59 protein-coding genes (2 of these 59 cut by a window edge) are annotated in these 55,409 nt (G+C 69.1%); 24 read left to right on the top strand and 35 right to left on the bottom strand.

All coding sequences use genetic code 11. The annotated features are described in order from the left end of the window. A protein-coding gene (locus tag B0293_RS29840; RefSeq protein WP_039917041.1) for an HNH endonuclease signature motif containing protein crosses the window boundary here: on the top strand, positions 1-213 show its final stretch. Its footprint begins 825 nt before the window's first position; only the last 213 of its 1,038 coding nucleotides appear in the window; the start codon falls outside the window, past its left edge; the stop codon is at positions 211-213. A gap of 50 nt (positions 214-263) precedes the next feature. On the opposite strand, the gene cpt is transcribed toward B0293_RS29840, so the two are convergent. Further along, the gene (gene cpt / locus B0293_RS44365) at positions 264-1,115 is read right to left on the bottom strand and encodes a chloramphenicol phosphotransferase CPT (RefSeq protein ID WP_245191918.1); all 852 of its coding nucleotides are present in this window, start codon (positions 1,113-1,115) and stop codon (positions 264-266) included. A gap of 154 nt (positions 1,116-1,269) precedes the next feature. Here cpt and B0293_RS29850 point away from each other — a divergent pair, with 154 nt between their 5' ends. Beyond that, on the top strand, positions 1,270-1,968 hold the full coding sequence (locus B0293_RS29850; RefSeq protein ID WP_039916989.1) for a S1 family peptidase: 699 nt from the start codon (positions 1,270-1,272) through the stop codon (positions 1,966-1,968). Positions 1,969-2,065: 97 nt separating this feature from the next. On the opposite strand, the gene B0293_RS29855 is transcribed toward B0293_RS29850, so the two are convergent. Then, entirely contained in the window at positions 2,066-2,857 is a 792-nt protein-coding gene (locus tag B0293_RS29855; protein ID WP_245191919.1) for a hypothetical protein, read from the bottom strand. A 79-nt stretch (positions 2,858-2,936) separates the two neighbouring features. After that, on the bottom strand, positions 2,937-3,890 hold the full coding sequence (locus tag B0293_RS29860; RefSeq protein WP_039917051.1) for a hypothetical protein: 954 nt from the start codon (positions 3,888-3,890) through the stop codon (positions 2,937-2,939). A 230-nt stretch (positions 3,891-4,120) separates the two neighbouring features. On the opposite strand from B0293_RS29860, the gene B0293_RS29865 reads away from it, so the two are divergent. The 6 genes from B0293_RS29865 to B0293_RS29890 all read left to right on the top strand — a co-directional run bounded on the left by B0293_RS29865 (position 4,121) and on the right by B0293_RS29890 (position 8,381). Continuing rightward, on the top strand, positions 4,121-4,462 hold the full coding sequence (locus B0293_RS29865) for a WXG100 family type VII secretion target (protein ID WP_073848466.1): 342 nt from the start codon (positions 4,121-4,123) through the stop codon (positions 4,460-4,462). Positions 4,463-4,483: 21 nt separating this feature from the next. Then, positions 4,484-4,786 carry a hypothetical protein gene (locus B0293_RS29870; RefSeq protein WP_005155348.1) on the top strand — a complete coding sequence of 101 codons (303 nt, stop codon included), beginning with the start codon at positions 4,484-4,486 and terminating at the stop codon, positions 4,784-4,786. A gap of 109 nt (positions 4,787-4,895) precedes the next feature. Beyond that, on the top strand, positions 4,896-5,300 hold the full coding sequence (locus tag B0293_RS29875) for a hypothetical protein (RefSeq protein WP_005155350.1): 405 nt from the start codon (positions 4,896-4,898) through the stop codon (positions 5,298-5,300). After that, positions 5,297-6,616, top strand: a complete 1,320-nt coding sequence (locus B0293_RS29880) for a WXG100 family type VII secretion target (protein WP_077241420.1) — start codon at positions 5,297-5,299, stop codon at positions 6,614-6,616. The genes B0293_RS29875 and B0293_RS29880 overlap by 4 nt, the downstream gene beginning before the upstream one ends. 30 nt (positions 6,617-6,646) lie before the next feature. Then, positions 6,647-7,993, top strand: a complete 1,347-nt coding sequence (locus B0293_RS29885; protein ID WP_039916562.1) for an alpha/beta hydrolase — start codon at positions 6,647-6,649, stop codon at positions 7,991-7,993. A 10-nt stretch (positions 7,994-8,003) separates the two neighbouring features. After that, complete coding sequence (locus tag B0293_RS29890) at positions 8,004-8,381, top strand: hypothetical protein (protein ID WP_005154277.1); 378 nt, start codon at positions 8,004-8,006, stop codon at positions 8,379-8,381. A 67-nt stretch (positions 8,382-8,448) separates the two neighbouring features. On the opposite strand, the gene B0293_RS29895 is transcribed toward B0293_RS29890, so the two are convergent. The 4 genes from B0293_RS29895 to nadA all read right to left on the bottom strand — a co-directional run bounded on the left by B0293_RS29895 (position 8,449) and on the right by nadA (position 13,381). Beyond that, positions 8,449-9,618, bottom strand: coding sequence for a S8 family serine peptidase (locus B0293_RS29895; RefSeq protein WP_005154276.1), 1,170 nt, complete (start codon positions 9,616-9,618; stop codon positions 8,449-8,451). A gap of 213 nt (positions 9,619-9,831) precedes the next feature. Further along, the gene (gene nadC, locus B0293_RS29900; protein WP_005154274.1) at positions 9,832-10,722 is read right to left on the bottom strand and encodes a carboxylating nicotinate-nucleotide diphosphorylase; all 891 of its coding nucleotides are present in this window, start codon (positions 10,720-10,722) and stop codon (positions 9,832-9,834) included. Then, on the bottom strand, positions 10,719-12,374 hold the full coding sequence (locus tag B0293_RS29905) for an L-aspartate oxidase (protein ID WP_005154273.1): 1,656 nt from the start codon (positions 12,372-12,374) through the stop codon (positions 10,719-10,721). Before B0293_RS29905 ends, nadC begins: the two co-directional genes overlap by 4 nt. Then, positions 12,371-13,381 (bottom strand): quinolinate synthase NadA, encoded by a 1,011-nt coding sequence (gene nadA, locus B0293_RS29910; protein ID WP_005154272.1) that lies wholly within the window; start codon positions 13,379-13,381, stop codon positions 12,371-12,373. The genes B0293_RS29905 and nadA overlap by 4 nt, the downstream gene beginning before the upstream one ends. 122 nt (positions 13,382-13,503) lie before the next feature. On the opposite strand from nadA, the gene B0293_RS29915 reads away from it, so the two are divergent. Both B0293_RS29915 and B0293_RS29920 read left to right on the top strand, forming a co-directional pair. Beyond that, complete coding sequence (locus B0293_RS29915; protein WP_005154271.1) at positions 13,504-14,139, top strand: NUDIX hydrolase; 636 nt, start codon at positions 13,504-13,506, stop codon at positions 14,137-14,139. Positions 14,140-14,179: 40 nt separating this feature from the next. Then, a complete protein-coding gene (locus tag B0293_RS29920) occupies positions 14,180-14,896 on the top strand; it encodes an LON peptidase substrate-binding domain-containing protein (protein WP_005154269.1) in 717 nt (238 codons plus the stop codon). A gap of 3 nt (positions 14,897-14,899) precedes the next feature. Here B0293_RS29920 and B0293_RS29925 read toward each other — a convergent pair whose 3' ends face one another. From B0293_RS29925 to B0293_RS29970, 10 genes are all read right to left on the bottom strand, one after another. Then, positions 14,900-15,958 carry a M48 family metallopeptidase gene (locus tag B0293_RS29925; protein ID WP_005154266.1) on the bottom strand — a complete coding sequence of 353 codons (1,059 nt, stop codon included), beginning with the start codon at positions 15,956-15,958 and terminating at the stop codon, positions 14,900-14,902. 46 nt (positions 15,959-16,004) lie between these two features. Continuing rightward, positions 16,005-16,610: a DUF2567 domain-containing protein gene (locus tag B0293_RS29930; RefSeq protein ID WP_005154264.1), complete on the bottom strand. Its 606-nt coding sequence runs from the start codon at positions 16,608-16,610 to the stop codon at positions 16,005-16,007. Between the two features lie 148 nt (positions 16,611-16,758). Next, positions 16,759-16,962 carry a biotin synthase auxiliary protein BsaP gene (gene bsaP / locus B0293_RS29935; RefSeq protein WP_005154262.1) on the bottom strand — a complete coding sequence of 68 codons (204 nt, stop codon included), beginning with the start codon at positions 16,960-16,962 and terminating at the stop codon, positions 16,759-16,761. Beyond that, positions 16,949-17,965 (bottom strand): biotin synthase BioB, encoded by a 1,017-nt coding sequence (gene bioB / locus B0293_RS29940; protein WP_005154261.1) that lies wholly within the window; start codon positions 17,963-17,965, stop codon positions 16,949-16,951. The genes bsaP and bioB overlap by 14 nt, the downstream gene beginning before the upstream one ends. 84 nt (positions 17,966-18,049) lie before the next feature. Continuing rightward, positions 18,050-18,772, bottom strand: coding sequence for a dethiobiotin synthase (gene bioD / locus B0293_RS29945; protein WP_039916570.1), 723 nt, complete (start codon positions 18,770-18,772; stop codon positions 18,050-18,052). A 49-nt stretch (positions 18,773-18,821) separates the two neighbouring features. After that, positions 18,822-21,011 carry a SulP family inorganic anion transporter gene (locus B0293_RS29950; RefSeq protein ID WP_209437262.1) on the bottom strand — a complete coding sequence of 730 codons (2,190 nt, stop codon included), beginning with the start codon at positions 21,009-21,011 and terminating at the stop codon, positions 18,822-18,824. 356 nt (positions 21,012-21,367) lie between these two features. Continuing rightward, positions 21,368-23,626, bottom strand: coding sequence for a bifunctional SulP family inorganic anion transporter/carbonic anhydrase (locus B0293_RS29955; RefSeq protein WP_005154248.1), 2,259 nt, complete (start codon positions 23,624-23,626; stop codon positions 21,368-21,370). A 239-nt stretch (positions 23,627-23,865) separates the two neighbouring features. Next, positions 23,866-25,146: an adenosylmethionine--8-amino-7-oxononanoate transaminase gene (locus B0293_RS29960; protein WP_005154245.1), complete on the bottom strand. Its 1,281-nt coding sequence runs from the start codon at positions 25,144-25,146 to the stop codon at positions 23,866-23,868. Between the two features lie 25 nt (positions 25,147-25,171). Further along, positions 25,172-26,374: a cytochrome P450 family protein gene (locus B0293_RS29965; protein ID WP_005154237.1), complete on the bottom strand. Its 1,203-nt coding sequence runs from the start codon at positions 26,372-26,374 to the stop codon at positions 25,172-25,174. Between the two features lie 24 nt (positions 26,375-26,398). Then, entirely contained in the window at positions 26,399-26,752 is a 354-nt protein-coding gene (locus B0293_RS29970) for an SRPBCC domain-containing protein (RefSeq protein ID WP_005154231.1), read from the bottom strand. 125 nt (positions 26,753-26,877) lie between these two features. Here B0293_RS29970 and B0293_RS29975 point away from each other — a divergent pair, with 125 nt between their 5' ends. Continuing rightward, positions 26,878-27,501: a nucleoside/nucleotide kinase family protein gene (locus B0293_RS29975; protein ID WP_005154229.1), complete on the top strand. Its 624-nt coding sequence runs from the start codon at positions 26,878-26,880 to the stop codon at positions 27,499-27,501. A 4-nt stretch (positions 27,502-27,505) separates the two neighbouring features. On the opposite strand, the gene B0293_RS29980 is transcribed toward B0293_RS29975, so the two are convergent. The 4 genes from B0293_RS29980 to B0293_RS29995 form a co-directional block, all read right to left on the bottom strand. After that, positions 27,506-28,663 carry a glycosyltransferase family 4 protein gene (locus B0293_RS29980; RefSeq protein WP_209437261.1) on the bottom strand — a complete coding sequence of 386 codons (1,158 nt, stop codon included), beginning with the start codon at positions 28,661-28,663 and terminating at the stop codon, positions 27,506-27,508. 78 nt (positions 28,664-28,741) lie between these two features. Next, the gene (locus tag B0293_RS29985) at positions 28,742-29,794 is read right to left on the bottom strand and encodes a C40 family peptidase (protein ID WP_209437260.1); all 1,053 of its coding nucleotides are present in this window, start codon (positions 29,792-29,794) and stop codon (positions 28,742-28,744) included. A gap of 445 nt (positions 29,795-30,239) precedes the next feature. After that, complete coding sequence (locus tag B0293_RS29990) at positions 30,240-30,482, bottom strand: hypothetical protein (RefSeq protein ID WP_005154223.1); 243 nt, start codon at positions 30,480-30,482, stop codon at positions 30,240-30,242. Positions 30,483-30,836: 354 nt separating this feature from the next. Continuing rightward, the gene (locus tag B0293_RS29995; protein WP_039916559.1) at positions 30,837-32,225 is read right to left on the bottom strand and encodes an NYN domain-containing protein; all 1,389 of its coding nucleotides are present in this window, start codon (positions 32,223-32,225) and stop codon (positions 30,837-30,839) included. A gap of 96 nt (positions 32,226-32,321) precedes the next feature. Here B0293_RS29995 and B0293_RS30000 point away from each other — a divergent pair, with 96 nt between their 5' ends. Continuing rightward, on the top strand, positions 32,322-34,040 hold the full coding sequence (locus tag B0293_RS30000; protein WP_005154221.1) for a DEDD exonuclease domain-containing protein: 1,719 nt from the start codon (positions 32,322-32,324) through the stop codon (positions 34,038-34,040). 205 nt (positions 34,041-34,245) lie between these two features. Continuing rightward, a complete protein-coding gene (locus tag B0293_RS30005) occupies positions 34,246-34,530 on the top strand; it encodes an Lrp/AsnC family transcriptional regulator (RefSeq protein WP_005154220.1) in 285 nt (94 codons plus the stop codon). 331 nt (positions 34,531-34,861) lie between these two features. On the opposite strand, the gene qcrB is transcribed toward B0293_RS30005, so the two are convergent. The 4 genes from qcrB to ctaE are packed head-to-tail and all read right to left on the bottom strand — an operon-like array spanning position 34,862 to position 39,168. Then, positions 34,862-36,544, bottom strand: coding sequence for a cytochrome bc1 complex cytochrome b subunit (qcrB, locus tag B0293_RS30010; protein WP_077241421.1), 1,683 nt, complete (start codon positions 36,542-36,544; stop codon positions 34,862-34,864). Next, a complete protein-coding gene (gene qcrA / locus B0293_RS30015; RefSeq protein ID WP_005164161.1) occupies positions 36,541-37,674 on the bottom strand; it encodes a cytochrome bc1 complex Rieske iron-sulfur subunit in 1,134 nt (377 codons plus the stop codon). Before qcrA ends, qcrB begins: the two co-directional genes overlap by 4 nt. Beyond that, positions 37,671-38,489 (bottom strand): cytochrome bc1 complex diheme cytochrome c subunit, encoded by an 819-nt coding sequence (qcrC, locus tag B0293_RS30020; RefSeq protein WP_005164163.1) that lies wholly within the window; start codon positions 38,487-38,489, stop codon positions 37,671-37,673. Before qcrC ends, qcrA begins: the two co-directional genes overlap by 4 nt. A gap of 55 nt (positions 38,490-38,544) precedes the next feature. Next, positions 38,545-39,168 carry an aa3-type cytochrome oxidase subunit III gene (gene ctaE / locus B0293_RS30025; protein ID WP_005164165.1) on the bottom strand — a complete coding sequence of 208 codons (624 nt, stop codon included), beginning with the start codon at positions 39,166-39,168 and terminating at the stop codon, positions 38,545-38,547. 95 nt (positions 39,169-39,263) lie between these two features. On the opposite strand from ctaE, the gene B0293_RS30030 reads away from it, so the two are divergent. The 3 genes from B0293_RS30030 (at position 39,264) to trpD (ending at position 41,188) form a co-directional block, all read left to right on the top strand. Further along, positions 39,264-39,680 (top strand): hypothetical protein, encoded by a 417-nt coding sequence (locus B0293_RS30030; RefSeq protein ID WP_005164167.1) that lies wholly within the window; start codon positions 39,264-39,266, stop codon positions 39,678-39,680. Positions 39,681-39,741: 61 nt separating this feature from the next. Next, positions 39,742-40,152 (top strand): response regulator, encoded by a 411-nt coding sequence (locus B0293_RS30035; protein WP_005164172.1) that lies wholly within the window; start codon positions 39,742-39,744, stop codon positions 40,150-40,152. Between the two features lie 4 nt (positions 40,153-40,156). Further along, positions 40,157-41,188 carry an anthranilate phosphoribosyltransferase gene (trpD, locus tag B0293_RS30040; RefSeq protein ID WP_005164175.1) on the top strand — a complete coding sequence of 344 codons (1,032 nt, stop codon included), beginning with the start codon at positions 40,157-40,159 and terminating at the stop codon, positions 41,186-41,188. A 77-nt stretch (positions 41,189-41,265) separates the two neighbouring features. Here trpD and B0293_RS30045 read toward each other — a convergent pair whose 3' ends face one another. Continuing rightward, complete coding sequence (locus B0293_RS30045) at positions 41,266-42,231, bottom strand: helix-turn-helix domain-containing protein (RefSeq protein WP_005164177.1); 966 nt, start codon at positions 42,229-42,231, stop codon at positions 41,266-41,268. A gap of 52 nt (positions 42,232-42,283) precedes the next feature. On the opposite strand from B0293_RS30045, the gene B0293_RS30050 reads away from it, so the two are divergent. Then, positions 42,284-42,682, top strand: coding sequence for a cupin domain-containing protein (locus B0293_RS30050; RefSeq protein ID WP_005164180.1), 399 nt, complete (start codon positions 42,284-42,286; stop codon positions 42,680-42,682). Between the two features lie 60 nt (positions 42,683-42,742). Here B0293_RS30050 and B0293_RS30055 read toward each other — a convergent pair whose 3' ends face one another. Further along, complete coding sequence (locus B0293_RS30055; protein ID WP_005164182.1) at positions 42,743-43,705, bottom strand: GlxA family transcriptional regulator; 963 nt, start codon at positions 43,703-43,705, stop codon at positions 42,743-42,745. Between the two features lie 96 nt (positions 43,706-43,801). Here B0293_RS30055 and B0293_RS30060 point away from each other — a divergent pair, with 96 nt between their 5' ends. Continuing rightward, on the top strand, positions 43,802-44,689 hold the full coding sequence (locus B0293_RS30060) for a DMT family transporter (RefSeq protein WP_005164184.1): 888 nt from the start codon (positions 43,802-43,804) through the stop codon (positions 44,687-44,689). Between the two features lie 65 nt (positions 44,690-44,754). On the opposite strand, the gene B0293_RS30065 is transcribed toward B0293_RS30060, so the two are convergent. Together B0293_RS30065 and ctaC are read right to left on the bottom strand one after the other, a co-directional pair. Further along, entirely contained in the window at positions 44,755-45,174 is a 420-nt protein-coding gene (locus tag B0293_RS30065) for a cytochrome c oxidase subunit 4 (RefSeq protein WP_005164186.1), read from the bottom strand. A gap of 40 nt (positions 45,175-45,214) precedes the next feature. After that, complete coding sequence (gene ctaC, locus B0293_RS30070) at positions 45,215-46,153, bottom strand: aa3-type cytochrome oxidase subunit II (RefSeq protein WP_039919243.1); 939 nt, start codon at positions 46,151-46,153, stop codon at positions 45,215-45,217. 194 nt (positions 46,154-46,347) lie between these two features. On the opposite strand from ctaC, the gene asnB reads away from it, so the two are divergent. Then, entirely contained in the window at positions 46,348-48,282 is a 1,935-nt protein-coding gene (gene asnB / locus B0293_RS30075; protein ID WP_005164190.1) for an asparagine synthase (glutamine-hydrolyzing), read from the top strand. A 56-nt stretch (positions 48,283-48,338) separates the two neighbouring features. Next, positions 48,339-48,995 (top strand): alpha/beta fold hydrolase, encoded by a 657-nt coding sequence (locus B0293_RS30080; RefSeq protein ID WP_005164192.1) that lies wholly within the window; start codon positions 48,339-48,341, stop codon positions 48,993-48,995. Here the strand turns inward: B0293_RS30080 and B0293_RS30085 are convergent. Together B0293_RS30085 and B0293_RS30090 are read right to left on the bottom strand one after the other, a co-directional pair. Then, positions 48,984-49,580 (bottom strand): SMI1/KNR4 family protein, encoded by a 597-nt coding sequence (locus tag B0293_RS30085; protein ID WP_005164194.1) that lies wholly within the window; start codon positions 49,578-49,580, stop codon positions 48,984-48,986. The two genes, B0293_RS30080 and B0293_RS30085, sit on opposite strands and share 12 nt — an antisense overlap. Positions 49,581-49,671: 91 nt before the next feature. Then, the gene (locus B0293_RS30090) at positions 49,672-50,661 is read right to left on the bottom strand and encodes a carbohydrate kinase family protein (RefSeq protein ID WP_085939721.1); all 990 of its coding nucleotides are present in this window, start codon (positions 50,659-50,661) and stop codon (positions 49,672-49,674) included. A gap of 141 nt (positions 50,662-50,802) precedes the next feature. On the opposite strand from B0293_RS30090, the gene B0293_RS30095 reads away from it, so the two are divergent. Then, positions 50,803-50,991: a hypothetical protein gene (locus tag B0293_RS30095; protein WP_005164196.1), complete on the top strand. Its 189-nt coding sequence runs from the start codon at positions 50,803-50,805 to the stop codon at positions 50,989-50,991. Between the two features lie 90 nt (positions 50,992-51,081). On the opposite strand, the gene B0293_RS30100 is transcribed toward B0293_RS30095, so the two are convergent. Further along, entirely contained in the window at positions 51,082-51,459 is a 378-nt protein-coding gene (locus B0293_RS30100; protein WP_005164197.1) for a HesB/IscA family protein, read from the bottom strand. 143 nt (positions 51,460-51,602) lie between these two features. Here B0293_RS30100 and B0293_RS30105 point away from each other — a divergent pair, with 143 nt between their 5' ends. After that, positions 51,603-52,259 carry a DUF3043 domain-containing protein gene (locus tag B0293_RS30105; protein WP_005164198.1) on the top strand — a complete coding sequence of 219 codons (657 nt, stop codon included), beginning with the start codon at positions 51,603-51,605 and terminating at the stop codon, positions 52,257-52,259. A gap of 55 nt (positions 52,260-52,314) precedes the next feature. Further along, on the top strand, positions 52,315-53,304 hold the full coding sequence (locus B0293_RS30110; RefSeq protein WP_005164199.1) for an aldo/keto reductase family protein: 990 nt from the start codon (positions 52,315-52,317) through the stop codon (positions 53,302-53,304). Positions 53,305-53,364: 60 nt separating this feature from the next. Here the strand turns inward: B0293_RS30110 and B0293_RS30115 are convergent, their stop codons facing one another. The 3 genes from B0293_RS30115 to B0293_RS30125 are packed head-to-tail and all read right to left on the bottom strand — an operon-like array spanning position 53,365 to position 55,182. Continuing rightward, a complete protein-coding gene (locus B0293_RS30115; protein WP_005164200.1) occupies positions 53,365-53,592 on the bottom strand; it encodes a hypothetical protein in 228 nt (75 codons plus the stop codon). After that, positions 53,585-54,436 carry a phosphoribosylaminoimidazolesuccinocarboxamide synthase gene (locus B0293_RS30120; protein ID WP_005164206.1) on the bottom strand — a complete coding sequence of 284 codons (852 nt, stop codon included), beginning with the start codon at positions 54,434-54,436 and terminating at the stop codon, positions 53,585-53,587. The genes B0293_RS30115 and B0293_RS30120 overlap by 8 nt, the downstream gene beginning before the upstream one ends. Continuing rightward, complete coding sequence (locus tag B0293_RS30125; RefSeq protein WP_005164207.1) at positions 54,433-55,182, bottom strand: GntR family transcriptional regulator; 750 nt, start codon at positions 55,180-55,182, stop codon at positions 54,433-54,435. The genes B0293_RS30120 and B0293_RS30125 overlap by 4 nt, the downstream gene beginning before the upstream one ends. Before the next feature lie 170 nt (positions 55,183-55,352). Between B0293_RS30125 and B0293_RS30130 the strand changes: the two genes are divergently transcribed. Next, a protein-coding gene (locus B0293_RS30130; protein WP_005164208.1) for a hypothetical protein crosses the window boundary here: on the top strand, positions 55,353-55,409 show its start. 351 nt of this gene lie beyond the right edge of the window; the window shows 57 of its 408 coding nt (coding positions 1-57); its start codon is at positions 55,353-55,355; its stop codon lies off the right edge, out of view.

A 55,409-nucleotide genomic window follows, 5' to 3' on the forward strand; every position in this document is an offset into this window, starting at 1 on the left:
GCCCGGGCCCGCAACGGCAAGACCGATCACCACAACGGCCACGGATACTGCAGGATCCACAACCTGCTCAAGGAAGAACCCGGATGGTCGGCCGAACCCACCGGCAACGGCGGCATGATCATCACCACGCCCAGCGGGCACACCTACACCACGACACCCGAACCACTCCACGAACCCCGCATCGAACCGGAAGAAGACGAACCGGCGGCCTGAACCCGCGAGCCGGCCACAGTGGAGCGCCGCCGCACAGGCCGCCCGGAAAGTCACTTGATCCGTGCGGCGATCTCCCGGGCGCAGACCAGGGCATCATTCGCTCCCGAGTCGACTTCGAGGTCGTAAACCACACCCCGATGCACTGACTCGGCCTGCGTCTCCGCCATTCCCGTGACCCGATCCCCACGCACGGTCTCCCGCGCCGCGGCCACAGCACCGCCGCACCGGACTCCGACCCACAGCACCTCGAGCCCAGCACTGTCCAACGCATCGCGCCACCGCTGTTGTGACGCTGCCCCACCAAGGAACACGTCGTCGACGATGACCCGGGCCCCCGCCCTCACCATCGCCGCGACACCGGTCATCCACGCGTGTTCGAGCCGTTGGAAACCGAACCCGACGCTCACCCCGCCGTCCACCGCGAAGTCGATACCCTCGTCCACCGAGGCAGGCATGGCGTCGATCAAGGTGTCGACACCCAAGGTGAGCCAAGGTTCCGGTAGCACCGTTTGCAGACACCGGGCGATCGTCGACTTACCCGAACTCGACCCACCGTTCAGGACGATCACCCGGGTCGCCGCGTGAATACGCGTGGGCGCCGGCGGCCCAGGCAGAGGGTCACCTCGCTCCGCACGGAACTCCGCGACCAGATCGAACAGCGCGGCCACCTGTGCCGCGTCATCAAGGCCCGAGAACGACGGATCACGCTTTTCCAGCAAACCGGATACAACGGACGCCCACGCCAAAGGACCCGGATCCACCCATTGCTGAAAACCGCGCAGAACACGGTTCCCCGAAGCCGCGTCGAACCCGTACAAGAAGACGCAAGCGTCCCGAAGCGTCGCGATCCCATACACGGAGGGCCGGAACCTGACGTCAGCCAGTCGGTCATCGATGTCCACACCCGACTATCCCACCCGGACGGCCCAATACTTTCCTCGCACCGCTTACCGACTTCGGTAGGTTACAAAAGCCCTTACCGCAGCATAACTTGGTGAAACCGTTTCGAGTCGAAACGGAACTCCCCGACGCAGGCCGAAGGGCGTATTCATGCGTATGTCCAAGATTGTCGCAGCGGTGGCCGGTGCCGCCGCGGCGCTGACCGTTGCCGCCACCCCTGCCGCGAACGCGGGCCAGGACATCATCGGCGGCGGCACCGTGAGTTCAGCTCCGTGGGGCGCCCAGATCTACTGGAACGACGCCACCGCGTACGGCGGCTTCAACTGCTCCGGCACCATCATCGCGCCGCAGTGGGTCCTCACCGCGAAGCACTGCCTCAACGCTCCCGGCATGCATGTGAAGGTCGGGAACGTCAACCTCCAGCAGGGCACGAACGCCGAGGTGGACCAGCAGAAGGCGGCCCCCAGCGGGGACATCGCGCTGCTGCACCTCAAGACCGCGGTCAGCACCACCTACATGAAGCTCGGCACCGCGAACCCGGCCAACGGCTCCACCAACCAGATCTACGGCTGGGGTCGCACGCAGGGCAACAACCCGCCGTCGAGCGTGCTGAAGACGGCCAACGTCCGTATCACCGGAACCAGCAGCGACGCTTACGGCGGCCAGGCCATCGCCAGCGTCGGCGTCAACGGTTCGGCGTGGCACGGCGACTCGGGCGGCCCGCAGCTCTCGGGCGGCGTCCAGGTCGGCGTCTGCTCGACCGGCAGCAACTCCGGCACGGACCCGCAGGGTACCCAGAACTACGCCAGCGTCGCGGCGAGCCGCAGCTGGATCCGCACCACCGCGGGAGTCTGACCGCGAAGTCCGACGACAAAGGGAAGGGGGCTGTTCGCAACCGAACGGCCCCCTTCCCCCCGCTCCCCAAAACGCTTGATTCAGCAACGCTTCTGGATCAAGCGCACTTCGACTTCGGGTTGATCATCGACACCGAGCCGACCTTGTCGCCGTTGACGGTGAACTCGAAGACCCAGTCCGGTTTCCCGTCGAGAGGCACCTGGAATCGGCCGTTGCCGCCGGCCTTCATCCCCTTGGCGTCGTAGGCCGTCTTCAGTTCCGCCAGCGACGAACCTGCGCCGATCCCCTCGGCCGTCTTCGCTTCCGCAGGAGCGGCGAGTTCACGCAGGCCGTCCTTGCCGAACGAGGCACCACCGGCGGCCACGAAGGCCTTGTCTCGCTCTTCCCGCTTGCCCGCCAGATCGGCGGACGCGAGCGCGGCGTCGGCGAACAACTGCGCGTCCTTGGCGGACTTCTCCGCCGACTTGGCGCTTTCCTCCGCGGACGCGCCCGGTTTCGGCTCCGGATCCGCCTCGAGCTCGTCCGCCTTCTTGTTCAGGTCCTTGGCCTTGGCCTCGACGTCGGCCTCCGCCTTCATCCGCGCCGGGTCGGGTGCCGGGCCGCCGGTGTAGGAGAAATCAGTACAACCATCCAAAGTGGACGTCGGCGCCGAAGCGAGCTTGCCGCCCGAGAGCGCGGCGTCCTTGGCCATCCCCAGCGTCAGACCGCGATATCCCGCCGGGCCGAACGTCTCGGGTGCCGCCGGTTTGCCCGCATCGGACGCCCCCGGTGACCCGTCCGAACCGGGCGACGACGAACAAGCCACCCCACCGATCAGCACCGCCGCGGCGGTGAGCACCACGCCCGCGCGTCTGCCCGAAAACCGCCCGTAAGTCCGTGTTCCAGTCACGCTTACCCCCTTCATCGGATCGAAAGTTATCCGATTCCGGAGGAAGTCCCGAGTGGATTTCGTGGAGATCCGGCGAAGATCACGTCAACTGGTGCATCGGCCGCGGCGCCCGGAGCGAAAGGGCCGAGCCGGCGGCCACGACGGCGATGATCCCGGCGCCCGCGGCCAGCGTCCAGAAGTCGGGGTGCACGATGGACTGCCCCCGCTGGGCCTGCCAAGTGAGCAGTACCAGCAACCCCGCGAAGCCCACCGAAGCGGTCCGGACGAGATTCCGCCGCACGAAGTCCGATTCGAGCACCGGATACCGCCGCGAGAGCTTCAGCAGCCCGAAGGCGACCAGCGGCAGCACCTGGATCGCGTGGATCCCGAAGAAGTGCGGGATGCGCATGTCCCCGCCCACGGTGCTCCACCCCAGCACCGGCAGCCCCGGGCCGCCGTCGGGCACCCCGACGGCGTGGGCTCCGACGATCGACGGCCGTTCGCCGGAGCGGAACTGGGCCTTCTGCTGTTCGTTCGGCCCGAACATCAGCAGCGCGATCCCGATGCCGGCGACCGACAACGCGGCGCCCGCGCGTAACGCGGAGTTCATCGCCCGGTCGGGAAGACGTTGGAACAGCAGGAGAACCGCGATGGCCGCTGACGCTCCCCAGCCGGTGAAGGCGCCGTTCGCGACCATGTTGTTGATCCACTGGTCGACCGGGGTCTCCTGGTTGAAGTGGAGTGTCCGGCCACGGACGGCGATCTGCCAGAACAGCAGCGCCATGTCCATGCCGAGGCCGACCGCGAACACCGTCCCGAGCCACCATCCGACCCGCTTGCCCCGGGCCAGCTGGCCGATCAGCCAGGCCAGCGTCACCGCGTAGAGCCCCACGGAAATCGTGAACTTGAGCGGTTTGAGCCAAATGGGCGCGTTGACGAGGCTGCGATCGTCGAAAACGAGACCGCCGAGCGCGATCACGCCGAGCACCGCCATCGCGGCCGCCAAGATCATCAGCGGGCGATGCAGTACTGTCCTGGATCCCTTGTCCACCATGGAATCGAGAGTGCCGGGGAGCTCCACATCGAACACTGGAGTACTCCCCCTGATCGAAGGTGGGGAAGGCCCTACCGCCGACCTGTGGGTAATAGTGCCGTCACCGTAACCGGCAGTTGTGCCGTTTGACCGCACTCCCCTCTTTTCTAGCGTGTCCTTCACAAGAGCAGACAGGGCGTCCCCTGGTGCTCACCGGGATTTCCAGCGAGATGAGAGGAGGTGGCCCATCAATGACCGGTACGGGATATCAGGCAGACGCAGCTGCGATGGCGCGCGCCGTCCAGGGGTTCGAGGAAACCGCGTCGAACGCCAAGACCACGATGGCCAGCTTGGAGAGCGAGCTGACCCAGACCCTGCACAACTACAAGGGTGACCAGGCGGTCGCGTTCTGGGACCTGCAGCGCCGTCTGCAGGAGAAGATGACCATCGCCGTGAACGAGCTCAACACCATGTCGCGTCTCGTGCACGAAAGCAACCGGAACTACAACTCGGGTGACGAGCAGGTCCGGGAAAGCCTGACCGGGGTCAGCGGCACCGTCGACCAGACCGTGATCCACCGGCTGAACCCCTGATCCGCGAGAGGACCACCAATCATGGCTGACGTCGTCGAAATCAACTTCGCCGCGCTGCAGCACAGCTCGGCCTCGCTGGCCGCCAAGGCCAAGGCGCTCACCTCCCAGCTCGAACAGCTGCACACCAACCTGCAGCCCATCACCCAGACCTGGTACGCCTCCGGCAGCTCCGCCGGTGAGGCCGCCCGTGCGTCTGAAACCCGCCTGCGCCAGGCCACCGCGGACATCGTGGCGATCATCGCGCAGTTCGGTGGCAAGGTCGGCGACGCCCACGATCTCCAGCACAGCCTGGAGAACCGCAACCAGGGCCTGTTCGCCGGCTGATCCCCATCCGTCGGCCGGCCGGTGCTTTCACCCCCCTCGGCACCGGCCGGCCGGCTTTGCGCGTAGTCGTCCTTTGTTGGCATGGCCGATCACGAGAGAGCCGGGATCAATGCAAGACCAGTCGTACTACGTCCATCTGGAATCGCTGAAGGACTTCGTGCGGGAACTGGAGACCCAGATCCATGCGATGTCCAAGCCGAACGACTTCCTGCTGACCCTGAGCGAACAGCCGCTGTTGTTCGGCGAGTTCGGGGAGGCGGGTTCCCTCAACAAGGCACATCAGGCGGCCGTCGCCGAGATGCAGGGGCTGCTGGACCAGGTCAAGGGCGCGATCACCTTCGCGCAGGACGTCACCACGACCGTCGCGGACGGCTACGCCGCGGCCGATGACTCGGTCGCGGGCGACATGAACCACTCCAGCCAGCAGACCGGGCTGCTCGATCCGCTGCTCAACGCCCTCGGCGGCGTGCTGGGTGGCAACAGCGGCTCGAACGGCGGGGGGAACAAGGGATGACCGACACCGCGCACACGAACTTCGCCGCCTACTCGCACCAGCAGCTCTACGCGATGCTGCAGGCGGGCGACCCCAACACGGCACGCCACGCGGCCCACAAATGGCAGTCCACCGGCTCGGGGCTGTTCGAACAGGCCGAGAACCTGACCGGCGAGCTGAAGGACTTCTCCGGCAGCTGGACCGGCGGTGCCGCCGACAAGTACCACACGATGATCACCGACCTGGTCGGCGGAATCCGCAAGGTCGCCCAGACCGCGCACGCGATGAACCACCTCCTCGAGGACGCGGCGGACGCGCTGGTGAAGGCCAAGAAGGAGATGCCGCCGCCGGTCGCGGTGCCGGACGTCTCCCCGGCCGACGTCGCGCTGGCGGTCAACCCGCCGCTGCTGCCCGCGGACTCGTCGCCCGCGATGATCATGAACGCCGCCCAGCAGCGGCAGCAGGCCATCTCGAACGTCGAGGCGCAGCAGCAGGCAGCGGGCGCGGCCAACGCCGCGCACAGCAAGGCGATCGTGGTGATGACCCAGCTCGCGGGCGACTACACGACGGCGGAGGAGTCCATTCCGGCCTCGCCGAACGCCGTCGCCCCGCCGCCGGTCACCGGTGGCGGCGCGGCCCCTGGCGGCGGTTCTGTCGGCAACAACATCGTCGGCACGCCCGGCGTCGGCGTGGTGCCCGGTGACAACACCCACCCGCTGCCCTCGGACGGCTCGACCCCGCCCACCAACGGGCAGCCGGGCCAGCCGCCCAAATCGAACCCGTTGTTCGGCGACATGTTCACCGCCGGTCTCGCGGCGGCTTCGGCCGCCGCGTTCGGCCGGTTCGGTTCGATCATGCCGCGCGTGCCCGGGTGGGCCAACGGCAAGAACCCGAACGAGGGCAAGGACAAGGACAAGAACGGTGAGCCCGTCGGCGGCGGGGCCGGTTCGGCGGGCGCGACCGCGGGTGGCGCGGGCGGCGGCATCCCGATCGGCGGGGGCGGCGCGCCTTCGCTGGACGGCGGCGCCATCGGCGCGGGCGGTGGCGGGATCTCCGGGCCCGGCGAAGCACCGGCCGCGTTCTCCGGTCTGGCAGGCGACGGCGGCTCGGGCAGCGCGATGAGCGGGCTCGCGGGTGGGGCCGCCGGTGCCGCGGGCGCGGCGGCGGCCAAGGGCGCGATGCCGATGATGCCCATGATGCCGATGGGCATGGGCGCGGGCGGCGACATGGGCTCCGGACGACGGATCCCGCCGTGGCTCGTGGAGACCGAGAACGTCTGGGGTCAGTCGTCCCCGGTCGCTCCGGCCGTCCTCGGCGAAGAACCCGAACAGTACTGATTCCCCTGAAATCGGAGAGGCGGCTCGGTGATGGCATCCAGTGCGGGCGGTTACCGAGTCGACCCCGCCAGGCTCGAAGCGGCGGCGGCGGAACTCGAACAGCGTGCCGGCGTGCTCAAGACGGCGCAGACCGCGCTGGCGGGTGAGAACGTCCCCGCCACCGCGTTCGGTCAGGTTTCGGCGTCCAGCGCGGCTTCGGCGACCTACACCAAGACGATCAAGGACGTCGCGGGCAAACTCGACGGCCAGATCACCAGGGCGACGGTGATCCACCAGGGTCTGACGTCGGCCGCGGGCGGCTACCGGCGCGCCGACGTCCAGGTCGCCGCGTCATACCGGGCGTTGATGCCGGAGAACCCGTTGCCCAAGGCCGGGAATCCGGCGGGCGTCGGCGGCGCGGCCGACACCGGGCAGTGGGCCACCGCGATCGCCGAGAACCGCACGAAGGTCGCCGACGCGCTGACGTCCGAACGCGAGCGGCTCGCGAACCTCCTCGCGAACGGCGGGAAAGCCGGCGACATCGCGAACGCGCGCACCAGGATCGCGCTGTACGAGGACATCATCGCCAACGACCGGCAGATCCTGCGGTTCGACCCGTCCGGCAACGGGCGCATCGCCGAACTTGTCGGCCGGATCGAACCGGGCACCCGCAACGTCGGTCTCTTCGTCCCCGGCGTCAACACCTCGTTCCAGAACTTCCAGAGCTACGCGGATCTCGGCAAGAGCCTGGTCGCCGCGGACGCCACCGGGCGGACCGCGATGGTGGTCTGGGCCGACGGGGTCTTCCCCCAGAACGTCGTCACAGAAGGACCCGCGGCGCATTACGCGCAGACGATGGCGCCCGATCTCAAGGCGTTCGGCGACGAACTGCGCGGGCAGATCGACAGCCACGCCGGGCCGGACACCGTGCTCACCGCCGTCGGGCACAGCTACGGCGGCGCGACCGTGGGGCTCGCGGAGCAGCTCGGTCTGCGGGCCGACCGGGTGCTGCACGTCGAGTCCGCGGGCATGGGGCACGGGATCTGGAGCCCGAGCGATCTCCCGGCGAGCCAGGCGGGTGTGCAGCGGTACTCCATGACCGCCCCCTTCGACCCGATCGTGGTCGCGCAGGGCAACGCGGGCCTCATCGAATGGCTCGGCGCCGGGCACGGAGCGGACCCCGACCGCTTCCCCGGCGTCGTCGAACTGGAAACCGGCCGTGACGCGAACGGCGACCTGCAGTGGGGCTTCGATTCCCACAGCGGGGTGCTCAAACCGGGTTCCGATTCCTGGAACAACATCTACGGTGTGATCACGGGCGGACCGCTCACGCACGAGGGCTTCACGGGCGGCTCGCTGGGCGAGATGGTCGTCGAGGGCGTTGGCCGGGGTTTGTGAGGAGCACCAGATGATCACCAGGAACACCGAACTCGACCCGCTGGCCGAGGATCTGACGGCGGTCATCGACGGCGTGGCCGGCACCTTCGGCACCACCGCGGAACGCACCGTCGAAGGCGAACTGGACTGCGACCCGACCCAGCCGGGCCGGTTGCTCTGCTGGCAGTACGGTCTCCGCGTGGACGACGCGTCCGACGCGGTCCGCAAACTCGTCGACGTCGTCTTGCCGATGCTGGAGGGTCAGGGCTGGCGGGCGCGTGACCGCAGCAACCCGCGTGAGCTGATCGCGCAGTTCAGCCGCGACGGCGCCGACTTCAACGTGCACGTCTCCCGCGCCGGCGACGGCGTGGCCATCGTGGGCTCGACGGCCTGCGTATCCGTCCCCTAGAGAAAACCCCGGGGGTCGCAAAAGACCTCGTGAGCGGCAGTGGAGTCCCCCAGTACTCCGCTGCCGCTCACGAGGCGCGAAATCGCGAAGGCCGCCAGCCCCGGCGCTTGCCCCGCCGGACCGCCGCCACCACCACGCCCGCCGCGATCGCGGTGGCCACCCCGACGATCGCGAGCACACCGGAGACCTTGTCGGTTCCCGCACGAGCGGGCGCCGCGGCAGGGACGACGTAGGTGTCCGGGCCGACGCTCGGCGGTCCTCCCGGACCGGGTGTGTCGGCCGGGATCGCGGCGGAAACGGCGGCGTAGGCGTCGAGCGCGCCCCAGCCCCGCCGGGGATCGTGCCCACCGCTCGGCCCGCGGTGCGCGGTCAGCGTCAGCCGGGCGACGACCTGCTCCGGCGACAGATCGGGGTGATAAGCGCGGACGAGCGCCGCGACGCCCGCCACGTGCGCCGCGGCCAGGCTCGGGTCGCTCACCGGCCACCGGTGCGCGACGGTGCCGCCCGCGCCCGCGGACGTGCTGACCAGTTCGGCGCCGGGCGCGGAAATCCCCACGTAGGAACCGGATTCCGTCTGCACCGCTTCGCCTGTTTGGTTGGTCGAACCGACGGCGAGCACGCCTGGTGTCGCCGTCGGATACGACGTCTGGCCCTGCTGCGTGCCCGCCGCAGGGGAGACGATCAGCGCGCCTTTCTCCTTGGCGTGGGAGACGGCGCCGCCGAGAGCGGGGCTGTCGGAAGCGGCCGGGACGGCGATCAGGATGATCCCCGCGCCGCGGTTCAGCGCCGTTTCGATGGCGGACGCGAGCTGCCCGGGGTCACCGCCACCGTTCGCCTGGGTGTAGCGGATCGGCAGGATCTTGGCGCCGGGCGCGATCCCGACGAAGGTCGTGGACGGATCCGGTTGCGCGCCGACGATCCCGGCGGCGATCGTGCCCCGGCCGTCGCAGTCGTCGGACTCGGTGCCCTGGCCGCCGACGAGCTGACCGGACGCGAACTGGCCGTTGCTCCGGTCGACGCCGGTGCCGATCACCGCGACCAGCTGACCGGTGCCGCGGGACAGCGGCCAGATCCGGGCGGGATCGATCAGCCGTTGTCCCCACGGGACGGCCGCGGTGTAGGTGCCGGTCGGGTTCGCGCACTGCTCGGCGACCGCCGCCGACGGGACGGGAGTGCCGAGCAGTGCTACGAAAGCAACGCCTCCCGCGACGGCACTTTTACCGGCAAAGCCCACCATTCCTCCAGAATCCCCTTGTCACACAAGGGAATTCTAGTTTGCCAGTGGTTGCCATCGGAAGTCCTTCTGGGGTATTCGGCGGATCCAGGTTTCCGCTGGGCGTGCGGCCGTGAGGTCCTCGTACCGGGTTGTACTCGGGTCTCACGGCCGTGCGTCCAGCGGGAAGCTGGGCCGTCGAGACCCCAGGAGGACTTCCGATGGTGACCACTCAGGTCAGCGCAGGTCCATCCCGAGGTCGAGCGCGGGTGAGGAATGGGTGAGCGCCCCGACGGCGAGGAAGTCCACCCCGGACGCCGCGTACGCGCGCGCGACGTCCAGCCGTAGCCCACCGGAGGATTCCAGACGGGTCTTCGGGGAAACCTCGTCGCGCCGGTCGACGGCCTTCGCGCACTCGTCGGGCGTGAAGTTGTCCAGCAGCACCTCGTTGGCGCCCGCGGCGAGCGCCTCCTCCAGCTGGTCCAGGTCGTCGACCTCGACCTCGCAGTGCAGTTCGGGCGCGTGCTCGCGCGCGGCGGCGAGCGCGGCCGTCACCGAACCCGCGGCGACCACGTGGTTGTCCTTGATCAGCACCGCGTCACCGAGCCCGAGCCGGTGGTTCACCCCGCCGCCCGCGCGCACGGCGTACTTCTCCAGCAGCCGCAGCCCGGGCAGGGTCTTGCGGGAATCCCTGACCCGGCAACCGGTCCCCTCCACCGCGGCCACCCACGCGGCGGTCGCGGTGGCGATGCCCGACAGGTGGCACAGCAGGTTCAGCGCGGTGCGTTCGGCGGTGAGCAGGCCGCGCACCGGGCCGCGGACGACCAGCGCGGGCTCGCCGGCGGTCAGCCGGTCACCGTCGTCGCGGGCCGCAAGGATCTCCAGGCTCGACCCGAGCACGACGTCGAACACCGCGAGCGCCACCGGGATCCCGGCGACCACACCGGCCGTCCTCGGCGTGAGTTCGGCCAGCGCCCGGGCGGACTCGGGCACCGTGGCGTTCGTCGTCGCGTCGGGCCCGTAGCGAAGGTCTTCGGCCAAGGCCGTGGTGACGACGCGCCGCACGTCGGCGACGTCGAGACCGTGATCGGCCAGTGCCTTGGTGACCCACGGGGAGAATTCGCTCATGCCACACCCTCCAAAGCGATCGGATCGGCCAGCACCGGCTGCCCCGACGGGCTGAGCCGGATGAGCTGACCGCGTTGCCAGGCGCTGTCGTCACGTTCGGGGAAATCGGTCCGCACGTGGCAGCCGCGCGATTCCGTCCGGCGCGCGGCCGCCGCGACCAAGGCCTCCGCCACCAGCGTGAGCGCCGCGTCCTCGACGATCCGAGTCGTCCACAAAGGACTCTCGACGGTCGAAAGGTCCAGCACCGAGCCGACGACCGACAGGCCTTCCGCGTCCCGTCCGATAGCGGCGTAGCGGCTCATCGCGCGCTGCATCGCGTCGCGATCGGCCACCGGGACGGTCGCCCGGTGCGCGAGTACACCGCGGCGCGGGTCGCCGAGCTGTCCGGTGGCGAGGTCCGCGGCAACCGCCTCGGCCGCCCGCCGCCCGACGACCAGTCCTTCGAGCAAACTGTTGGAGGCCAAGCGATTCGCGCCGTGCAGACCGGTCCTCGCGACCTCGCCCGCCGCGTAGAGACCGCGAACGCCGGAGCGTCCGTCCACAGTGGTCACCACGCCGCCGCAGGAGAAATGCGCCGCCGGCGTGACCGGGATCGGATCCTTCGCCGGGTCGAGCCCGAGCACCGCGCACGCCGCGTACACGGTCGGGAATCGCTTCGCGAACCCGGAGATCCCTGTGGCGTCGAGGAAAACGTGATCATCGATACCGCCGGGCGCCTGCGCCATGTGGCGCGTGATCGCCGCCGAGACGACGTCCCGGGGCGCGAGGTCGCCGAGCGGGTGCACCCCGCGCATCACCGAAGCGCCCGTCGCGTCGATCAGGGTCGCGCCCTCGCCGCGCACCGCCTCGGTGACCAGCGGGCAGTGCCCGCGCGCGCCGGGCGTGAACAGGACCGTCGGGTGGAACTGGACGAACTCGACGTCCGCGACCTGCGCCCCCGCGCGCAACGCGAGCGCCAGCCCGTCCCCCGTGGCGATCTCCGGATTCGACGTCGCGTGGTAGAGCTGCCCGAGTCCGCCGCTGGCCAGCAGCACCGCGGGCGCCCGGACGACGCCCGGCACACCGTGGTGGTCCAGGACGGTCACACCGACGACCTCGCCCGACGGCGTACGGATCGCGTCGACGGCGATGTGGTGTTCCAGCACCGGGATCCGGCTGCCACCGGCCTTCGCGACCAGTGTCCGCTCGACCTCCGCGCCGGTCGCGTCACCACCGGCGTGGATGACGCGGAACGCGCTGTGCCCGCCTTCCCGCGTGCGGGCGAGCTCGGTCCGCCCTTCGGCCGCCAGGTCGAAGCGGGCGCCCTGGGCGCGCAGCCTGGCCACCGCGGCCGGGCCGCCCGCGATGATCGAACGCACGGCGTCCTCGTCGCAGAGCCCGGCACCGGCGGTGAGCGTGTCCTCGGCGTGCTTGCCGACCGAGTCGCCCCGCTCGTGTTCACCCTCCAGCACGACCGCGACCCCACCCTGCGCCCAGCGGGTGTTCCCGTCGGAGACGGCCGCCTTGGTGACCACCAGGACGTGCAACCCGAGTTCCCGGGCGCGCAGCGCGGCGGTGAGCCCGGCCACTCCGCTGCCGATCACCACGAGATCGGCAGCGGCCTCCCAAGCCGGGTTGGTTTTCGCCTGGAGGGCGGTAACCGGGCCGGTCATTCTCCGCCGCCAGGCTGCCCGATCTCGATCATGCGCTGCACGGAAGCGCGGGCTCGGGCGGCGGTCTCGGCGTCGACGTGGACCTCGTCGGCCCCCTCGCGCAGCGACCGCAGCAGGGCGGCGGGCGTGATCATCTTCATGTACCGGCAGGACGCCCGGTCGTTCACCGCGCGGAAGTCGATCTCCGGCGCGGCCTTGCGCAACTGGTGGATCATCCCGATCTCGGTGGCCACGAGCACCGACTTCGCCTTGGTGTCGCGGGCGGCGTGGACCATGTCGCCGGTCGAGAGGATCTTGACCCTCTCAGGGGCGACAGCGCCCTCTCCCGCGAGGTACAGCGCCGACGTCGCGCAGCCGCATTCCGGGTGGATGAACAGGTCGGCGTCCGGGTTCTCCGAGGCCCGCTCGGCCAGCTCGGCACCGTTGATCCCGGCGTGCACGTGGCATTCCCCGGCCCAGATGTGCATGTTCTCCCGGCCGGTCACGCGCTTGACGTGCGCGCCGAGGAACTGGTCCGGCAGGAACAGAACCTCCTGGTCAGCGGGGATGGAGGCGACCACGTCGACGGCGTTCGACGAGGTGCAGCAGATGTCGGTCTCCGCCTTGACCTCGGCCGTGGTGTTCACGTAGGACACGACGACCGCGCCGGGGTGCTCGGCCTTCCAGGCGCGCAGTTCGGCGCCGGTGATCGAGTCCGCGAGCGAACAACCGGCCCGCGCGTCCGGGATCAGGACCGTCTTCTCCGGCGCCAGGATCTTCGCCGTCTCGGCCATGAAGTGCACGCCGCAGAAGACGATGGTCGACGCGTCACTGTTCGCCGCGATCCGGCTGAGCGCGAGGGAGTCGCCGGTGAAATCGGCGATGTCCTGGATCTCGGGAACCTGGTAGTTGTGCGCGAGCAGGACGGCGTCACGCTTGCGAGCGAGGCTCCGCACCTCCTCCGCCCAAGCCGCGTCGGCGACGACGCCACCGTAGGGAGTCAGTTCGTTCTCAAACGTGATCGTCATCGTTCTGGCCCTCCGGACCGATTTGTCCACTGTCGGTTTTCGCCTTACAATCGAAAACCGTGCGAAGTCATCTTAACACCCAGACCCCCCTGGCCCACGAGGTTTTGGGAGCGGTCCTTCAAGTGCGCTCGGACACACTCCGGGTCCTGCTGTGGCGGCGCGCGCTCGATCCCCATCTGGGCCGCTGGTCCCTTCCGGGCGGCAGGCTTCGCCCGGATGAAGACGTCGAGGCGTCCATTCGGCGGCAGCTCGCGGAGAAGGTCGACGTACGCCAGCTGAAGCATGTGGAGCAGCTGGCGGTGTTCAGCGCGCCGGACCGGGTGCCGGGTCCGCGCGTCGTGGCGACGGCGTTCCTCGGCCTCGTTCCGTCCGATGTGGACCCCGAGATCCCGGAAGACACCGAATGGCAAGACGTTTCCGAGTTGCCGCGGACGGCGTTCGACCACGAGTCCATCGTGCTGCGCGCGCGGGACCGGCTGCGCTCGAAGCTCTGCTACACGAATCTCGGGTTCGCGCTCGCCCCGGAGGAGTTCACCGTTTCGGCGTTACGGGGGCTGTACTCGGCCGCGCTCGGTTACCGGGTGTCCGCGACGAACCTGCAACGCGTGCTGTCCCGGCGCGGGCTGCTCCTCCCCACCGGCCACACCGCCCCTCCCGGACGCAGCGGCGGACGTCCGGCGGCGCTCTTCTCCTTCGCGGGCAAGGGGATGCAGATCACCGACCCGTTCGCGGTGTTCCGCCCACCTGCCGGAAAGTGACCGTCCTGCGAAGTCCTCGCGGTCCCCGTACCTTGAACGGGTGACCGAGCCGAGCGATGAGTCCTCCGGGAAGGCGATCTTGCCGTTGTTCCCGCTACAGACCGTGCTTCTGCCCGGAACACACCTTCCGTTGCACATCTTCGAACCGCGGTACCGGCAGCTGATGACCGACCTCGTCGGCGATGTCGTCCCGGACCGCGAGTTCGGCGTCATCGCGTTGCGTTCGGCGATGATCAGGGAGGTGAGCGGGCCCGAGCACGTCCACGAGGTCGGCTGCAGCACGGTGCTGCGCGAGGCGAAACGACTGCCGGACGGCAGATTCGACGTCGTCACCACCGCGCGGCGCCGGTTCCGGCTGCTCGAGATCGACCGCGTTTCCGCGCCGTACCTGATCGGCGCGGTCGAGTGGGTGCCCGACGACCGGGTCGCCTCGGTGCACGGCGACACCGTGAACAGGCTCGCCGACGTCGCCAAGGCGGCGCATCGGCGCTACTGCGAGTCCGCCTGGAACGCCGAGGACTGGACCACCCCGCCCGAAGACGGCGACATCGCGGCGCTCGCGTACCGGCTCACCGCGGACTGCCTGCTCCCGATGGAAGACCGGCAGCGCCTGCTGGAGGAGACCAACCCGCTGCGGCGCCTGCGGATCGCGTGCAGGCTGCTGACGCGGGAGGCCGGGTTCCTCAGCACGCTGGGCGCCGTGCCGATGCCGCCGGGGGAACTCGGCGAGTTCACCCGGCCCTCGAACCTGAACTGAGCCCTACTTGCCGGACTCCTGGGCAGGACCGTCGTCCGGGCCGTTGCCCCCGCCGAACTTGCTCCAGACCTTGCCCGCCGCCCCGGACACCGCCTCGCCGACGTCGCTGAACACCTTCGTCAGCGGGTCGGACGAGCTGTTCCAGGAGTCCTTGTACGACTTCGCGGCCGACTTCAGGTCGTCGCTCCAGGTGGACGACGGCGCGTCCGCGTCGCGGCGCGGGTACTCACCGGCCAGGATCGACCGGTACTCCTCGGAAGCCGCCCACTTCTGCAGCTGCGCGGCGCGCACGACGGCCAGCGGGTGCGACATGGTCTCGACGTAACGCAGCTTCAGGTAGCTGTCGCGGATGTCCTCGACCGATTCGTACTCCGACGCCTGCTGGAGGAACGCCGGGATGTCGATCTTCGACGGGTCGATCCCGCCCGCGACCAGGATCTGCGACCGCAGCGCCGCCGTCGGGTCCTGCGAGCACAGCAGCCCGGCGCGGTCGCAGGACAGCTCCGCCTTGCGGTACCACTCGCGCAGCGCGGCGATGACGACGCGGATGCCGATCGCGCTCACCGGCGTCCACGACATCGACATCTGCAGGCCGATCAGCCGGATCATGATCGTGCGGTACACCGCGTGCCCGGACAGCACGTGCCCCATCTCGTGCCCGATCACGAACCGCAGCGACGCGAGGTCCATCGCCTCGACGGCCGCGGTGTTGAGCACGATGAACGGCTCGTCCATCCCGATCGTCTGCGCGTTGACCTCGGGACTGCGGGCGACGAACAGGTTCGGCACGCGGTCGAGGTCGAGCGTTTCGGCGCATTCGTTGCGCAGTTTGTCCAGTTCCGGGTACTGCTTCGGGCCGACCCGGATCGCGGACGCGAGCGCCATGAGCCGCTCGCCGCGTTCGGCGTAGAAGCCCGAAACCGCCTTCACGACCTGCGCGAACCCGGGAACCGCGCGAAGCGTGGCCAAGGCGCCGCGATCCACAGGATGTTCGTAGGCGCGCGGGCTGATGCCCGGGAAGCGGACGGCGTTGTGCCGGGAAACCTCGATGTCGTCGGTCAAGAGAAAGCCCCCTAGAGATGTTGCCGCCCACCCTAGAGGAAATTCGTCAGCCGAGACGGCGGCCCAGGTCTTCCCGTCCGTTCCACGCGGTCAGCAGTGTGTAGGCCAGCGCGGTCATCAGCGGCGCGGCCAGCAAGATCCACGGAGATTCGATCTGCGGCGCCTTCGCGATGACGTCGCCGACGGCGGGCGCCGAGGTGATCTCGTAGCGGCCGTTGGCGAACGAGACGCCCATCGTCGTGCCCAGCCAGCCCGCGAGGGCCGCGCCGCCGGTCGCGGCGATCATGACGACCGGGCCGCGGCGCTCCCGCAGCAGCCAGGTCACGATGCCGATCAGCAGCCCGGCGCCGAGCGCGAGGAAACCGTAGACGGCGAGGTCGTCGAAGCGGTGCCAGCTCTCGAGTTCCAGTGGCGCGAGACCGCCGCGGTCGTTGATGACCCGCATCCGCTGCGGCGGCGCGAGCCGTGACCACAGCCAGGCCAGCGGGAAGCCGAGCAGCCCCGCCGTGGACAGGACGCTGACCGCCGGCAGCAGATCGGCCTTGACGACGACCTTGGGGTGCGGGCGGCGTGGCCTCGGCAGCACGGGTACCGACCAGGGATCGGGCACGCTGGAAGACAGGTGTGCCGGTTTGCCCGTCGTCTCGCCCAACCCGGACTCCTCCCTCAAGCTGCTTGTGCAGAGCGTAACCAATGACACCCCCAGCGCACGCGACCCGGCACGCATCTCTCGCGTTTCGTCCTCTGTATGCGGTACTTGCACACGCATGTACCGCATTCAGAGGACGAAACGCGGGAAGTCAGCCGGCGAGTTCACCGTGACGGCTGCATCGAGCCGTCCAGCCGACCGGCGTGATCTGGACGACCATCCGCCGCGCGCAGAACGTGCAGAAGCGCGGCGGTTCGAGTGCCGTTCTCGGGTTGTGGCAGGCGGGATGCTCCGCGCCACCGTCGGACGTCTGTCCACAGTGGACACAGAACGCCGGTCGGTCAGAGGACGTCACTGATCGCCTTCACCGGCATCTTCAGCTCGTCGAGCATCTCCAGGTCCGCGGTCGCCGGGCGGCCGAGGTTGGTCAGGTAGTTGCCGACGATGATCGCGTTGATGCCGCCGAGCATGCCCTGTTTGGTGCCCAGGTCGCCGAAGGTCAGCTCACGGCCGCCGGAGAAGCGGAGCAGCGGACGGGGCATCGCCAGCCGGAACGCGGCCACGGTGCGCAGCGCGTCCTTGCCCTCGACGATCTCGTAGCCCTCGTACGGCGTCCCCGGCTGCGGGATGAGGAAGTTCATCGTGCACTCGTCCGGGTTCAGCTCGGCCAGCTGCGCGGCGAACTCGGCGCGCTGTTCGACGCTCTCCCCCATGCCGATGATGCCGCCGCAGCAGACCTCCATGCCCGCCTCGCGGATCATGCGCAGGGTCTCCCAGCGCTCTTCCCACGTGTGCGTGGTGACGACGTTCGCGAAATGCGAGCGCGCGGTCTCCAGGTTGTGGTTGTAGCGGTGCACGCCCATTTCGACGAGTTCGTCGACCTGCTCCTGGGTGAGCATGCCGAGCGAGCAGGCGATCTGGATGTCGTTGCCGTCCTCGCGGATGGCCTTGATCCCCTCGCGGACCTGCGAGAGCAGCCGCTTGTCGGGGCCGCGGACGGCGGCGACGATGCAGAACTCGGTCGCGCCGGTCTCGGCGGTCTGGCGGGCGGCCTTGACCAGGCCGGGGATGTCCAGCCACGCCGAACGCACCGGCGTCGGGAAGCGGCCGGACTGCGAGCAGAAGTGGCAGTCCTCGGGGCAGCCGCCGGTCTTGAGGCTGATGATGCCCTCGACCTCGACCTCGGGGCCGCACCAGCGCATCCGGACCTCGTGGGCCAGCGCCAGCAGGTCGGTCAGGCGGTCGTCGTCGAGCCGCAGGACCTCGACGAGCTGCTCTTCGGTGAGCCCGACACCACGCTCGAGGACCTGCTCGCGCGCCACGGCGAGGATGTCGACGGTCTCCGGGGCTGTGGTCACGAGGCGGCTCCTGTTCGGGGTGGGGCGGTAGAGCGAAGGCACATCATCGTGCACGACCGGGCGCTTCGGCCACAGCGACGCAGATCACTTCTGGGCCGACGCGCGGCCGACGAAGCACTCCGGGTCGAACTCGCCGCCGAACCACGGAGAGAGCCCCGCCCTGGCCTTGGCCGCGAACTCCTCGGGCTCGGCGTCCCCGAGACCGGCGGGCAGCACGCCCAGCAGCGGCGCACCGGCCGCGACCGGCAGGTCCTGCAGGTTCGACACCGACGCCAGGTCCGGATCCTCCGGCCACGAGCCGATGATGACCCCGGCCACGGTGAGCCCGCGCTTCGTCGCGACCTCGGCGGTCAGGGCGGTCGCGTTGAGCGTGCCCAGCCCGGCCTCGGCCACGATGATCACCAGCGCGCCCAGCGACCAGGCGACGTCGGCGAGTGAGGCGCCGTCGGCGTCGAACCGGACCAGCAGACCGCCCGCGCCCTCGATGAGCGTGAGGTCGTGCTCGCCGTCCAGGTCGCTCGCGGCCGCGGCGATCTCGCTCGGCGGCAGCGTCGGCAGGCCCGAGAGCCTGGCCGCGGCCTCCGGTGACAGCGGATCCGGGTACCTCCGCAGCTCACGAGTGGTGACCGGACCGGCGAGCCGGAGGACGTCGGCGAGATCACCCGGCTCGTCCGGACCGACCCCGGTCTGCGCCGGTTTCAGCACGGCGACGCGTTGGCCCTGCCCGGCGGCCAACGCGGCGATGGCGGCGGTGGTGATCGTCTTGCCGACACCCGTACCGGTGCCGGTCATGACCAGCATGCTCACGTACAAGTAACTTAGTCGGTCCGGATCGAGTCCCGCTGAACGGTGTCGATTAGCCCCCGGAAGTGGTGACGGCGCCGACCGGGGTGAACGACGGGCTCTCGTCATCCGACAGGTAGACCTGCGCCGCCCCGACGTCGAAGTACATCCCGGTCAGGTGGAGCTCGCCGCGGGCCTCCGCCTCGGCGATCAGCGGATAGTGCCGCAGGTGCTCCAGCTGCTGCAGCACGTTCTGCAGGGCCAGCCGATCGGTCTCCGTGTCCGGGCGTTCGCCGTCGAGGGTCACGGGGGCCTTGCGCTTGGCGCTCGGCTCGGCGTGCTTCAGCCAGGAGGACAGCAGCGGCGCGCCGTCGGGTGCACCGGTCGCCAGCGCCTGCATCGCGCCGCAGCCGGAGTGCCCGCAGACCACGATCTCGCGCACCTTCAGCACGCCGACGGCGAACTCGACGGTGGCGCCCATCGACGGGTCGGTCCGGCGGGCGGGCACCAGGTTCCCGATGTTGCGGACGGTGAACAGGTCACCGGGACCGCTCGTGGTGATCATGTTCGGCACGATCCGCGCGTCACCGCAGGTGATGAACAGGGTGTGCGGCGACTGCCCACCGGCCAGCCTGCTGAGCGCGGGCTGCATGAGCGCGGCCGTGCGCCGCTGGAACTCGGTCGCGCCGCGCAGCGTCGGCCCGCCGCGCTGACCGGGCACCTCGACGTCCTTGGCCTGCCAGTCGGACCACGGCGCGAGGAACCGGGGCACCGAACGCGCCGCGGCCGTCCTGGACAGGGTGGGGTCGCCGGATTTGCCGTTGGCGAACCACGGATGCCCGACCTCGTCGACGATCACCTCGCCGCCGGCGCGTTCGTGCCCCTGCTGCCAGTTCGAGAGGCTCTCGAAGGCGGCGTGGTCGAGGTAATCGACGACCAGCTCCAGGGTCACCTTCGCGCCGTCGGGCACGGTCGCGAGCACCCGGCTGAGCCTCGGCACCGAAAGGAACGTCAGGACGCCTTCGACGACGACGCGCCATTCGTCGCCGTCGCGTTCGGCGTGGATCCCGGACCACACGGTGCGCCGCAGCATCAGCAGTACCGAAAGCCCGATGCCGAGCAGGACGCCGGTGAGCAGGTCGAAGACGACGACACCGGCGAGCGTCACCAGGTACAGCCCCAGGTCGCCGTGTTTGAGGACCTGCTTGATGTGGCCGGGATTCACCAGTTTCGCGCCGACGTGGACGAGCAGACCGGCCAGCGCGGCGAGCGGGATGTTCTGGATCAGCCCGGCGAACGCGGCGACGAACACCAGGATCCACACCCCGTGCAGGATCGCCGAAGCGCGGGTGCGGGCGCCGGCGGCGACGTTGGTCGAGCTGCGAACGATCACGCCGGTGACCGGAAGGCCGCCCAGCGCGCCGGAGGTCATGTTCGCGGCGCCCTGCCCGATCAGCTCGCGGTCGAGGTTCGACCGCGGCCCGGTGTGCATCTTGTCGACCGCGACGGCCGACAGCAGGCTCTCCACGCTGGCGATCAGGGCGATGGTGATGACCGCGAGGGCGAACGCGCCCCAGCCGGTGTCCGGGAATTCGGGGGCGAAGCGGATGTTGAGCAGGTCGCCGGGCAGGTCGACGCGGGGCAGGGTCATCCCGGCGACGACGGAGAGCACGGTCACCAGCGCGATCGCGGCCAGCGGGCCGGGCACCTTGCGGACGGACGCGGGCAGCCGCGGCCACAGCAGCAGGATGCCGATGGTGAGCACGCCGATCAGCGCGGCGGTGTCGTGGTGGCCGACGATCTGCGCGGGCAGTTCGGCGATGTTCTTGAGCGCGGAACTCTGCGCCGATCCGCCCAGCACGACGTGGAGCTGGCCGAGGACGATCGTGACGCCGATACCGGCGAGCATGCCGTGCACGATGGCGGGCGAGATCGCGAGCGCCGCGCGGGCGATGCGGCTCAGCCCGAGCAGGATCTGGAGCGCGCCCGCGGCGACGGTGATCGCGCAGGTCGTCTTCCAGCCGAAGGTGGCAATCGTTTCCGCCATGATCACCGTCAGGCCGGCGGCCGGGCCGCTGACCTGAAGCGGGGAGCCGCCGAGGGCTCCGGCGACCACACCTCCCACGACAGCCGCGATCAGCCCCGCGACGATCGGCGCCCCTGACGCGAGAGCGATCCCGAGTGACAACGGGACGGCGACGAGGAACACCACCAAGGATGCGGGCAGGTCGTGACGGAGCACGGCGAGTCGTTGGGACTTCATGATCACCAGGAAACTGGTGATTTGTCCGCTATGCACCACCTGATCGAGTGAATATCGTCCTTCAGAAGGGTGGCGTGGGCCACGTTTGAGCCGTTTTGTTGCCTGGAGATGTCGTCGATGTTGCGAAAGGCCTTGCGGTGTCCCAAATCCTGAGAGGTTCCGATCGGCCGCCCGGTCAAGGCTTCGGCGCCGCGTGTCCTGTCGTTGAGGCGTGCCACCAATGTGGCATTGGGGACATCCCAGGGTCGGCGGGCTTCGGGACGAGAAGGGAACCTTCTCCGCCCGCGACGCGGCGAAAGTCCCCTTTATCAGCCCGCCACGTTTGCCTTACTCCTCAAGAGACCTCGAATCGAGACTCAGGACTTCACCGGTGAAGTGGCCGAAGTGAACGACCGGTGCGCCGCGTCGAGCAGGTACACGTTCGCCTTGCCGACGTCGAAGTACATCCCCGTGAGCCGGAGTTCGCCCCGGGCCAGCGCGGCCTCGACCACCGGGTACGAACGCAGGTTCTCCAGTTGCTGCACCACGTTGTGCAGGGCGAGCCGATCGGGCTCGTGGTCGGCACGGACGCCGTCGAGCAGCACCGGCCCTTCGCTCTGCCTGCGCCGCACGGTCGCTTCACCGTGGCGCAGCCAGCCGCCGAGATGGTCGAGCCCGGCGGGCGCTTCACCGAGCAACGCCTTCATCGCCCCGCAGCCGGAATGCCCGCACACCACCACTTCCCGCACCTGCAGCAGACCGACGGCGTACTCGATCGCCGCCCCCGCCGAGAAATCCGCGTCGGCGCCGGCGGGCGGGACGAGGTTTCCGATGTTTCGCACGGTGAACAGGTCCCCCGGCCCGCTGGTCGTGATCAGGTTCGGCACGATCCGCGCGTCGCCGCAGGTGACGAAGAGCGTGTGTGGCTGCTGGCCGTTCGCCAGCCCGTCCCAGGTGCTCCGCAGCAGCGGCGCCGTCCGCCGCTGGAATTCCGAGGTGCCACGGCACAACGGAACGCTGCCGCCGCGCTGGCTCGGCAGTTCGACGTGTTCGGCCTGCCATTCCGACCACGGCGCGAGCCAGCGCGGCACCACGCGCAACCCGACGCCGCGGCGCACGGTCGGCACACCGGCCTTTCCTCGTTCGAACCACGGATGCCCGATCTCGTCGACGATCACGACTCCCCCGGTGCGTTCGTACGCGCGCTGCCAGCCGCGCAAGCAGTCGAAAGCGGCGTGGTCGAGGTAGTCGACGAAGAGTTCCAGCGTCACTTCCGAACGCTCGGGGACTTCGGCCAGGACGGTCGTGAGCCTGGGCACGGAAAGGAAAGTGAGCGCGCCTTCGATGACGACGCGGGTCCGCGAACCGTCCTTTTCGATGTGGATCCCGGAGAACAGCATCCGGCGCAGCATCAGCGCGAGCGCCACCGCGATCCCCGCGGCGACACCGGTGAGCAGGTTGACGGCGACGGCGCCGAGCAGGGTCGCGAGGTAGACCGGCAGGTCGCCGTGGCGGCGGACTTCGCGCAGATTCGTGACGTTGACCAGTTTCGCGCCGACGTAGACGAGGAGACCGGCGAGCGCGGCGAGCGGGATCAGCCGCAGCGCGCCCGCCAGGAACAGGCAGCAGCCGAGGATCCAGACGCTGTGCAGGATCGCCGACATCCGGGTGCGGGCGCCCGCTTCGAAGTTGGTCATGGTGCGCACGACGACGCCGGTGACCGGGAACCCGCCGAGCGAACCGGCGGCGACGTTCGCCAGGCCCTGGCCGATCAGTTCGCGGTTGAGGTCGGTGCGCGGTGCGTCGCGCAGTTTGTCGATGGCGACGGCGGAAAGCAGGCTCTCCAGGCTGGCGATGAGCGCGATGGAGAGGACGGCGGCGATGATCGCCACCCAGGACCCGGACGGCGCCTCGGGGACGAAACCCAGCCCTGGCAAGCCGTTCGGGAGGTCGACGCGCGGCAGGTCCATCCCGGCCACGACGGAAAGGCCGGTCGCCAGCGCGACGGCGGCGAGCGGACCGGGGACGCGGCGCACCGAACGCGGCATCCGGGTCCACGCCAGCAGGACACCGACGGTGACCACGCCGACGAGCGCGGCCTGGTCGTGGTGGCCGACGATCCGGCCCGGCAGCGCGAGGACGTTCGCGATCGTGGAACTCTGCGCCGCTCCGCCGAGCACGACGTGCAATTGGCCGAGGACGAGGATCAGGCCGATGCCGGCGAGCAGGCCGTGCACGATGGCGGGCGAGATCGCCAGCGTGGCCCGTGCGACGCGGCTGAGCCCGAAGAGGATCTGGACCACGCCCGCCGCGGCGGTGATCGCGCAGGTCGCGGCCCAGCCGAAGGTGGCGATCGTCTCGGCGATGACGATGGTCAGCGCGGCGGAAGGACCGCTGACCTGGAGGACGGAAGCGCCGAAGAAGCTCGCGACGAGTCCGCCGACGACGGCGGAGATGAGTCCGGCGAGCAGAGGGGCTCCGGCGGCGTGGGCGACGCCGAGCGAGAGCGGGACGGCCACGAGGAAGACGACGACCGAAGCCGGGAGGTCGTGGCGAAGGTTCTTCAGGAGGGTCGATGCGGGATTGCGGCGGCCCGGAGGCCCGGTGTCGTGCTCGTCACCAACGATGTCGATCATGGGGGCAGGAAACCCGATCGGCGCGCAAAAGTCCGCTACGCAAAGGTTTCTCAGGTTTGCTTGTGCATCGAAGAACTAGGGCATAACACCTTTTCACGACAAAGCACCCGAGAAGGATCCCGATCGGACTCGCCCGTTCGCTTGACCACGAACACCCCACGACCACGCTCTGTACTCAGCGTGGCCTTTGCGGATTGCTGTGGCCGCCGTCACACTCTTTCGGTTGAATTCGGCCTGTTTCAGGCTTTTTGCGCGGCCGCGACCACGGCCGAGGTGATCGTCGCGAGGTCTTCCGCGTCGGAGATGTAGGGCGGCATCGTGTAAATCAGGTTCCGGAACGGGCGCAGCCAGACCCCGTTCGAAGTGAGCACGTCGGTCGCGACGGCCATGTCCACCGGGTGGTCCAGTTCCACCACGCCGATCGCGCCGAGCACCCGCACGTCGGCGACCGAAGACAGCTCGCGAGCCGGTTCCAGACCGGCTTTCAGCGCGGCTTCGATCCGCGGGACGTCGGACTTCCAGCCACCTTCGGCCAGGATCCCCAGCGAGGCGTTGGCGACCGCGCAGGACAGCGGGTTCCCCATGAACGTCGGACCGTGCGCCAGCACCGGCAGCTCGCCCCGGGAGATCCCGTCGGCGATCCTCGGTGTGCACAGAGCCGCCGCCATCGACAGGTAACCACCGGTCAGCGCCTTGCCGAGGCACAGGACGTCCGGGGTGACCCCGGCGTGTTCGGCGGCGAACATCCGGCCGGTGCGGCCGAACCCGGTGGCGATCTCGTCGAAGATGAGCAGGACGTCGTTGGCCTCGGTGATCTCGCGCAGCGCCCGCAGGTACGCGGGCGGATGGAACCGCATGCCGCCGGCGCCCTGCACGACCGGCTCGACGATGATCGCGGCGAGTTCGCCCGCGTGCCGCTCGATCTCGGCCGCGAGCAGGTCCAGGTAGGCCTGATCCGGTTCGTCGCCGAATCGCCCGGGCGGCTTGGGCAGGAACAGCTGGTCCGGCAGGATCCCGCGCCACAGCGAGTGCATCCCGCCGTCGGGGTCGCAGACGCTCATCGGCGTGAACGTGTCGCCGTGGTAGCCGCCCCGCCAGGTCATCAGGCGCCGCTTTTCCTTGCGCCCCACAGACTGCCAGTACTGCAGGCACATCTTGACGCCGACCTCGATCGACACCGAACCGGAGTCGCACAGGAAGACGTGCCGCAGCCCGTCCGGGGTGAGGTCGACCAGCGTCTTCGCCAGCCTGATCGCCGGTTCGTGGGTGAGCCCGCCGAACATCACGTGACTCATCCGGCCCGCCTGCTCGGCCAGCGCCGCGTCCAGCACCGGGTTCCGGTAGCCGTGGATCGCCGCCCACCAGGACGACATCCCGTCGACCAGTTCCCGGCCGTCGTCGAGGGTGAGCCGGACTCCGCTCGCCTCGCGGACCAGCAGGGAATCGATCGGGCTCGGCATCGGCCCGTACGGGTGCCAGACGTGTTCCGCGTCGAGCGCGAGGAGTTCGGCGGCGTCCATCCGGCGACCCTACGACACGCCCCGCTCAGCGCAGGCGCACAGGGAGGGTTTCGAGGCCGTGGACGAGGGCGCTTTCCCGCCACCGCAAGGATTCCGGATCGGCGTCCAGGCTCAGGCCGGGGAATCGCTCCAGCAGGCCGCGCAGCGCGATCTCGGCCTCCAGCCGGGCCAGCGGGGCGCCGACACAGTGGTGGATCCCGTGCCCGAACGCGAGATGCCCCGCCGCCGGCCGCGTGACGTCCAGCCGGTGCGGGTCCTCGAACCGTTCGGCGTCCCGGTTCGCACCGATCAGGGAGACGAGCACGAACTCGTCCGCCGGGATCTCGACGTCGCCGACCTGGACGGCCTCCTTGGTGAACCGGAGGGTCGCCAGGTGGATCGCGCCGTCGTAGCGCAGGAACTCCTCGACCGCGCCGGGCAGCAGGGCGGGATCGGCCCGGAGCGCGGCCAGCTGTCCCGGCTGCCGCAGCAGCGCGAAGACGCTGTTCGCGATGAGGTTGACCGTCGTCTCGAACCCCGCCACCAGCAGGAGGAACGCCATCGACAGCAGTTCTTCCCCGGAAAGCGAGTCACCCTCGTCGCTGGCTTGGATCAGGCCGGAAAGCAGGTCATCGGCGGGCTCGGCGCGTTTTTCCTCGATGAGTTCGACGAGGTACGCGTGCATCTTCCCCGCCGCGGCGCGGAGTTCCTCCGGCGTCGACCAGGCGAGCATCGTGTTCGACCACTTCGCGAACGACGGCTGGTCGCCCGCGCGGACGCCGAGCAGTTCGCAGATCACCCTGATCGGCAACGGAACGGCGAACGCGGGCAGCAGGTCGACACGCTCGGCGTCGCCGATGCCGTCCAGCAGTTCCGCGGTGATCTGCTCGATCCTCGGCCGCAGCCGGGAAACCGTGCGTGAGGTGAAGGCCTGGTTGACCAGTTTGCGCAGCCGTGTGTGGTCCGGCGGATCGGAGTTGAGCATGTGCCCGTTGAGGGCCTGGACGGCACTGTCCCCCGCGGATTCGAAGCCGTCGCGGTCGAACAGGCGCCGGATCTCCCCCGTGTCCTTGCCGACGCGGGGATCCGACAGCACGGCGCGGGCCTCGGCATGGCCGGTGACGATCCAGACGTCCAGGCCGCGCGGCATGCGCACCTTACGGACCCGGCCGCCTTCCCGCAGCAGCGCGGAGACCCGGTGCGGTTCCTGAACGAGATCCCAGTCCAAGATCTTGAGGTCTTCCCGCATCGGCCCGCCTCCCCAGCGCGCCGGTCAGCGTTCGGCCAGCGCGGCCACCACTCGCTCGGTCACTTCGGTCCAGTATGCCCGCTGTTCTTCGCGTTCGTCGGCGCCCGCGAGCCATTCCTGATGAAACCGGAGCGTGGTCTTCTGCTCGGTGCCGCTCACCGTGATCTGCAGGGTCGAGTCGTGGTCCCAGTCCTTCGGCCGCCAGGTCAGCCGGAGCTTGTCACCCTCGGAACGACCGCGGATCTCGCCCGTCGTCCCGTTGGCCGTCTCGTACGGCGCGCCCGGCTCGGTGCCGAGGTCGGCGCCCGGACCGAGCCAGATCCCCACGCCCTCGCGTCCGACCAGGAAGTCCCACACCTGTGCGCCGCTGTACGGCACCGTCTGGGAAACACCTACCTGCCAACCACTTCCGGCTGTTTTGGCCGTTGCTTTGGTCACGCGGGCCATCATCCCATCGGGTGTACCGTGCGACAGTCACCGGTCCGGGTGGAGGATCTCTGTCTGTGCGCTACCGTCCGATTTCTCCCGCTCTGCTGGTCTCCGAACTGACCGAACGCATCACGGCGATCACGGGCCGCCGCCGGATCGCGGTCGGCATCGACGGCGCGGCCGGTGCGACCGAAACCACAGAACTCGCCGACGCCCTGGTCGATCCGCTGCGAGTGGCCGGTCACGCGGCGCTGCGGATCTCGGCGAACGACTTCCTCCGCCCCGCCTCGTTGCGGTTCGAACGCGGCAAAGAGGATCCGGACTCGCGCTACACCGACTGGCTCGACCTCGGCGCCCTCCGCCGTGAAGTGCTCGACCCGCTCGCCGACGACGGCAGCGGCCTGGTCCTGCCGTCGCTGTGGGACCCGGTGCGCGATCGCGCCACCCGGGCCGAACGCGTCGAACTGCCCGAAGGCGGCGTCGTCCTGCTGGACGGCGAATTCCTGTTCGGCGCCGGGCTCGCCTTCGACCTGAGCGTGCACCTGTGGCTCTCGCCCGCCGCGCTCGAACGGCGGGTGCCGGACGCATGGGCGCTCCCCGCCTACGAACGCTACGAACAGGAAGTCGACCCGGCGGCACTGTCCGACGTGGTGATCCGCGTCGACGATCCGAAGCATCCGGCGCGCTTCGAGCCCTGACCGGTCAGCGCACCGCCGCGACCGGGTCGCCGTCGAGCAGGCCGGAAAGCCTGCCCGCCATGGTGTCCCAGCGCCAGTTCTCGCTGACCCACTCGCGGCCGGCGGCGCCCATCCGCCGTGCCCGCACCGGATCGGCCAGCAACGCGGCCAGCGTGTCCCTCAGCTGTTGTTCGTCACGACCGTCGACGACGTGCCCGGTGACCTCGTCCAGCACCGTTTCCGGCGCTCCGCCGGAATTCCCGGCGACGACCGGCAGCCCGGTCGCCGAGGCCTCCAGGTACACGATGCCCAGTCCCTCGACGTCGAGTCCCTTCCCGCGCGTCCGCGCCGGCATCGCGAAGACGTCGCCCGCGTTGTAGTGCGCGGGCAGTTCCTTCCACGGCACCGATCCGGTGATGACGACGCTGTCCTGGACCCCCAGCGCTTCGACGAGCCCGGTGAGCGTCTTGCGGTACGGGCCGCCGCCGACGATCAGCAGCGCCACGTCCGGGATCCGCTTGCGGAGTTCGGGCAGGATCCTGATGAGCATGTCCTGGCCCTTGCGCGGCACCAGCCGCGAAACGCAGACGATCGTCGGGCGGTCGCCGAGACCGTGCCGATCGCGGATCTCCTTGCCCGCCGCGTCGTCCGGCCGGTAGAGCTCGGTGTCGACACCGCACGGGAGCATCTCCAGTCCCGCCATCGGGCCGAAAGCGGCCGAAAACCGGGAGCGCGTGTACTTGCTGACGTACGTGATCACGTCGACGGTGTCGCCGATCCGCCGCAACGCCTGCCGGGAGCCGGGGAGCATCGACCAGCCGACCTCGTGGCCGTGCGTCGACGCCAGCACCCGGCGCGCACCCGCGGACCGCAGCGAATGCCCCAGCAACGCGAGCGGCGCGGCGGCGCCGAACCAGACGGCCTCGCAGTCGCGGGCCCGCATGATCTCCTTCGCCCGCTTGAGCACGTCCGGTGTCGGCAGCATCAGGGACGTCGGGTGGCGCACGACCTCGAACGGGGCGGCGGCGTCGAACTCGCCGTGCGAACCGGTGCTCGATTCCCAGGACGGGGCGTAGACGACGAGGTCGTCCGCGGGCAGGCGGGTGGCCAGCGAGTTCAGGTAGTTCTGGATGCCGCCGGGCCGGGGCGGGAAGTCGTTGGTCACCAGCAGGGTCCTCAGCACCCGTGCAAGGCTACTTGGCGCCGGACACGCGAAAGGGGCGGCACCGCTTGCGCGGCACCGCCCCTTTTCGTCCGTGCGTCAGGCCGTCGGGCGACGGGCTCCGACGTAGTTGTTCTGCAGCGGCGACACCTTGACGACGTCACCGGTGGTCGGCGCGTGCACCATCATGCCGTTGCCGACGTACATGCCGACGTGCGAGACCGGCGAGTTGTAGAACACCAGGTCGCCGGGCTGGAGCTGCGACCGCTGCACCGGGGCGCCGAAGGTCGCCTGCTGGCGGCTGGACCGCGGCAGGGTGAGCCCCGCCTGCTTGTACGCCCACAGCATCAGACCGGAGCAGTCGAAGCTGGACGGACCGGTCGCGCCCCAGTCGTAGGGGCTGCCGAGCTTGCTCTTCGCGGCCGAGAGAGCCGCAGCGGCCTCGGGCCCCGGAGCGGGCAGGTTCGGGAACGCGCCACCCTTGTCCTTCTGGGCGTTGCGATCCGCGGCGCTCAGGTTGCCGCTGGCCCGCTGGATCTCCTTGAGCTGGTCGTCCAGCGTCTTCTTGCGCGCCTCGATGTCCGTCGTCAGCTTGGCGGCGGTGTCACGGGCGGCGGTGGCCGTGTTCTGGGCGTCCGACGCCTGCTTCGCGGCGGCCGCGGACTGGGCGACGGCGCCGCTCAGGTTGTTCAGGGCGGTGTTCTTGTTCGCGGCCAGGACCTCGAGCGCCGAGGAGCGCTCCAGGAAGTCCTGGGTCGACGCGCCCGACAGCAGCGAGGACAGCTTGTTCAGCTGCACACCGCTGGTGAAGGAGGCACCGGCGAACTTGTTCACCTCGGCCTGGAACGTCTTCTCGTCACCGGCCGCCTTGACGCCGAGGTCCTTGGCGGCGGCGGCGTCGGCGGTGGCCTTGTCGAGCTCGCCCTGCTTCGCGGCGAGGTCGTCCTTCGCCTTGAGGAGGTCTTCGTTCGCCTTCTCGGCCTGTGCCGCGAGGTCGCGGTACTTGGCGAGGGCGTCCGAGCCGGAGGGGGGCTGCTGAGGGGCGGGGGCTGGGGCTGCAGTGGCAGCGGGCTGGGCGACTGTGACCGCGGTGATCACCGCGGCCGCGGCCAAAGCTCCTGACACCACGCGCTTGACTGGATGCGACTGCACGGTCGCGCGTGTCTCCTTTGCTGTCGGCCACCGACACGGAACCCGGGACGAAGAGGTCGGGGGCCCTCTTCCGCGGAGCCGCGTCGCCGACCGTGAGGCCCGCGCGGTTCCCCGCGTTCCCGCCTTGCGCCTGGCCGAGTGCTATCGCAACAGGTTTGGCGCACGGCTGGTTCTGGTGCAGCTCCCCGACAAAGCTGCTTCAGTGGCGATCTCGCGTAGCCGTCTGGCGACGACTTCCGGCCACGAGATCTCGGACAGGTTACGAAACCAGCGGCACCGCGTCCACCATGCCCACCACAAAAACTCTCCGTGATGCGCCGAAACACCTTCGGACCAGCATGAGCGGAAAGTTGTGACGGGCGTTACATCCTGGGGCTGATCTCGACTACCTACCGTTCACCTGATCGGATCGACCACTCGTCGAATGTCCCGGTCGCGGCGTGTCTCAGGCCGACTTCCGACGCTCCTGACCGACGATCTCGACCATCCGGAGGCGCGGGACCATCCCGGCTTCGGCGAGCGCGTCGACCGCTCTCCGCTCGTCGGCGTCCCATTCGAGCGCGAGCGGCGCGCCGAGGAGGACACTGACGACACAGTCATGGCATGCGTCACCGCGGACCGCGCACCGGTCGCAATCGATGACGAGCGTTTCTATGTCCGCTATATCGGCGATGGCCTTGTCGTCCATCTCGAACTCCTCACTTTCAGTGGTGAGGAGCACATTAAGAGCGACCACCGACAGTTTCGGGCGAGCGAGGGCGACGGGACCGAATCGGCCGGGTCGTTCGTGAGTGGCGATTCGGGTTAGAACACGAATCGCCACTCACGACCACCCCGACCCGATGCGCTCCGGCAGGACCCCACGTCGCGAAAGCCACTTTCGGGACACCCGAAACCCGAATCGCCACTCAAGACCCACGCGGCCAGGTGTGTGCCGGCGGAACGGTGGTGTTGCGAAAGCCACTTTCGCAACGTTGAAGGTTGCGAAAGTGGCTTTCGCAACGCATTACGGCGAGGTTCGCAGCAAAGCGCCCCGCCCCCACTACACCCGGCTGAGCCGCGACACCAGAACCGCGGAAGGCACCGGATGCGCGCCCTTCCGCCGCACCGAGTCCGCCACCGCCCGGTCCGTGCTCGCGACCACCATCGGCCGCCCCGGCGGCTCCGCCGTGACGAGGGACCGGATGACGTCGTCCGCGAGCACGCCGCGTTCGGAGAACAGCACCCGCACCCCGCGCGGCACCGCCGCGGGCACGGAGAGCACGCCGGCGCCGTCGAACACCACGGTCACCTCGGCCGAGGTCCGCGCGGCGAGCGCGGAAAGCTGGTGGATCAGCCGGTCTCGCTGATCGGACAGCGCCATCTCCGGATATCCGGTCTTCGTGACGTTGTAGCCGTCGACGATCAGGTGCACGTTGGGCAGCGCGAGATGCCTGTCGAGCGCGGTGACGTCCTGGATCTTGCCGCCCGCGCCCAGACCGGACGTCGCGCCGCGCACCATGTCCGCCGGACGCTGGCCCCGCGCGCTCACCGAAAGCTCCCGGCGGAGCCCGCCGACGGCGCCTTCGATGGTGTCCAGCAGCAGTCCGAGCCGGACCTCGTCCGCCTGACGGGCCTCACGCGCGGACTGACGGGCGATCTCGGCGTCCGTGACGGCTTTCTCCGCCCGCGCCCGCTCCGTCGCGACACGCTGCTTCTCACGGTCCAATTGAGCCTTCAGCGCCTTGATCTCCTCGGCGCGCTCGGCCCCTCCGCTCTCCAACTGGGCGTGCGCCTCGGCGACGGCGTCCTTGGCCTGTCGCAACTGGACACCTTGTTCCCGAAGGCGCTTCAGCAATTTGTCGACTTCGGCGTCGCGTTCGCCCCGCGCGCCACCGGCGATCTCCTTGGCCTCGCGCAATTCCTCGCGCAGCTGGGCCAGTTCGGTCTCGAGCCGTTGGTTGCGGGCCAGCGCGGCGTCGCGTTCGGCGCGCAACGCCGTCTCCTCGGCGTTCTTCGCCACCAGCCGGACCCGTCCGGCCGCGCCCGCCTCGCCGAGCAGCACCGCGGCGGCCGCGGCGGCGACGGAGTCGGGGGCGTTCGGGTCGAGGGCGTCCTTGCGGTGGTCCCGCAGCCATTCGGTGACGGCGACCCGGAACTGGGAGGACTCACCCAGCGCGGCGAGCAACGCCGTCCCGCCGAGTTTCGCGCGTTTCGCCGGGGCGAACTTCGCGACCGGGCGCAGCTGCCTCGGCACGTCGGCGACCGGCAGCTTGCCGACGGCGGCGGCCGCGAGCTCGGCGATCCGCTCGCGCACGGTCTCCGGCAGGGCCGTCCAGCCCTCGGCCGGTACCTCTTCCGACGTCTCCTCGTCACCCGCCGACGCCACGACACCCGAGGGACCGCCGGTGGCGTCCTCGGGCAATTCGGGCACTGCGGGCTGCGGTTGCATCGCACCAGGGTAGGCCCCATGGCCCCGGGCCGCGCTCAATGGGACGGCGTGTGCGCATCCCGGGATTGTCGGTGCCCACCCCTACTGTGCCCGATCATGGACACCGGACGGCGGCCCGGCGCGGCGCAACTCGCCTTCGACGAGCTGGGAACCCCTTTGCGGGACATCACTTTCGTCGTGTTCGACCTGGAGACCACCGGGACGAAACCCGGCCCGGACGGGATCACCGAGATCGGCGCGGTCAAGATCCGCGCCGGCGAGATCGTCGGCGAGTTCGCCACCTTCGTCAATCCGGGGATGCCGATCCCGCCGCAGATCGTCGAGCTCACCGGGATCACCGGCGCGATGGTCTACGACGCTCCCCGGATCGATCGTGTGCTGCCCGCGTTCCTCGAATTCATCTCCGGTGCCGTCCTCGTGGCGCACAACGCCCCCTTCGACACCGGCTTCATGCGCGCGGCCTGCGAGGGCCACGGCTACCACTGGCCCAAGACGGCCGTGGTCTGCACGGTCCGGCTCGCCCGCCGGGTCATCTCCCGCGACGAGACGCCCAGCTATCGCCTGTCCGCGCTGGCGGCGCTGTTCGGAGCGCGCACGACGCCCAACCACCGTGCGCTCGCGGACGCGCGCGCCACCGTCGACGTCCTGCACGCGCTGCTCGAACGCGTGGGCAACCTCGGCGTCCACACTCTCGAAGAACTGCTGGACTACCTGCCCGAGGTCACCCCGGCCCAGCGCCGCAAACGTTCGCTGGCCGAGCACCTGCCCTCGCGGCCCGGCGTCTACCTCTTCCGCGGCCCGAGCGACGAGGTCCTGTACGTCGGGACGTCGGGCGACCTGCGCCGCCGGGTCCGGCAGTACTTCACCGGCTCGGAAAGCCGCGGGCGGATCCGGGAGATGGTCGCGCTGGCCGAACGGGTCGACGCGGTCGAATGCTCGCACGCGCTGGAGGCCGCGATCCGGGAGCTGCGGCTGATCGCCGCCCACCGTCCGATGTACAACCGCCGTTCCAAGAACCCACGGCACGCCTGGTGGGTCGCGCTGACCGAGGAGGCCTTCCCACGCCTGTCGGTGGTCCGCGTGCCGCGAGACGGGATGCTGGGGCCCTTTCGCAGCCAGACCGACGCCCGGTCGGCGGCGGACACCCTCGCCGGCGCCTCGGGACTGCGGACGTGCACCCAGCGCATCTCCGCCACCGCGCCGAGCGGCAAGCCGTGCGTACTCGCCGAACTCGGCCGCTGCGGAGCGCCGTGCGCCGGTCAGCAGACGGTCGAGGCGTACCGGCCCGGCGTGCTGGCCGTGTCCGGTCTCATCGCCGGGACGGACGGGCGGCCGCTGCGGGTCGCCGCCGATCAGCTGGCCCGGCTCTCGCAGGAGGAGCACTACGAGCAGGCCGCCCAGCACCGCGACCAGCTGGCCGGGCTGATCCGCGCGGTCGGCCGGGCGCACCGGCTGTCGGCGCTGGCGGGCATCCCGGAGCTGATCGCCGCCGGACCGGACGGCAACGGCGGCTGGGAACTGGCGGTGATCCGGCACGGCAGGCTCGCGTCGGCGGGCGTCGCGCGGCGCGGGGTGCCGCCGATGCCGGTGGTCGAGATGCTGGTGGCCTCGGCGGAGACGGTGATCCCGGGCCCCGGGCCGCTCTTCGGCGCGATCTCCGAGGAGGTCCGCATCCTGCTGCGCTGGCTGACCCGCCCGGGCGTCCGGCTCGTGCGCACCACGCACCCTTGGGCGGAGCCTGCCGCCGCCGGCGGCTGGCAGGAGTGGCTCGACCTGGCGGCGAGCGCGACGGCGCTGGAGAGGGTGGCGGGCTAGGATCTTCCCTGGCGGGACCACCGACGGTCTCCCCAAGGGCGCTCCGCGCCCGACGGAGACTTCACCTCGCGCGCCTCTTTCGGGCCGAAGGCCCACGGGAACGCGATGCAGGGGCGCCTGCCTGATCGAAGTTAGCCGGACTGCTGACTGCGCTCCTTCGGCGCGTTCCCGTCAGCGCGCGACAACGAACACAGGAGGCGCTGTAGTGATCACCGCGATCGTGCTGATCCAGGTCGAAGCCGATGCCATCCCCGAGGCGGCACAGGCGATCGCGGACATCGAGGGTGTCCGCGAGGTCTACTCCTGCGCGGGCGACGTCGACCTGATCGCTTCGGTCCGCGTCGCGGCCCACGAAGACCTCGCGGACCTGATCCCGGCGAAGATCGGCAAGGTCCCCGGTGTGCTGAGCACGGTCACGCACATCGCGTTCCGCTCGTACTCGAAGGCCGACAGCGAGTCCGCGTTCGACATCGGCGTCGAAGGCGCCTGAGTCTCCAGCCGCCATCACTGTGTGGATTTTGGTGCGTCAGGTGACCCGAAATCCACACGGTCCTGTCACAGCGACCCGTTCGCGAGGGAAGGGTGTGTGGAAATAGGGACATTCAACGTCCCTATTTCCACACACCCTTCACCCAATGTCACCCCAACTCCACTGCGCTACCTGTCACAGCGACCCGGCTTACCACTCACGGCAGCCTCGATCCTGGCAGTCGGTGACGTGTGAAGTCCGGGTTTCGTACGTGTCCCCACGACCAACGCGTGAAGGCCCCCTTCCTTGCGCCAGGCGCGAGGAAGGGGGCCTTCATGTACTTCTTGCCGGGCTAGTGCCCGGAGGTGATCTCCTTGCGCTCCTGCGAAGGCTCACCGCCGATGTCGTCGACCTTGCCGTTGCCGTGCCCGTTGGAGCCGTGCCCGTTGGCCCGGGCGCGCTCCAGCGCGATGGTCTCCTCGACCGGGTCCGGCGACCAGGTCGAACCGGCGACGGCGTGACCGGCCGAACCGAGCTTGTTCATCTTCTTCGGCACCGACGCGCCCTGGTACTCGAGCGGGAGCGGGTGACCGTGGTCGTCCACCGGGCCGAGCGGCTGGTGGATCTCGATGAACTCACCGTGCGGCAGGCGCTTGATGATGCCGGTCTCGACACCGTGCTCCAGCACCTCGCGGTCGGCCCGCTGGAGACCCAGGCAGATCCGGTAGGTGATGTAGTACGCGATCGGCGGCAGCAGCAGCACACCGATCCGGCCCGCCCACGTCGTCGCGTTCAGCGAGATGTCGAAGGCGAACGCGATGATGTCGTTGAAGCCCGACAGCATGATGACCGCGAAGAACGTCAGGGCCATGATGCCGAGCGAGGTCCGGACCGGGACGTCGCGCGGACGCTGCAGCAGGTTGTGGTGCGCGGTGTCCTTGGACAGCTTTCGCTCGATCCACGGATACATCACCAGCAACCCGATCAGCAGCGGCATACCGACCGCGCCGGGGAAGAACACCGCCGGGACCGTGTAGTTCCCGAGATAGAGCTCCCACGCGGGCCAGATCCGCAGCATGCCGTCGGCCCAGGCCATGTACCAGTCAGGCTGTGAACCGGCCGAGACCTGCGCCGCGTTGTACGGGCCGATGTTCCAGATCGGGTTGATCTGGAAGAGCCCCGACATCAGCGCGATGACACCCGTGACCAGAGCGAAGAACGCACCGCCCTTGAGCGCGAACACCGGCATGATGCGGACGCCGACGACGTTGGTCTCCTTGCGGCGCACGCCCGGGAACTGCGTGTGCTTCTGGTACCAGACCAGCGCGAGGTGCGCGGCGACCAGGCCGAGCATGATGCCCGGCAGCAGCAGGATGTGGATCGTGTACAGGCGCGGGATGATCTCGTTGCCCGGGAACTCCCCGCCGAACAGCGCCCAGTGGATCCAGGTGCCCATGACCGGCACCGACAGCACGATGCCCGACAGGGTCGCGCGGATACCGGTACCGGAGAGCAGGTCGTCCGGAAGCGAGTAACCGAAGAAGCCCTCGAACATACCCAGGACCAGCAGCAGCGCACCGATGACCCAGTTCGCCTCACGCGGGCGGCGGAACGCACCGGTGAAGAAGATCCGGAACATGTGGACCATCATCGAAGCCACGAAGATCAGCGCGGCCCAGTGGTGCAGCTGGCGGACGAACAGACCGCCGCGGACGTCGAACGAGATGTCCAGCGTGGTCGCGAAGGCCCGCGACATCTCGACGCCCTGCAGACCGGTGAAGCTGCCGTTGTAGACGACCTCCTCCATGGAGGGGTCGAAGAACAGCGTGAGGTACACACCCGACAGCAACAGGATGATGAAGCTGTAGAGCGCGATCTCGCCGAGCAGGAACGACCAGTGGGTCGGGAACACCTTGTTGATCTGGTGCCGCATGCCCTTGGCCAGGTGATACCGGTCGTCGGCCCACTTCGCACCAGCGCCCACGGCCTTCTCGACCGGGTTCGTCCCCTTGGTCGGGGTGGTGAGTGAACTCATGACTTACGCTCCCAAAAGGCCGGTCCGACGGCCTCGTTGAAGTCTCCGCGCGCGACCAGGTAGCCGTCCTTGTTCACTGTAATCGGCAATTGGGCCAACGGCCGAGTCGCCGGACCGAAAATCGGCTTGGCGTAGTGGAGCGCGTCGAACTGCGACTGGTGGCAAGGGCAGAGGATGCGGTTGGTCCGCTGCTCGTACAGGGAGGTCGGGCAGCCGACGTGGCTGCAGATCTTCGTGTACGCGTAGTAGTCGCCGAAGTTGTAATCCTCCTGGTTCGCCCGCTTGACGACCTTGGCGGCGTCGGTCGGGCGGAGGCGGATCAGCATGACCGGGTTGTCGACGCGCTTGAAGGCGGCCGACAGCGCGTGCTCGTCCTCCCGCTCGGACTCACGGAACGGGAACACCGTTTCCATGGCGCCCGCGTCGAGGTCCTCGACCCTGACCAGGGAGACCTCGTGCGGACGGCCGGTGTTGCGGCGCAGGAAGACCTCTTCGTCCGGGAAGTTCTTCTTCCAGCCCGAGTGCCACAGGGAGTCGCGGTTCTCGGTGTCCTTCCACGGATCCTTGATGAAGGACGCGACCGGCAGCGCCGCGACGGCGAGGCCGAGCACACCGGCACCGGCGCCCGCGGACCGCTTGATCATCGAACGGCGCGCGATGGTGCTGTCGTTACCCGAGTGGGCCAGCTGGGCGACGATGGTGGCCTTGTCGACCTCCTTGGAGCCGCCGTCCCCGCGCTCCTGCACGGCGACCTCGGCCGGGATGAACTTCTTGGTGTAGAGGATCACCCCGATACCGAGGCTGAGCACGGCGAGCCCGAGGGTGATCCCGAGCAGCGGCGTGTACAGCGTGTACTTGGTGTAGCCGGTCGTACCCGGCTCCTTGTACTCGAACCAGTGCGGCCACGCGACGAGGACCACGAACGCGAGGCCGGACAGCGCGGCCAGCACGAACCAGAGGGCGACAGTGCGCTCGGCGCGCTTCTCCGCCCGTGTCCCCTCGACCGGCCACGGCTTCGGGTACTCCACGATCTCGACCCCGTCGAGCGCGGTACCCAGCTTGACGAGCTGGTCGCGATCCATGTCCGCCAATTCCGCCTCTGTCGGCGGCTTCGGCCCTTCGGCGCTCATGCCTTCGATCCAATCCACAACGTCACGCCGATCAGCGCGGCGATCCCGACGATCCACGCGATCGCGCCCTCCGAGGCCGGGCCAAGACCGCCGAGCGAGCTACCGCCGGGTGCGTTGTTCCCGTGACTCACGGACTTCACGAACGCGATGATGTCCTTCTTCTCCTCCGGCGACAGCTGCCGGTCGGAGAACTTGGGCATGTTCTGCGGCCCGGTGAGCATCGCGGTGTAGATCTGCTCCTCCGTGGCCGGGTCCAGGTTCGGGGCGAACTTGCCCGAGGAGAGCGCGCCGCCGCGGCCGGTGAAGCCGTGGCAGGAGGCGCAGTTGAGGCGGAAGAGCTCGCTGCCGCGCGCGACGTCGTCGCCGCGCAGCGCGTCACCCTTCTCGGTGGGACGCTGCGCGCCGCCGCCGTTGGCCTGGATGTAGGCACCGAGGGCGTTGATCTCGGCCTCGGACAGCTTCGGCGGCTTCCGCTGCGCCTGGGCTTCCTGGCGCACCGCGGGCATGCGGCCGGTCGAGGTCTGGAAGTACACGGCCGCGTCGCCGATGCCGATGAGGCTCGGGCCACGGTCGGTGACGCCTTCGAGCTTCGGCCCGTGACATTCGATACACGTGTTGTTGTAGAGCTTCTCGCCCTCACGCAGGAGGGCGGACTCGCCCTGCGCCTGCGCGGTCTGCGGCTCCGGCGCGAAAACGGCGTACAGCCCGCCCACGCTCAGGAGCGCGATCCCGAGCGCCAGCACGCCGGCGAACCGCCTGCGTGCTTTCGACCGCTTGCGGAAGCGGCGCTCCGTGTCGTTCTTGCTGGAGGTCATCTTGCGGCAACCCTTGCTGTCAGTTCAGGCCGATAGGTCGTGGTGGCGGCTTCGTTCACGGAAGGATGTAGATCACCGCGAACAGACCCACCCACACGATGTCGACGAAGTGCCAGTAGTACGACACGACGATCGCCGAGGTGGCCTGGGCCGGGGTGAACTTGCTCAGCTTGGTGCGGATGAGCAGGTACACGAACGCGATGAGCCCGCCGATGACGTGCAGGCCGTGGAACCCGGTCGCGAGGAAGAAGACCGTGCCGAACGGGCCGGACGGGATCGTCATCCCCTCGTCGATCAGGTGGAGGTACTCGTAACCCTGGCCGCCGACGAAGATCGCGCCCATGATCAACGTGATGATGTACCAGCGGCGCAAGCCGAAGACGTCACCCTTTTCGGCGGCGAACACGCCGAACTGGCAAGTGAACGAGGACGCCACGAGGATCACCGTGAAGGGGATCGCCAGGGCGACGTTCAACTCGAAGGGCTCACCGTGCAGCGGCGGCGGCCACTGGCCGGTCGCGTTCTGCGCCTTCACGGTGAAGAACATGGCGAACAGTCCGGCGAAGAACATCAGTTCGCTGGACAGCCACACGATGGTGCCGACACTGACCATGTTCGGCCGGTTCAGCGAGTGGACCCGCTGGCTGATGGTGGGAGCTGCCGTTGTCACGCGTCGCATTATGTCCTCTCACGCACGGGGCTCGCCGGGTGGGTCCACGGCAAGTCGCGTGCGTGTCGGGTCACATCTGAACGAAAGTGGGAACTGAGCTACTCATGGGTTTACTAGATCGGCTTCGTGACCTGGTCAAGAAGCCGAAGATCCCTGGTCTGACGATCGACACGCCCGGCGTGGAGATCGTCGCGGAGGCGTTCGACCCGGCCGAGGCGGATTCTTCGGTGCTCGCGAGATCACCCGCTTGGGTCGCCGAAGCGCCGGCGATCCTGCGCCATCACTTCAAACTTCCGCCCGAAAAGGTGGCCGAGGCGACCGCGATCCTCGCCCAGGACGGCTGGGAGCTGCGGGAACAGGGCCCGGACGGCGGCCTGACGCTGGCGCACGCCCTGCGCGTCCAGACCCTCGACGCGCTGCACTGCGCGCAGGAACGGTCGCGGATGGCGGGGCTCGCGCAGCGGCTCGGCGGGGACTCGGTGGGCTGGGACGCGCTCCAGCCGTCGGGTGCGTCCACGTGATGTCGGTCATGGCGGATAACATCGCGGGGTCGACATGACTAGACGAGGCGGAGGCGCGCTCATGGGCGAGCAGGCGATGCGGATCCTGGTGTTCAGCCACAAGGCGGAGGTGCGCGAGGCGATCATCAACGCCGTCGGCCGCAGGCCCGCCGCCGACCTCGGCCGGGTGGACTACACCGAGGCGTCCGGCATCTCCGAGGTACTCGTCGAGATGGACGCGGGCAATGTGGACCTGGCCATCCTCGACGGCGAGGCGCAGCCGACCGGCGGCATCGGGCTGACCCGTCAGCTGAAGAACGAGATCGAGGATTGTCCGCCGATCGTGGTGTCGGTGCGGCGCAAGGACGACCGCTGGCTGGCGACCTGGTCGCAGGCGGACGCGGTGCTGGTCCACCCGCTCGACCCGCTGACCGCCGCCGAGACCGTCGCCGAAGTGCTGCGCGCCCGGCGGGTGCCGGCCGTGCACGGCTGAGCCGATGAGCGCGGCCGCTAAAACTTGGCCGTCCCTGCTCAACCAGCTCATCGCTCGCGCGGACCTGTCCGAAGAGGACACCGCGTGGGCGATGGACCAGATCATGAGCGGGGCGGCGACGCCCTCCCAGATCGCCGGATTCGCCGTCGCGCTGCGTGCGAAGGGTGAGACACCGGCGGAGATCTCCGGGATGGCCGACGCCATGCTGGCGCACGCCAAACGGGTGACGATCGACAGGCCGTCGGTGGACATCGTCGGCACCGGCGGCGACCGGTCCAATTCGGTCAACATCTCCACCATGGCCACGGTGGTGACGGCCGCGGCCGGCGCCCCGGTGGCCAAGCACGGCAACCGGAGCGCGTCGTCGAAGTCCGGCGCGGCCGACGTGCTGGAGGAACTGGGCGTCACCATCGACCTGCCGCCCGAGACGGTCCAGCGCAGCGTGAACGAACTGGGCATCGGCTTCTGCTTCGCGCCGAAGTTCCACCCCGCCCTGCGCCACGCCGGTCCGACGCGCGGTGAACTCGGCGTGCCGACGACGTTCAACCTGCTGGGCCCGCTGACCAACCCCGCACAGCCGCGCAGTTCGCTGATCGGCTGCGCGTACGAGGACAAGACGCGCGTGCTGGCCGAGGTGTTCGCGCGGCGCGGGATGACCGTGCTGCTCGTCCGCGGCGACGACGGGCTCGACGAGATCACCACCACGACCACCACCTCGGTGTGGGTGGTCTCCGGCGGCGAGATCACCGAGCGGAGCTTCGACCCCTCGTCGCTGGGCATCACCAGGGCGACCGCGGACGATCTGCGCGGCGGCGACGCGGCGCACAACGCCGACGTGTTCCGCCAGGTGATGAACGGGAAGACCGGGCCGGTGCGGGACGCCGTGCTGCTCAACTCGGCGGCCGCGCTGGCGGCTTTCGCCGGGTTCTCGGGGTCGCTGGAAGACGATCTGGCGGCCGGGCTCGCACGGGCGGCCTCGGCCGTCGATTCGGGTGCGGCGGCCGACCTGCTGAACCGGTGGATCGCCTTCGCCTGACCCCCGCCTCGCGTTTCGTCCTCTGAATGCGGTCCTTGCACACGCAACTACCGCATTCAGAGGACGAAACGCGTCGGTCACGAAGCGGTGCTGAACCGCGCCCGGTAAGCCGTGGGAGTCAGGCCGGTGGCCCGCCGCAGCTGGGCGCGCAGGTTCGCCGCGGTACCGAAACCGGAGGCCCGCGCCACCAGGTCCAGCCGCTGTTCCCCGCGCTCGATCAACCGGCACGCCAGCGCGACCCGTTCCGTGGTGAGCCACGCCAGCGGCGTCGTCCCGAGTTCGGCGCGGAACCGCCGATGCAGCGTCGCCTGGCTGGCCGCCGCCCGCGCGGCGAGGTCGGCGACGGTGAGCGGCCGGTCCAGCCGTTCCCGCGCCCATTCGAGCACCGGCGCCAGCGAGGTGTCCGGCATCGGCGGCAGCGGCCGCTCGACGAACTGCCGCTGGCCGCCGTCGCGGTGCCCGCTGAACACCAGCCGCCTGCTCACCGCGTTGGCGATCTCGGCGCCGTGGTCACGGCTGATCAGGTGCAGCCCCAGGTCGAGCGCGGCCGCGCTGCCCGCCGCGGTCAGGACGTCGCCGTCGTCGACGAACAGCACGTCGGGCTCCAGCAGCACCTCAGGGAACAGCGTCCGGAACCGCTCGGCCCATTTCCAGTGCGTCGTCGCGCGCCGTCCGTCCAGGACGCCCGCCTGCGCGAGCGTGAAGGCGCCGGTGCAGAAGCTGACCAGCCGGGCACCCCGCGCGGCCGCGGAACGGATGGCCGTCAGCACGGATTCCCTGGCCGGGGCCTCCGGATCGGGCCGGTTGGGCACGATGACCGTGTCGGCGGCCTCCACGGCTTCGAGCCCGGCGACCCCGGTGAGGGTGAACATCCCCAGGTGCATGCGCACGGAGGGCTCGGCGGCGCACAGGGTGAAGCCGTACCAAGGCCGGTCCAGTTCCGGCCGCCGCAGACCGAAGAGTTCGGTCGCGACGCCCATTTCGAAGGGGTTGGACCCCTCGTCGACCAGCACGGCGACCTCATGCGAGGAATCATGCGACATATGCGATTCCTAGCACTCACCGCCCAGCCGGTCCAGTGACCAGGATCGGGGCATGAGCGAGAAACCGATCGATCTGGAGACCGCGCTGGCCGGGTTCGACGAGATTTGGAGCCCGCGGATCGTCGCCCACGTCAACGACTACGACGTCCGCCTCGCCAAGGTCGCGGGCGAGCACGTCTGGCACGTCCACGAGAACACCGACGAGTTCTTCCTCGTCCTCGACGGCAGCCTGGACATCGCGTTGCGCGAAGAGGCGGGCGAGCGGGTCGTCACGCTGCCGCGCGGCTCGGTGTTCGTCGTCCCGCGCGGCACCTTCCACAAACCGTCCTCAGTGGACGGTGCGTCGCTACTGCTGTTCGAACCGACCGGAACGCTTTCCGTCGGCGACCGGCACGACGAGGTCCCCGACCACGTCCAGGTCACCGTCGGCCAGGAGATCTCTTTCTCTTGAGGGATAAGGCAAAAGTGTCCCCGTGAGGTGCCAAGTCCGTGAAGGCAGCCTTCCGGCTTTCTAGCCGACGGAAAACGTCTTGCGGTACGCGCTGGGACTGGTCCCCCGCAGCTTGCCGAACTGGTGCCGCAGCGCCGCGGCGGAGGCGTACCCGCAAGCGACCGCGATGTCCTCAATGGACAGACGTCCTTCTTCGAGCAACGACTGCGCGCGGTCGAGACGGCGTTCGGTGAGCCATCGGTGCGGGGTCGTCCCGGTGGCCGCCGAGAACCGGCGCAGGAACGTGCGCTCCCCCAAACCGCTGCGGCGGGCGAGTTCCGCGACGGTGAACGGCTGATCCAGCCGCCGCTCGATCCATTCGAGCGCTTCGGCGAGCACGGTGTCGTCCGGCGCGGCGGTCTCCGGGACCGGCGCCTGGACGAACTGCGCCTGCCCGCCGACCCGGTGCGGCGCCGCGACCATCCGCCTGGCCAGCGTGGTGGCCGCGGCGACACCGCGGAGTTCGCGCACCAGATGCAGGCACAGATCGACGGCGGCGACGGTCCCCGCGCTCGTGAGGACGCCGCCGTCGTCGACGTACAACGCCTTCGGGTCGACCCTCGCCGTCGGGAAGCGCGAGCGGAACTCCTGCTCGTAGACCCAGTGGACGGTGCAGTTGCGCCCGTCGAGCAGTCCCGCGTAGCCGAGTGAGAAGACGCCTGCGCAGAAGCCCGCGACCCAGGCGCCCCGGCTCGCGGCGTCGCGCAGGACCTCCAGGACCGGTTCCGGCGGGCTCGCGCTGCGCGGCGCGCAGGTCGGGACGATCAGCAGATCGGCGGACGCCGCGAAGTCCAGGCTCGCCAGCCCGTCGAGCCCGAAACCGGACCAGCTCAGGACGTTCTCGCCGCCGGGCGAGCAGACCGCGAAATCCCAGCCCTCGATGCCGTCGGCGCTGCGATCGGTGCCGAAGACCTCGCACGCGACGCCGAGTTCGAACGGCGAGACCTGGTCGGCGAGCACCACCGCGACCCTTTTCACATCCATCCGGTCACATCCATCCGGGCAGTGTGTCATAAGTTTTGCGGTCGATGTCATCTCTGACACTGGTCGGGCGTGGGCGCGCGGGCGAAAGTGGTGCCCATGAACAAGAACAACCCCCTGCTCCAGTGGACGGCCGCGATGGCGCTGTCCGGCACGATCGGCGCCGTCGTCCTGGAAAGCGGCGCCGACGCACCCGCCGTGGCGTTCGCGAGGAGCCTGGTCGGCGGCCTGCTGCTCCTGGTGTGGAGCGCCGCTCGCGGCTGGCTCCGCCCGTGGACGCTCACCCGCCGCGACCTGCTGCTCGCCGTCCTCGGCGGGCTGTTCCTGGTCGGGAACTGGGTCCTGCTCTTCGCCTCGTACGCGCTGTCGTCGATCTCGGTCAGTACGGTCGTCTATCACACGCAGCCGTTGATGCTGGTCGGTCTCGCCGCCGCGTTCCTCGGCGAGAAGATGGCGAAGAGCCAGCTGGTCCGGGCGCTGATCGCGTTCGGCGGGGTGGCGCTCATCTCGCTGTCGGCGCACGGTGCCGACGGCAAGCCCGTGCGCTTGGAAGGAATCGCGCTCGCCCTCGGCGCGGCCGCGCTCTACGCCGGCGCCTCGTTCGTCGCGAAACAGCTCAAACACCTGCGCCCGCATGTCCTGGCCGCCGTCCAGCTGGTGACCGGCACGATCGTGCTCGCACCCGCCCTGCTCGTCACGCCGCTGCCCACGGACACCTCAGGGTTGCTGTGGCTGGTCCTGCTGGGCACGGTGCACACCGCGCTGATGTACGTCCTGATGTACGCGAGCATCGGGAAGCTGCCGACCACGACGGTGGCGCTGCTGTCCTACATCTACCCCGTGGTCGCGGTGGTGGTCGACGTCCTCGCCTACGGGCACCGGCCGACCTGGCCTGAGGGTGTGGGCATGCTGGCCGTCCTGGCGGCCGCGCTGGCACCGAAACGCACGCCCGCACCCCGCCCCGAAGCCCAACCCGCCCGCGTTTAGTCCTCTGAACGCGAAAAGCGGCGCCCCGGTCCGAAGACCAAGGCGCCGCTTCCGGCGTCGGAACGTCAGTCGTGATTCGGACCGGTGTGGTACTCGAACACCAGCCCGCCGATGGCGACGATGACCAGGCCCAGCGCGATGATCAGCAGCCAGACGTGGAAGAACGCGAGCGCGACACCGGTCAGCGCGGCGGCCGCCGCGAGACCGATCGGCCAGTAGCTGCCCGGGCTGAAGAAGCCCAGCTCACCGGCGCCGTCGCTGATCTCGGCGTCTTCCCGGTCCTCCGGCCGCGGCTCGATGCGCCGCGCCACGAACTGCAGGTAGCTGCCGGCCAGGAAGGCCAGGCCACCGGTGAGGATCAGGGCCACCACACCGACCGGCTCGACGCCGTCCCGGGTCATCGTTCCGGTCATGTACGCGTAGATACCCGCCACGACGACGGAGAAGACCGCGACGAGGAAGAAAATCCGTCCTTCGACCTTCATGGACGTTGCCTCACTCCTGTTTCGGGCTCGAACAGCCGGGTCAGTTGGACGCGACCCGCGCGGTGCGGTCGGTGTTGAACGGGGTGGTGGTGACGGCGTAGGGCGAGCACAGTTCGCCGCAGTTCATCGCCGTCAGCGCCTCGGAAGCCGTGTTGGGCTTGCCGCTCTTCGGGTTCACCGTGCCGCGGAGCTGGATGTACTGCGCGTACTTGTCCGCCGACAGCGCCCTGACCTCGAAGTTCATCCCCGAGTGGTAGGTGCCGCACAGTTCGGCACAGCGGCCGACGAACGAACCTTCCTTGTCGATCGAGTTCTGGAAGGTGAAGTCCTGGTTGTTCTTCTCCGGGTCCGGCATGACGTCCCGCTTGAAGTGGAACTCCGGCACCCAGAACGAGTGGATGACGTCGGCCGACCGCAGGTTGTACTGGATCGTCTTCTTCGTCGGCAGGACGAGCAGCGGGATCTCGGTCGAGCTGCCGACCGTGGTGATCTCGGGGTCGTCGTGGTTCTTGGAGTCGCTCTTGTACTTGAACTCCCAGTTCCACTGGAACGCGACGATGTCGACCGTGACGTCCGGGTTGTCCGTCTCGGCGAGCACGCGGTTCTCGGTGGTCGCGGTGAAGAAGAACAGCACGCAGACCATGATCGTCGGGACGACGACCGTGAAGATCTCCAGCGGGATGTTGTACTGGAACTGACGGGGCAGTTCCTCCTCCGCGCCGTCGGCGGTCTTCTTCTTGCGGTGGAAGATCGCGGTCCAGAAGATCAGCGCCCAGACGATCACACCGACGGCGAGCGCCGCGACGACCGTCCACGTCCACAGGGTGCGCATGTCGTGCGCCTGCGGGGTCACCCCGACCGGCCAGCCGAAGCGGAGGATCTCGTCCCCGGAACAGCCCGTCGCGGTCAGCATCACCAGCGCGGCGAGCGCTGCGATACGACCAGCCCGCTTAACCGGGATGCGCTCTGGATTTCCCACTGCGCCTTGCCCTTTCACCCAGAGCCTCCTCGACCGATCTTTGTGACATGGCGGAGCCTAGCCGAGTTACGGCGCCGTGCTGACCAAGGGGTAACCCCAACACGCGTATCCCCCACCACATCCGGGTGTACGGGCCCACCGGCATACTGGGCCCTTCTCCCCCGCTCGGCCAACAAGAGGTGTGTGAACTAGACGTGTGCGGCCTGCTTGGACTGATCTGTTCGACCGAAGCCGACGCTGCGAGCGCCCGTGACGCCGTCGACGCGGCCATGCGCTGCCAGCGGCACCGCGGCCCCGACGAGCACGACACCTGGGCCGACGCCGAGGTGGTCTACGGCTTCAACCGGCTGGCCTTCATCGACGTCGACCACGCCCACCAGCCGCTGGTCTGGGGTCCGCCGGAGGCGCCCGAGCGCTACACGCTGAACTTCAACGGCGAGATCTACAACTACAAAGAGCTGCGCGACGAGCTGGCCGCCGAGCACGGTGCGAAATTCGCCACAGAGGGTGACGGCGAGGCGATCGTCGCGGCGTACCACTACCTCGGCGACGACGCGGTGAAGAAGCTGCGCGGCATGTTCGCCTTCATGATCTGGGACTCCCAGGAGAAGGTCGTCTTCGGCGCGCGCGACCCGTTCGGCATCAAGCCGCTGTTCTACTCGGCGGGACCCGGCAAGGTCGCCTTCTCCAGCGAGAAGAAGAGCCTGCTGGAGCTTTCGAGCGTGCTCGGGGTCGAGGACGAGCTGGACAAGACGGCCCTCCAGCACTACCTGGTCCTCCAGTACGTGCCGGAGCCCGAGTCGATGCACACCGGCGTCCGCCGCGTCGAGTCCGGCACGTCGTTCCGCGTGGTCCCCGGCGGTGACGTCGAGTTCACCCGCTACTTCCACCCGCAGTTCAACGCGAAGCCGGTCAACAACCAGGCCGAGGCCGACGAGCTGTACGAGCGCATCGCCGATGTGATGCGCGACTCGGTCGGCAAGCACATGATCTCCGACCCGGACGTCACCGTCGGCGCGTTCCTCTCCGGCGGCATCGACTCCACCGCGACCGCGACGCTGGCCAAGGAGCACAACCCGAACCTGATCGCGTTCACCACCGGGTTCGAGCGCGAGGGCTACTCCGAGGTCGACGTCGCCGCCGAATCGGCCGCCGCGATCGGCGTGAAGCACGTGGTCCGCACGGTTTCGGCGGACGAGATGATGGAGGCGCTGCCGCTCATCGTCTGGTACCTCGACGACCCGGTGGCCGACCCGGCGCTCGTGCCGCTGTGGTTCATCGCCCGCGAAGCGCGCAAGCACGTCAAGGCGGTGCTGTCCGGCGAAGGCGCCGACGAGCTCTTCTGCGGCTACACGATCTACAACGAGCCGATCTCGCTGGCGCCGTTCGAGAAGATCCCCGGCGGGATGCGGAAGATCATCGGCAAGGTCTCCACGAAGATCCCCGAAGGCACCCGCGGCAAGGACCTGCTGCGGCGCGGGGCGCTGCCGCTGGAGGACCGCTACTACGGCAACGCGCGCAACTTCCGCGACGACCAGCTCCGCAAGGTGCTGCGCACGTACGAGGAAGGCATCGGCTTCAAGGACGTCACCGCTCCTTGGTACAAGATCTCCGAGGACTGGGACCCGGTCGCGCGGATGCAGCACGTCGACCTCTACACCTGGCTGCGCGGCGACATCCTGGTCAAGGCCGACAAGGTGACCATGGCGAACTCGCTGGAACTGCGCGTGCCGTTCCTCGACGCCGAGGTGTTCAAGGTCGCCTCGACCATCCCGCTCGACCAGAAGCTCGCGCACGGCACCACGAAGTACGCGCTGCGCCAGGCGCTGGCGAAGATCATCCCCGGGCACGTGCTGAACCGGCGCAAGCTGGGCTTCCCGGTGCCGATCCGGCTCTGGCTGCGCAACGAGATGTACGACTGGGCCAAGGGCATCATCTCGGACTCGCAGACCGACGCGCTGCTCGACAAGAAGGCCGTCCTGGCGCTGCTCGACGAGCACAAGGCCGGGCAGCTCGACCGCAGCCGCCAGCTGTGGGCGCTGCTGGTGTTCATGCTGTGGCACGGGATCTTCGTCGAGAACCGCATCAAGCCCGAGATCCCGGAACCCGTCTACCCGGTGAAACTCTAGTCACGACTCGACACGCTGGCCTTCACCGTTCACCCGGTGGAGGCCAGCATGGACCGATGGACTTCGTCCTCGTGCACGGCACGACGCAGAGCCCGGCGGGCTGGGACCGCGTGGCCAAGTTGCTCAGGGCCGCCGGGCACCGCGCGATCGCGGTGGACCTGCTGACCCCGGCCGAGCTGCCTGTCGAGGGCTACGCGCAGCACGCGCGGGACCAGTACGACGGCGAGCGGCCGGTCGTGGTGGCGCATTCCGGGGCCGGGGTCCTGCTCCCGGCGATCGCCGAGGCGCTCGACGCGCGGGCGATGGTGTGGGTCGCCGCCTACATCCCCGATTTCGCCGGTGGCCGGAGCCTGCGCGACGAGGTCCTGACGTCGTTCGCCCCCGAATGGATCGGTGTGGACCCGACCTCGGATCCCGCGAAGGCGTCGGAGTTCCTCTTCCACGACTGCGATCCCGAGACCGAACATCTGGCGCTCGACAGCCTGCGGCTGTTCAGTCCCGCGGTCCTCGCCGCCCATCACGCCGTGCCCGCGCCGGAGATCCCGTCGACGGTGATCGTCCCCACCCGCGACCGCACGCTGAAACCGGAGTGGATGCGCCAAGCCGCCAGGGAACGGCTCGGCGTCGATGCGATCGAGATCGACGCAGGGCACTGCCCGCACATGTCCCGTCCGGCGGAGGTCGCCGGAATCCTGACCGGTTCACGGCGTTAGGCACTTCAGGGACTCGGTGAGCCAGGCGTCGTACCAGGCCGTGAAGGTCGGCGTGGGCCCCAGGTCGATCCATTTCGCGCGGCTAAGGCCCGAGGCCGCGGGCACGGCGGGCGCCCACCCGTACTCGTCCATGTCCCACAGCGATCCGGCCAGTTCGCCGGTGGTGACCAGCATCGTGAAACCGCTGCAACCTTGCTCGCTGATGGCGACACAGCCGGGCAGCTCGCGCCCCGCGTCGATGCCTTTGAACCAGCCGTCGTCGTGGTCAAGCCACTCCTGATGCACACGATGGGCATCGGCCCTGGTCAACGGGAAATCCTCCGCGGGCCGCAGATCCTCGGCCCACTCTCGCAGCCCGGCCATGTCCAACAGGCCGTAGTACGGCCCCGCGCCGGCACCGACCTGGCGGAGGAAGTCGCGATAGTCGGCGGGGAACCCGACGGCGAGTTCGGCCTCGACGGTCGCGATCTCGGCCTCGTCCTGCGGCAGGCTGCGATACAAGTGGGTGTGGGCGCCGAAGATCACGAACTCGCTGTCCCGCTGCCGCAGTCGTGCGAGTTCCGCCGCCAGGGCCGCCGTATCCACCAGGTCATTGTGCCGAAGGGGCCCTTCACCGCATCACACGCGGTGAAGGGCCCCTTCGGCACGTCACATGAGGGGAAAGTCCCCTTCAGCCTCAGGCGGGCAGGATCGCCGCGATCTCCTCGGCCGACTCCGGACCGAAGGCCTCCTTGAGGCGGCCCAGGACGTCCGCCCGGTCGAAGGCCCACTCCTGGGTGCCGACGGTCTCCAGTACCAGCACGGCGATCAGCGAACCCAGCTGCGCCGAACGTTCCAGGCTGAGCCCGCCGTCGATCCCGGCGATGAACCCGGCCCGGAAGCCGTCGCCGACGCCGGTCGGGTCGACCTTGCCGCGTTCCGGGACGGCGCCGATCTGGAGCGCGAGGCCGTCCTTGCCGACGATCTCGACGCCCTTCTCCCCGAGCGTGGTGATCCGCATCCCGACGCGGTCGAGGACGTCGGCCTCGGTCCAGCCGGTCTTCTGGAGCAGCAGCTCCCATTCGTAGTCGTTGCTGAACAGGTACTTCGCGCCGTCGACGAAGTCGCGCACCTGCTCGCCGTCCATCCGCGCGAGCTGCTGCGACGGGTCGACGGCGAAGGTGTAGCCGCGCTGGCGGCACTCCTCGGCGTGCCGGACCATGCCCTCGGGGTCGTCCGGGCTGATCAGCACGAGCGACAGCTCACCGGCGTGCGCGGCGACCGGCGCCAGTTCGATGTTGCGGGATTCGGCCATCGCGCCGGCGTAGAAGGTGGCGATCTGGCAGAGGTCCTCGTCGGTGGTGCACACGAAGCGCGCGGTGTGCGCGACCTCGGAGACCAGCACGCCGGCGGTGTCGACGCCGTGCCGCTCGAGCCACGAGCGGTAGTCGGCGAAGTCGGAGCCCACCGCGCCGACAAGGATCGGCTGCTTGCCGAGCACGCCGAGGCCGAAGGCGATGTTCGCGCCGATCCCGCCCCGCCGGACGACGAGGTCATCGGCCAGGAAGCTCAGGGACACGCGGTGCAGCTGCTCGGCGATGAGCTGCTCGGCGAACCTGCCCGGGAAGTGCATGAGGTGATCGGTTGCGATACTGCCGGATACTGCGATCCTGGCGCTGTCTGCCACCGGTTCTCCTTGATCGGTCGGCCTCGCGGAAGCGAGGACGGCTAAGTTACCCGCAGGTCATGCCCCATACGGGTTGCTTCAGGCACGGCCATCAACACTACCGGTTGGTAGTGGTGTCCTCGTGGAACACGAGTCATTAACTTGTCGTTCGTGACCACTCCTGCGTATCACCTCGAACCGGAATCGATCGGCGAACTCATCGCCGACTGTGCCGGCATCCCGTCGTCCCTCCAAGCCGAGAACCTGCCCCTGCCCCGGCAGATCGCTCCGCCCTGGACCGTGGACGAGCGCTGTCTCGCCCAGGTGGCCGATCTGGACGCCTACGTCTGATCCCGCTGAGGGGTACTCAAGAGCTGCGGGCATGAAGAAGGGCCGCGACCTGGGTGAGGTTCGCGGCCCTTCTTCATGCCTCGACGCGGATCAGTGGAAGCTGTCGCCGCAGGCGCAGCTGCCGGTCGCGTTGGGGTTGTCGATCGTGAAGCCCTGCTTCTCGATCGAGTCGACGAAGTCGATCACGGCGCTCGACACGTACGGCGCGCTCATCCGGTCGACGGCCACGCGGAGCCCGTCGAAGTCACGGAACAGGTCACCGTCGAGCGTGCGCTCGTCGAAGAACAGCTGGTAGCGCAGGCCCGCGCACCCACCGGGCTGGACGGCGATGCGCAGGTGCATGTCGTCACGGCCCTCCTGCTCGAGCAGGGCCTTCGCCTTGACGGCGGCGGCGTCGGTCAAGGTGACGCCGTGCGTCTCCTCGGCGGTCTCGGCCTGAGCTGCGGCTGCCTGCTCAGCGGTCGTCATGGTTCTCCCTCTGGTCGAACTCGCTGCGGGTACTCGTCTTGCACATGGTCCAACACGTCGGAGTCCCGATCTGTTCCCCTCCATGGTGACATATCGCTCGGCCTGGTGCGTGGCACCGTGACGGCTGCAACTACCCTGGTGAGGTGAGGTTCCTGCGCCGTAGCACCACAGACTCCGCCACGACGGACACCGAGACGACCGACACCGAGGCCGTCGAGGTCCAGGCCAAGGCGTATACGCCCGGCAAGGGCAAGGCCACGCCCAAGCGGCGTGAGGCCGAGGCCAAGCGCCGCGGCCCGGTGGCGCCGCCGCCGACCACCATGCGCGAGGCGATGAAGCGCAACAAGGAACTGCGCAAGTCCGCGAAGTCCGACCCGGAGTACAAGGCGAAGCAGCGCAATGCCGCCAAGGAACGCCGCGAGCGGATGATGGCGGGCGAGGACAAGTACCTGCTCCCCCGTGACCGCGGCCCGGTCAAGGCCTACATCCGGGACCTGGTCGACTCGCGGCGCAACCTGCTCGGCCTGTTCATGCCGCTGGCGATCCTGGTGTTCGTCGCGCTGATCCTCCCGTACCCGGAGGTCCAGCGGTACGCGACACTGCTGTGCACCGTGATGCTGCTCGGCATGATCGTCGAGGGCGTGCTCAGCGGGCGCCGGATCGCGAAGATGGTCCGGCTGAAGTTCCCGGACGAGGTGATCAAGGGCACCTCCGTCGGCTGGTACTCCTTCATCCGCGCGAGCCAGATCCGCAAGCTGCGCGTCCCGAAGCCGCGGGTCAGCCCCGGCGACAAGGTCTGAGCAGGTGAAACCCAGGTCGTTAGCGTGGCTAACGGCCTGGGGTAGAGTCCTGCCCATGGAGTTTCGACGACTGGGCCGCAGCGGCCTCAATGTCAGTGAGATCTCGTACGGCAACTGGCTCACCCACGGGTCCCAGGTGGAAGAGGACCAGGCCCAGGCCTGCATCAAGGCGGCGCTCGACGTCGGCATCACCACGTTCGACACCGCCGACGTCTACGCGAACACCGCCGCCGAATCGGTGCTCGGCCGCGGCCTGAAGGGCCTGCGCCGCGAGAGCCTCGAGATCTTCACCAAGGTCTACTGGCCGACCGGCCCCAAGGGCCCCAACGACCAGGGTCTCGGCCGCAAGCACATCATGGAGTCGGCGCACGCTTCGCTGAAGCGGCTCGGCACCGACTACGTCGACCTCTACCAGGCGCACCGGTTCGACCGGACCGTCCCGCTCGAAGAGACGTTCCTCGCCTTCGCCGACCTCGTCCGCCAGGGCAAGGTGCTCTACGTCGGCGTCTCGGAGTGGACCGCCGAGCAGATCACCCAGGGCGCGGCGATCGCGCGTGAGCTGAAGGTGCCCCTGATCTCGAACCAGCCGCAGTACAACGCGCTGTGGCGGGTCATCGAGGCGCAGGTCGTCCCGGCCTCCGAACGTGAGGGACTCAGCCAGATCGTCTGGTCGCCGATCGCGCAGGGCGTGCTCACCGGCAAGTACAAGCCCGGCCAGCCGCTGCCCGAGGGCTCCCGTGCGACGGACGAGAAGGGCGGCGCCAACATGGTCGCCCGCTTCCTCAACGACGACGTCCTCGAGCGCGTACAGCGGCTCGAGCCGCTCGCGGACAAGGCGGGCCTGACGATGGCCCAGCTCGCCGTGGCGTGGGTGCTGCAGAACCCGAACGTCGCTTCGGCGATCATCGGCGCTTCACGGCCGGAGCAGGTGCACGAGAACGTGAAGGCGGCCGGCGTGAAGCTGGACGCGGATCTGCTCGCGGCGATCGACGAGGCCCTCGACGGCGTCACCGAGACCGACCCCACCCTGACCCGCTCGCCCTGACCCCCCGCGTTCAGTCGACTAATCGCGGATGCTCTTCCCGCAATTGGTCGACTGAACGCGTCAGTCGCCGTGCACCCGGGTCTGGTACGCGATCTGACCATCGAGGTCGAGGGCGTCACCCGGAGCTCGCAACGGGTCGATTCCCAGGCCCCGCAACAACCTGCTCGCGCCGGCGACGCGGTCGCCCGTCCGGCCGTCGAGCCGCTGCGGCCGGTGGCCCCGCTGGATCAGCAGGCCCTCGACGTCGTCTATCAACCGGTACGGGTCGTAGACCTGCTGTTCAGGCATGGTCGCCGCCCGATACCCAGGTCTTCCCGGTGATCCGTTCGTAGACCTCGGTGTAGCGCTCGCGCGTCGCCTCGACGATCTCGTCCGGGATCGCGGGGCCGGGTGGCGTCTTGTCCCAGCCGGTGGTCGTGGACCAGTCGCGGACGAACTGCTTGTCGAACGCGTGCTGCGTACGGCCCGGCTCGTACTCGTCGGCGGGCCAGAACCGCGACGAGTCCGACGTGAGGACTTCGTCCCCGAGCGTCAGCACACCGTCGGCGTCGAAACCGAATTCGATCTTGGTGTCGGCGATGATGATGCCGTTCTCCGCCGCGTGCTCCGCACCCTTGGTGTAGACCTCGAGCGTCAGGTCGCGGATGCGGTCCGCGGTCTCCTGGCCGATCTCGTTCACGACGTCGACGAAGGTCATGAACTCGTCGTGGCCGGTGTCGGAGATCTTCGTGGTGGGCGTGAAGATCGGCTCGGGCAGCTTGTCCGCCTCGACCAGGCCGGCGGGCAGTTCGACGCCGGAAACCTTGCCGTCACGCCGGTATTCGCGCATGCCGAGACCGGTGAGGTAGCCACGCGCGATGCATTCGACCTGGATCATCTTCAGCGGCTTGCAGCGCGTGGCGCGGCCCGCGAATTCCGCCGGGACGTCGGTGGTGGAAATGACGTGGTTCGGCACCACGTCGGCCATCTTTTCGAACCACCACGCGGAAAGCTGGTTCAGCAGCGCGCCCTTGTCCGGGATCGGGGTCGGCAGCGAGACGTCGTAGACCGAAACGCGATCGGACGCGACGAGCAGAATGTCGCCGTCGATTTCGTAAAGGTCCCGGACCTTACCCGCGTGAATGTGCTTCATGCCCCGTCCTCGATGTCGTATTCGTAGAAAATCCAGTGGTCCGGCAACGCCGCCGATTCGCCGTACTCGAGTACGTCTCCCTCGGCGGACAAGAACCTGTTACGGCTCAACAAAAGCGCCGAACCCTCGGCCACACCGAGTTCCTTCGCCTCCTCGGCACCCGCCAGCCCCGCGGCGTGCTGAGAATGGGTCGACTTCAGAACCCGGCCTGTCCGGTCCGCAACATATTTGACCGTGCCCTCGACGATCCGCACCGGCTCGAACAGCAACGGCGCCTTCGACGCGACAGCGCCGTCGAACCACGAAACGGACGTCGACACCGGCACGTCCTGCCCGGCGTACGTCGTCCGCCGCCGCCTGATCACGGGAGAGCCCTGGTCGATGCCCAGGGCGCCCGCCACCCGCTCCGGCGCCGGGACGAGCCCGGTCGCCCGGATTTTCGCGTAGTGGCCCGGCGGATAGACCTTGCCGGTTCGCGCGATCGAGATCGTCCGATCGTGCGCGGAGCGGTGCAGCGCCCTGGTCTGCACCACTGTCCCGATCCCGCGGACCGCGCGGACCAGACCTTCCGCCCGGAGCGTGGAGAGCACCTTCATCGCCGTCGCCATCGCGACGTTCCAGTTCCTGGCGATCTCTCGCGCGGACGGGACCGCGTCACCTTCCTTGAGCCTGCCCGAAACGATGTCGTCGCGAATGTTTCCCGCGATCTGGAGATACGGCGGTTCAGGTCGGTCGACGGCGGGCAAGGTGACTCCTCACAAGGTCGCGCGGTGCGCACAAGCGTTCTAGCACACCAATGGGCGAGCACCAAGGATCCTGCTCACACCCCATTATTACGTACTAGTACACATTCTGGACGGTGCTCTAGTACACCTGTTACTCTCCGCAGAGTTCCCGAAACCCGTTGGGGGGCTCGATGAACCATCTGAGCATCGACGAACTGCTCGAAGAGCTTCGAAGACGCCGGTGGGTC

This window comes from Amycolatopsis azurea DSM 43854 (assembly GCF_001995215.1).
In the GTDB taxonomy this organism is placed as follows: Bacteria; Actinomycetota; Actinomycetes; order Mycobacteriales; family Pseudonocardiaceae; genus Amycolatopsis; species Amycolatopsis azurea.

What these genes read in the sequence shown, in the direction of transcription:
- B0293_RS30100 (WP_005164197.1), bottom strand. Translation starts at nt 51,459, where the DNA reads ATGACGACCGCTGAGCAGGCAGCCGCAGCTCAGGCCGAGACCGCCGAG.
- B0293_RS30035 (WP_005164172.1), top strand. Translation starts at nt 39,742, where the DNA reads ATGGGCGAGCAGGCGATGCGGATCCTGGTGTTCAGCCACAAGGCGGAG.
- B0293_RS29995 (WP_039916559.1), bottom strand. Translation starts at nt 32,225, where the DNA reads ATGCAACCGCAGCCCGCAGTGCCCGAATTGCCCGAGGACGCCACCGGC.
- B0293_RS30045 (WP_005164177.1), bottom strand. Translation starts at nt 42,231, where the DNA reads ATGTCGCATGATTCCTCGCATGAGGTCGCCGTGCTGGTCGACGAGGGG.
- B0293_RS29905 (WP_005154273.1), bottom strand. Translation starts at nt 12,374, where the DNA reads ATGACCGGCCCGGTTACCGCCCTCCAGGCGAAAACCAACCCGGCTTGG.
- qcrB (WP_077241421.1), bottom strand. Translation starts at nt 36,544, where the DNA reads ATGAGTTCACTCACCACCCCGACCAAGGGGACGAACCCGGTCGAGAAG.
- B0293_RS29965 (WP_005154237.1), bottom strand. Translation starts at nt 26,374, where the DNA reads ATGCGGGAAGACCTCAAGATCTTGGACTGGGATCTCGTTCAGGAACCG.
- B0293_RS29885 (WP_039916562.1), top strand. Translation starts at nt 6,647, where the DNA reads ATGGCATCCAGTGCGGGCGGTTACCGAGTCGACCCCGCCAGGCTCGAA.
- B0293_RS29865 (WP_073848466.1), top strand. Translation starts at nt 4,121, where the DNA reads ATGACCGGTACGGGATATCAGGCAGACGCAGCTGCGATGGCGCGCGCC.
- B0293_RS29870 (WP_005155348.1), top strand. Translation starts at nt 4,484, where the DNA reads ATGGCTGACGTCGTCGAAATCAACTTCGCCGCGCTGCAGCACAGCTCG.
- qcrC (WP_005164163.1), bottom strand. Translation starts at nt 38,489, where the DNA reads ATGACCTCCAGCAAGAACGACACGGAGCGCCGCTTCCGCAAGCGGTCG.
- B0293_RS30030 (WP_005164167.1), top strand. Translation starts at nt 39,264, where the DNA reads ATGGGTTTACTAGATCGGCTTCGTGACCTGGTCAAGAAGCCGAAGATC.
- B0293_RS29990 (WP_005154223.1), bottom strand. Translation starts at nt 30,482, where the DNA reads ATGGACGACAAGGCCATCGCCGATATAGCGGACATAGAAACGCTCGTC.
- B0293_RS30115 (WP_005164200.1), bottom strand. Translation starts at nt 53,592, where the DNA reads ATGCCTGAACAGCAGGTCTACGACCCGTACCGGTTGATAGACGACGTC.
- B0293_RS29955 (WP_005154248.1), bottom strand. Translation starts at nt 23,626, where the DNA reads ATGATCGACATCGTTGGTGACGAGCACGACACCGGGCCTCCGGGCCGC.
- B0293_RS30060 (WP_005164184.1), top strand. Translation starts at nt 43,802, where the DNA reads ATGAACAAGAACAACCCCCTGCTCCAGTGGACGGCCGCGATGGCGCTG.
- ctaE (WP_005164165.1), bottom strand. Translation starts at nt 39,168, where the DNA reads ATGCGACGCGTGACAACGGCAGCTCCCACCATCAGCCAGCGGGTCCAC.
- B0293_RS29890 (WP_005154277.1), top strand. Translation starts at nt 8,004, where the DNA reads ATGATCACCAGGAACACCGAACTCGACCCGCTGGCCGAGGATCTGACG.
- B0293_RS30080 (WP_005164192.1), top strand. Translation starts at nt 48,339, where the DNA reads ATGGACTTCGTCCTCGTGCACGGCACGACGCAGAGCCCGGCGGGCTGG.
- B0293_RS30050 (WP_005164180.1), top strand. Translation starts at nt 42,284, where the DNA reads ATGAGCGAGAAACCGATCGATCTGGAGACCGCGCTGGCCGGGTTCGAC.
- qcrA (WP_005164161.1), bottom strand. Translation starts at nt 37,674, where the DNA reads ATGAGCGCCGAAGGGCCGAAGCCGCCGACAGAGGCGGAATTGGCGGAC.
- B0293_RS29875 (WP_005155350.1), top strand. Translation starts at nt 4,896, where the DNA reads ATGCAAGACCAGTCGTACTACGTCCATCTGGAATCGCTGAAGGACTTC.
- B0293_RS30000 (WP_005154221.1), top strand. Translation starts at nt 32,322, where the DNA reads ATGGACACCGGACGGCGGCCCGGCGCGGCGCAACTCGCCTTCGACGAG.
- B0293_RS29960 (WP_005154245.1), bottom strand. Translation starts at nt 25,146, where the DNA reads ATGGACGCCGCCGAACTCCTCGCGCTCGACGCGGAACACGTCTGGCAC.
- B0293_RS29895 (WP_005154276.1), bottom strand. Translation starts at nt 9,618, where the DNA reads ATGGTGGGCTTTGCCGGTAAAAGTGCCGTCGCGGGAGGCGTTGCTTTC.
- B0293_RS30110 (WP_005164199.1), top strand. Translation starts at nt 52,315, where the DNA reads ATGGAGTTTCGACGACTGGGCCGCAGCGGCCTCAATGTCAGTGAGATC.
- B0293_RS30120 (WP_005164206.1), bottom strand. Translation starts at nt 54,436, where the DNA reads ATGAAGCACATTCACGCGGGTAAGGTCCGGGACCTTTACGAAATCGAC.
- B0293_RS29860 (WP_039917051.1), bottom strand. Translation starts at nt 3,890, where the DNA reads ATGGTGGACAAGGGATCCAGGACAGTACTGCATCGCCCGCTGATGATC.
- B0293_RS29880 (WP_077241420.1), top strand. Translation starts at nt 5,297, where the DNA reads ATGACCGACACCGCGCACACGAACTTCGCCGCCTACTCGCACCAGCAG.
- B0293_RS30055 (WP_005164182.1), bottom strand. Translation starts at nt 43,705, where the DNA reads ATGGATGTGAAAAGGGTCGCGGTGGTGCTCGCCGACCAGGTCTCGCCG.
- nadC (WP_005154274.1), bottom strand. Translation starts at nt 10,722, where the DNA reads ATGAGCGAATTCTCCCCGTGGGTCACCAAGGCACTGGCCGATCACGGT.
- B0293_RS29850 (WP_039916989.1), top strand. Translation starts at nt 1,270, where the DNA reads ATGTCCAAGATTGTCGCAGCGGTGGCCGGTGCCGCCGCGGCGCTGACC.
- trpD (WP_005164175.1), top strand. Translation starts at nt 40,157, where the DNA reads ATGAGCGCGGCCGCTAAAACTTGGCCGTCCCTGCTCAACCAGCTCATC.
- B0293_RS29950 (WP_209437262.1), bottom strand. Translation starts at nt 21,011, where the DNA reads ATGAAGTCCCAACGACTCGCCGTGCTCCGTCACGACCTGCCCGCATCC.
- B0293_RS30065 (WP_005164186.1), bottom strand. Translation starts at nt 45,174, where the DNA reads ATGAAGGTCGAAGGACGGATTTTCTTCCTCGTCGCGGTCTTCTCCGTC.
- nadA (WP_005154272.1), bottom strand. Translation starts at nt 13,381, where the DNA reads ATGACGATCACGTTTGAGAACGAACTGACTCCCTACGGTGGCGTCGTC.